This window comes from Klebsiella sp. JB_Kp042, from assembly GCF_040065275.1.
GTDB classification, from domain to species: Bacteria; Pseudomonadota; Gammaproteobacteria; order Enterobacterales; family Enterobacteriaceae; genus Klebsiella; species Klebsiella quasipneumoniae.
Window position 1 is genome coordinate 57,672 of record NZ_JBEAJL010000084.1, and the last position, 54,362, is coordinate 112,033.

Annotated in this window: 60 protein-coding genes and 1 other annotated feature (2 of these 61 cut by a window edge); of the genes, 37 read left to right on the forward strand and 23 right to left on the reverse strand. The window is 59.4% G+C overall.

Going from position 1 to position 54,362, the window contains the following annotated elements; all coding sequences use genetic code 11:
- From yidA to ABLV54_RS14885, 4 genes are all read left to right on the forward strand, one after another.
- Positions 1 to 415 carry the 3' portion of a sugar-phosphatase gene (yidA, locus tag ABLV54_RS14870; RefSeq protein ID WP_023291455.1) on the forward strand. Its footprint begins 398 nt before the window's first position, so 415 of the gene's 813 nt are visible here — the last part of the coding sequence; its start codon lies off the left edge, out of view; its stop codon occupies positions 413 to 415.
- 150 nt (positions 416 to 565) lie between these two features.
- Entirely contained in the window at positions 566 to 1,648 is a 1,083-nt protein-coding gene (locus tag ABLV54_RS14875; protein ID WP_023291454.1) for a hypothetical protein, read from the forward strand.
- A gap of 20 nt (positions 1,649 to 1,668) precedes the next feature.
- Complete coding sequence (locus ABLV54_RS14880) at positions 1,669 to 2,784, forward strand: BamA/TamA family outer membrane protein (protein WP_162489989.1); 1,116 nt, start codon at positions 1,669 to 1,671, stop codon at positions 2,782 to 2,784.
- 77 nt (positions 2,785 to 2,861) lie between these two features.
- Positions 2,862 to 4,088 (forward strand): DUF3748 domain-containing protein, encoded by a 1,227-nt coding sequence (locus ABLV54_RS14885; RefSeq protein WP_050534285.1) that lies wholly within the window; start codon positions 2,862 to 2,864, stop codon positions 4,086 to 4,088.
- Between the two features lies 1 nt (position 4,089).
- On the opposite strand, the gene ABLV54_RS14890 is transcribed toward ABLV54_RS14885, so the two are convergent.
- On the reverse strand, positions 4,090 to 4,422 hold the full coding sequence (locus ABLV54_RS14890) for a YceK/YidQ family lipoprotein (protein WP_050534284.1): 333 nt from the start codon (positions 4,420 to 4,422) through the stop codon (positions 4,090 to 4,092).
- Positions 4,423 to 4,667: 245 nt separating this feature from the next.
- Positions 4,668 to 4,743 (forward strand) — a sequence feature (ROSE (Repression Of Heat Shock gene Expression) occurs in the 5'-region of heat shock genes and acts as an RNA thermometer to modulate expression.).
- On the opposite strand from ABLV54_RS14890, the gene ibpA reads away from it, so the two are divergent.
- From ibpA to ABLV54_RS14905, 3 genes are all read left to right on the forward strand, one after another.
- Positions 4,737 to 5,150 (forward strand): small heat shock chaperone IbpA, encoded by a 414-nt coding sequence (gene ibpA, locus ABLV54_RS14895; RefSeq protein ID WP_004151523.1) that lies wholly within the window; start codon positions 4,737 to 4,739, stop codon positions 5,148 to 5,150. (Overlaps the previous feature by 7 nt.)
- A 116-nt stretch (positions 5,151 to 5,266) precedes the next feature.
- Complete coding sequence (gene ibpB / locus ABLV54_RS14900) at positions 5,267 to 5,695, forward strand: small heat shock chaperone IbpB (RefSeq protein WP_023291450.1); 429 nt, start codon at positions 5,267 to 5,269, stop codon at positions 5,693 to 5,695.
- Positions 5,696 to 5,840: 145 nt separating this feature from the next.
- Positions 5,841 to 7,502 (forward strand): putative transporter, encoded by a 1,662-nt coding sequence (locus ABLV54_RS14905; protein WP_050534283.1) that lies wholly within the window; start codon positions 5,841 to 5,843, stop codon positions 7,500 to 7,502.
- On the opposite strand, the gene ABLV54_RS14910 is transcribed toward ABLV54_RS14905, so the two are convergent.
- Positions 7,470 to 8,216, reverse strand: a complete 747-nt coding sequence (locus tag ABLV54_RS14910; protein WP_032454424.1) for a GntR family transcriptional regulator — start codon at positions 8,214 to 8,216, stop codon at positions 7,470 to 7,472. The two genes, ABLV54_RS14905 and ABLV54_RS14910, sit on opposite strands and share 33 nt — an antisense overlap.
- Positions 8,217 to 8,514: 298 nt before the next feature.
- On the opposite strand from ABLV54_RS14910, the gene ABLV54_RS14915 reads away from it, so the two are divergent.
- From ABLV54_RS14915 to ABLV54_RS14935, 5 genes are all read left to right on the forward strand, one after another.
- Positions 8,515 to 10,137: an alpha-glucoside-specific PTS transporter subunit IIBC gene (locus tag ABLV54_RS14915; protein WP_023291447.1), complete on the forward strand. Its 1,623-nt coding sequence runs from the start codon at positions 8,515 to 8,517 to the stop codon at positions 10,135 to 10,137.
- Positions 10,134 to 11,456 carry a 6-phospho-alpha-glucosidase gene (locus ABLV54_RS14920; protein ID WP_017899668.1) on the forward strand — a complete coding sequence of 441 codons (1,323 nt, stop codon included), beginning with the start codon at positions 10,134 to 10,136 and terminating at the stop codon, positions 11,454 to 11,456. The genes ABLV54_RS14915 and ABLV54_RS14920 overlap by 4 nt, the downstream gene beginning before the upstream one ends.
- 100 nt (positions 11,457 to 11,556) lie before the next feature.
- Positions 11,557 to 11,904, forward strand: a complete 348-nt coding sequence (locus ABLV54_RS14925; protein WP_004202264.1) for a DUF202 domain-containing protein — start codon at positions 11,557 to 11,559, stop codon at positions 11,902 to 11,904.
- Positions 11,894 to 12,256: a DUF202 domain-containing protein gene (locus ABLV54_RS14930; protein ID WP_023291446.1), complete on the forward strand. Its 363-nt coding sequence runs from the start codon at positions 11,894 to 11,896 to the stop codon at positions 12,254 to 12,256. Before ABLV54_RS14925 ends, ABLV54_RS14930 begins: the two co-directional genes overlap by 11 nt.
- Complete coding sequence (locus ABLV54_RS14935) at positions 12,253 to 12,753, forward strand: hypothetical protein (protein WP_023291445.1); 501 nt, start codon at positions 12,253 to 12,255, stop codon at positions 12,751 to 12,753. The genes ABLV54_RS14930 and ABLV54_RS14935 overlap by 4 nt, the downstream gene beginning before the upstream one ends.
- Before the next feature lie 3 nt (positions 12,754 to 12,756).
- Here ABLV54_RS14935 and dsdA read toward each other — a convergent pair whose 3' ends face one another.
- Both dsdA and dsdX read right to left on the reverse strand, forming a co-directional pair.
- The gene (dsdA, locus tag ABLV54_RS14940) at positions 12,757 to 14,085 is read right to left on the reverse strand and encodes a D-serine ammonia-lyase (RefSeq protein ID WP_050534282.1); all 1,329 of its coding nucleotides are present in this window, start codon (positions 14,083 to 14,085) and stop codon (positions 12,757 to 12,759) included.
- Between the two features lie 17 nt (positions 14,086 to 14,102).
- Positions 14,103 to 15,440, reverse strand: coding sequence for a D-serine transporter DsdX (dsdX, locus tag ABLV54_RS14945; protein WP_050534281.1), 1,338 nt, complete (start codon positions 15,438 to 15,440; stop codon positions 14,103 to 14,105).
- Positions 15,441 to 15,532: 92 nt separating this feature from the next.
- Between dsdX and ABLV54_RS14950 the strand changes: the two genes are divergently transcribed.
- Positions 15,533 to 15,667: a hypothetical protein gene (locus ABLV54_RS14950; RefSeq protein ID WP_032425824.1), complete on the forward strand. Its 135-nt coding sequence runs from the start codon at positions 15,533 to 15,535 to the stop codon at positions 15,665 to 15,667.
- The gene (dsdC, locus tag ABLV54_RS14955) at positions 15,667 to 16,590 is read left to right on the forward strand and encodes a DNA-binding transcriptional regulator DsdC (protein ID WP_017899673.1); all 924 of its coding nucleotides are present in this window, start codon (positions 15,667 to 15,669) and stop codon (positions 16,588 to 16,590) included. The genes ABLV54_RS14950 and dsdC overlap by 1 nt, the downstream gene beginning before the upstream one ends.
- Positions 16,591 to 16,660: 70 nt before the next feature.
- Here the strand turns inward: dsdC and emrD are convergent, their stop codons facing one another.
- From emrD to ABLV54_RS14980, 5 genes are all read right to left on the reverse strand, one after another.
- Complete coding sequence (gene emrD / locus ABLV54_RS14960) at positions 16,661 to 17,845, reverse strand: multidrug efflux MFS transporter EmrD (RefSeq protein WP_050534280.1); 1,185 nt, start codon at positions 17,843 to 17,845, stop codon at positions 16,661 to 16,663.
- A 175-nt stretch (positions 17,846 to 18,020) separates the two neighbouring features.
- Complete coding sequence (locus ABLV54_RS14965) at positions 18,021 to 18,854, reverse strand: DMT family transporter (protein ID WP_004202252.1); 834 nt, start codon at positions 18,852 to 18,854, stop codon at positions 18,021 to 18,023.
- Between the two features lie 67 nt (positions 18,855 to 18,921).
- Positions 18,922 to 19,368 (reverse strand): GNAT family N-acetyltransferase, encoded by a 447-nt coding sequence (locus ABLV54_RS14970; RefSeq protein WP_004202251.1) that lies wholly within the window; start codon positions 19,366 to 19,368, stop codon positions 18,922 to 18,924.
- A 90-nt stretch (positions 19,369 to 19,458) separates the two neighbouring features.
- A complete protein-coding gene (gene tisB, locus ABLV54_RS14975; protein ID WP_004145059.1) occupies positions 19,459 to 19,578 on the reverse strand; it encodes a type I toxin-antitoxin system toxin TisB in 120 nt (39 codons plus the stop codon).
- A gap of 450 nt (positions 19,579 to 20,028) precedes the next feature.
- Positions 20,029 to 20,196 carry a hypothetical protein gene (locus ABLV54_RS14980; RefSeq protein ID WP_072096580.1) on the reverse strand — a complete coding sequence of 56 codons (168 nt, stop codon included), beginning with the start codon at positions 20,194 to 20,196 and terminating at the stop codon, positions 20,029 to 20,031.
- Positions 20,197 to 20,208: 12 nt separating this feature from the next.
- On the opposite strand from ABLV54_RS14980, the gene ivbL reads away from it, so the two are divergent.
- The 7 genes from ivbL to uhpT all read left to right on the forward strand — a co-directional run bounded on the left by ivbL (position 20,209) and on the right by uhpT (position 27,479).
- On the forward strand, positions 20,209 to 20,304 hold the full coding sequence (gene ivbL, locus ABLV54_RS14985) for an ilvB operon leader peptide IvbL (RefSeq protein ID WP_002923286.1): 96 nt from the start codon (positions 20,209 to 20,211) through the stop codon (positions 20,302 to 20,304).
- Positions 20,305 to 20,408: 104 nt separating this feature from the next.
- A complete protein-coding gene (ilvB, locus tag ABLV54_RS14990; RefSeq protein WP_032425823.1) occupies positions 20,409 to 22,097 on the forward strand; it encodes an acetolactate synthase large subunit in 1,689 nt (562 codons plus the stop codon).
- A gap of 3 nt (positions 22,098 to 22,100) precedes the next feature.
- Complete coding sequence (gene ilvN / locus ABLV54_RS14995; RefSeq protein ID WP_023319383.1) at positions 22,101 to 22,388, forward strand: acetolactate synthase small subunit; 288 nt, start codon at positions 22,101 to 22,103, stop codon at positions 22,386 to 22,388.
- Positions 22,389 to 22,509: 121 nt separating this feature from the next.
- On the forward strand, positions 22,510 to 23,103 hold the full coding sequence (gene uhpA, locus ABLV54_RS15000; protein ID WP_023319382.1) for a transcriptional regulator UhpA: 594 nt from the start codon (positions 22,510 to 22,512) through the stop codon (positions 23,101 to 23,103).
- A 17-nt stretch (positions 23,104 to 23,120) separates the two neighbouring features.
- Positions 23,121 to 24,602 carry a signal transduction histidine-protein kinase/phosphatase UhpB gene (gene uhpB, locus ABLV54_RS15005; RefSeq protein WP_025999189.1) on the forward strand — a complete coding sequence of 494 codons (1,482 nt, stop codon included), beginning with the start codon at positions 23,121 to 23,123 and terminating at the stop codon, positions 24,600 to 24,602.
- Positions 24,603 to 24,613: 11 nt separating this feature from the next.
- Positions 24,614 to 25,942 (forward strand): MFS transporter, encoded by a 1,329-nt coding sequence (locus tag ABLV54_RS15010; protein ID WP_004202243.1) that lies wholly within the window; start codon positions 24,614 to 24,616, stop codon positions 25,940 to 25,942.
- A gap of 145 nt (positions 25,943 to 26,087) precedes the next feature.
- The gene (gene uhpT, locus ABLV54_RS15015) at positions 26,088 to 27,479 is read left to right on the forward strand and encodes a hexose-6-phosphate:phosphate antiporter (RefSeq protein WP_050533513.1); all 1,392 of its coding nucleotides are present in this window, start codon (positions 26,088 to 26,090) and stop codon (positions 27,477 to 27,479) included.
- 48 nt (positions 27,480 to 27,527) lie between these two features.
- Here uhpT and ABLV54_RS15020 read toward each other — a convergent pair whose 3' ends face one another.
- Positions 27,528 to 28,433 carry a LysR family transcriptional regulator gene (locus tag ABLV54_RS15020; RefSeq protein WP_050533512.1) on the reverse strand — a complete coding sequence of 302 codons (906 nt, stop codon included), beginning with the start codon at positions 28,431 to 28,433 and terminating at the stop codon, positions 27,528 to 27,530.
- Positions 28,434 to 28,538: 105 nt separating this feature from the next.
- On the opposite strand from ABLV54_RS15020, the gene ABLV54_RS15025 reads away from it, so the two are divergent.
- Complete coding sequence (locus tag ABLV54_RS15025; RefSeq protein WP_048298591.1) at positions 28,539 to 28,991, forward strand: DUF1198 family protein; 453 nt, start codon at positions 28,539 to 28,541, stop codon at positions 28,989 to 28,991.
- A 102-nt stretch (positions 28,992 to 29,093) separates the two neighbouring features.
- Positions 29,094 to 29,618 (forward strand): polyketide cyclase, encoded by a 525-nt coding sequence (locus tag ABLV54_RS15030; protein ID WP_050533511.1) that lies wholly within the window; start codon positions 29,094 to 29,096, stop codon positions 29,616 to 29,618.
- A gap of 109 nt (positions 29,619 to 29,727) precedes the next feature.
- On the opposite strand, the gene ABLV54_RS15035 is transcribed toward ABLV54_RS15030, so the two are convergent.
- On the reverse strand, positions 29,728 to 30,051 hold the full coding sequence (locus ABLV54_RS15035; protein ID WP_004173862.1) for a DNA-binding transcriptional regulator: 324 nt from the start codon (positions 30,049 to 30,051) through the stop codon (positions 29,728 to 29,730).
- Positions 30,035 to 30,394 carry a type II toxin-antitoxin system RelE/ParE family toxin gene (locus ABLV54_RS15040; RefSeq protein ID WP_032456762.1) on the reverse strand — a complete coding sequence of 120 codons (360 nt, stop codon included), beginning with the start codon at positions 30,392 to 30,394 and terminating at the stop codon, positions 30,035 to 30,037. The genes ABLV54_RS15035 and ABLV54_RS15040 overlap by 17 nt, the downstream gene beginning before the upstream one ends.
- A 211-nt stretch (positions 30,395 to 30,605) precedes the next feature.
- On the opposite strand from ABLV54_RS15040, the gene nepI reads away from it, so the two are divergent.
- Positions 30,606 to 31,799 (forward strand): purine ribonucleoside efflux pump NepI, encoded by a 1,194-nt coding sequence (gene nepI / locus ABLV54_RS15045; protein ID WP_050533510.1) that lies wholly within the window; start codon positions 30,606 to 30,608, stop codon positions 31,797 to 31,799.
- Here nepI and phnX read toward each other — a convergent pair.
- Together phnX and phnW are read right to left on the reverse strand one after the other, a co-directional pair.
- Positions 31,796 to 32,605 (reverse strand): phosphonoacetaldehyde hydrolase, encoded by an 810-nt coding sequence (gene phnX / locus ABLV54_RS15050; RefSeq protein WP_050533509.1) that lies wholly within the window; start codon positions 32,603 to 32,605, stop codon positions 31,796 to 31,798. The genes nepI and phnX overlap by 4 nt on opposite strands.
- A gap of 9 nt (positions 32,606 to 32,614) precedes the next feature.
- On the reverse strand, positions 32,615 to 33,718 hold the full coding sequence (gene phnW, locus ABLV54_RS15055; protein ID WP_050533508.1) for a 2-aminoethylphosphonate--pyruvate transaminase: 1,104 nt from the start codon (positions 33,716 to 33,718) through the stop codon (positions 32,615 to 32,617).
- A gap of 141 nt (positions 33,719 to 33,859) precedes the next feature.
- Between phnW and phnR the strand changes: the two genes are divergently transcribed.
- The 5 genes from phnR (at position 33,860) to phnV (ending at position 38,549) form a co-directional block, all read left to right on the forward strand.
- On the forward strand, positions 33,860 to 34,579 hold the full coding sequence (gene phnR / locus ABLV54_RS15060) for a phosphonate utilization transcriptional regulator PhnR (RefSeq protein WP_004202235.1): 720 nt from the start codon (positions 33,860 to 33,862) through the stop codon (positions 34,577 to 34,579).
- A 178-nt stretch (positions 34,580 to 34,757) separates the two neighbouring features.
- The gene (gene phnS, locus ABLV54_RS15065) at positions 34,758 to 35,771 is read left to right on the forward strand and encodes a 2-aminoethylphosphonate ABC transporter substrate-binding protein (RefSeq protein ID WP_004202233.1); all 1,014 of its coding nucleotides are present in this window, start codon (positions 34,758 to 34,760) and stop codon (positions 35,769 to 35,771) included.
- A 5-nt stretch (positions 35,772 to 35,776) separates the two neighbouring features.
- Positions 35,777 to 36,889 (forward strand): 2-aminoethylphosphonate ABC transport system ATP-binding subunit PhnT, encoded by a 1,113-nt coding sequence (phnT, locus tag ABLV54_RS15070; RefSeq protein WP_032456759.1) that lies wholly within the window; start codon positions 35,777 to 35,779, stop codon positions 36,887 to 36,889.
- Complete coding sequence (phnU, locus tag ABLV54_RS15075; RefSeq protein ID WP_004202231.1) at positions 36,889 to 37,749, forward strand: 2-aminoethylphosphonate ABC transporter permease subunit; 861 nt, start codon at positions 36,889 to 36,891, stop codon at positions 37,747 to 37,749. Before phnT ends, phnU begins: the two co-directional genes overlap by 1 nt.
- Positions 37,750 to 37,751: 2 nt before the next feature.
- Complete coding sequence (phnV, locus tag ABLV54_RS15080) at positions 37,752 to 38,549, forward strand: 2-aminoethylphosphonate ABC transport system, membrane component PhnV (RefSeq protein ID WP_050533507.1); 798 nt, start codon at positions 37,752 to 37,754, stop codon at positions 38,547 to 38,549.
- Between the two features lie 148 nt (positions 38,550 to 38,697).
- Here the strand turns inward: phnV and ABLV54_RS15085 are convergent, their stop codons facing one another.
- The 4 genes from ABLV54_RS15085 to ABLV54_RS15100 form a co-directional block, all read right to left on the reverse strand.
- Positions 38,698 to 40,077 carry a carbohydrate porin gene (locus tag ABLV54_RS15085; RefSeq protein ID WP_048326094.1) on the reverse strand — a complete coding sequence of 460 codons (1,380 nt, stop codon included), beginning with the start codon at positions 40,075 to 40,077 and terminating at the stop codon, positions 38,698 to 38,700.
- Positions 40,078 to 40,221: 144 nt separating this feature from the next.
- On the reverse strand, positions 40,222 to 40,524 hold the full coding sequence (locus tag ABLV54_RS15090) for a PTS lactose/cellobiose transporter subunit IIA (RefSeq protein WP_004205145.1): 303 nt from the start codon (positions 40,522 to 40,524) through the stop codon (positions 40,222 to 40,224).
- Positions 40,525 to 40,622: 98 nt separating this feature from the next.
- The gene (locus ABLV54_RS15095) at positions 40,623 to 41,945 is read right to left on the reverse strand and encodes a PTS sugar transporter subunit IIC (protein ID WP_050533506.1); all 1,323 of its coding nucleotides are present in this window, start codon (positions 41,943 to 41,945) and stop codon (positions 40,623 to 40,625) included.
- 11 nt (positions 41,946 to 41,956) lie between these two features.
- The gene (locus ABLV54_RS15100) at positions 41,957 to 42,271 is read right to left on the reverse strand and encodes a PTS sugar transporter subunit IIB (RefSeq protein ID WP_023291423.1); all 315 of its coding nucleotides are present in this window, start codon (positions 42,269 to 42,271) and stop codon (positions 41,957 to 41,959) included.
- On the opposite strand from ABLV54_RS15100, the gene ABLV54_RS15105 reads away from it, so the two are divergent.
- The 4 genes from ABLV54_RS15105 to ABLV54_RS15120 all read left to right on the forward strand — a co-directional run bounded on the left by ABLV54_RS15105 (position 42,264) and on the right by ABLV54_RS15120 (position 46,365).
- Positions 42,264 to 42,581 (forward strand): hypothetical protein, encoded by a 318-nt coding sequence (locus ABLV54_RS15105; RefSeq protein ID WP_123811952.1) that lies wholly within the window; start codon positions 42,264 to 42,266, stop codon positions 42,579 to 42,581. The two genes, ABLV54_RS15100 and ABLV54_RS15105, sit on opposite strands and share 8 nt — an antisense overlap.
- A complete protein-coding gene (locus ABLV54_RS15110) occupies positions 42,565 to 43,506 on the forward strand; it encodes a LacI family DNA-binding transcriptional regulator (RefSeq protein ID WP_004205142.1) in 942 nt (313 codons plus the stop codon). The genes ABLV54_RS15105 and ABLV54_RS15110 overlap by 17 nt, the downstream gene beginning before the upstream one ends.
- A 212-nt stretch (positions 43,507 to 43,718) precedes the next feature.
- Positions 43,719 to 45,089: an aromatic acid/H+ symport family MFS transporter gene (locus ABLV54_RS15115; RefSeq protein ID WP_004205140.1), complete on the forward strand. Its 1,371-nt coding sequence runs from the start codon at positions 43,719 to 43,721 to the stop codon at positions 45,087 to 45,089.
- 13 nt (positions 45,090 to 45,102) lie between these two features.
- The gene (locus ABLV54_RS15120) at positions 45,103 to 46,365 is read left to right on the forward strand and encodes a gallate dioxygenase (RefSeq protein WP_004205139.1); all 1,263 of its coding nucleotides are present in this window, start codon (positions 45,103 to 45,105) and stop codon (positions 46,363 to 46,365) included.
- On the opposite strand, the gene ABLV54_RS15125 is transcribed toward ABLV54_RS15120, so the two are convergent.
- Complete coding sequence (locus ABLV54_RS15125) at positions 46,362 to 47,588, reverse strand: LysR family transcriptional regulator (protein ID WP_017900183.1); 1,227 nt, start codon at positions 47,586 to 47,588, stop codon at positions 46,362 to 46,364. The two genes, ABLV54_RS15120 and ABLV54_RS15125, sit on opposite strands and share 4 nt — an antisense overlap.
- Before the next feature lie 127 nt (positions 47,589 to 47,715).
- On the opposite strand from ABLV54_RS15125, the gene galB reads away from it, so the two are divergent.
- The 4 genes from galB to ABLV54_RS15145 are packed head-to-tail and all read left to right on the forward strand — an operon-like array spanning position 47,716 to position 51,122.
- Entirely contained in the window at positions 47,716 to 48,456 is a 741-nt protein-coding gene (gene galB, locus ABLV54_RS15130) for a 4-oxalmesaconate hydratase (RefSeq protein WP_004205133.1), read from the forward strand.
- Entirely contained in the window at positions 48,453 to 49,166 is a 714-nt protein-coding gene (locus ABLV54_RS15135; RefSeq protein WP_017900182.1) for a 4-carboxy-4-hydroxy-2-oxoadipate aldolase/oxaloacetate decarboxylase, read from the forward strand. The genes galB and ABLV54_RS15135 overlap by 4 nt, the downstream gene beginning before the upstream one ends.
- Position 49,167: 1 nt before the next feature.
- Positions 49,168 to 50,253, forward strand: coding sequence for a 4-oxalomesaconate tautomerase (locus tag ABLV54_RS15140; RefSeq protein WP_004205131.1), 1,086 nt, complete (start codon positions 49,168 to 49,170; stop codon positions 50,251 to 50,253).
- A 2-nt stretch (positions 50,254 to 50,255) separates the two neighbouring features.
- Positions 50,256 to 51,122, forward strand: coding sequence for an NAD(P)-dependent oxidoreductase (locus ABLV54_RS15145; protein WP_050533503.1), 867 nt, complete (start codon positions 50,256 to 50,258; stop codon positions 51,120 to 51,122).
- A gap of 3 nt (positions 51,123 to 51,125) precedes the next feature.
- Here the strand turns inward: ABLV54_RS15145 and ABLV54_RS15150 are convergent, their stop codons facing one another.
- The 4 genes from ABLV54_RS15150 to murQ form a co-directional block, all read right to left on the reverse strand.
- The gene (locus tag ABLV54_RS15150; RefSeq protein WP_002923120.1) at positions 51,126 to 51,416 is read right to left on the reverse strand and encodes a YicS family protein; all 291 of its coding nucleotides are present in this window, start codon (positions 51,414 to 51,416) and stop codon (positions 51,126 to 51,128) included.
- A gap of 106 nt (positions 51,417 to 51,522) precedes the next feature.
- Positions 51,523 to 52,425, reverse strand: a complete 903-nt coding sequence (locus tag ABLV54_RS15155; protein ID WP_004205129.1) for a DMT family transporter — start codon at positions 52,423 to 52,425, stop codon at positions 51,523 to 51,525.
- 151 nt (positions 52,426 to 52,576) lie between these two features.
- Positions 52,577 to 54,007 carry a PTS N-acetylmuramic acid transporter subunit IIBC gene (murP, locus tag ABLV54_RS15160; RefSeq protein WP_050533502.1) on the reverse strand — a complete coding sequence of 477 codons (1,431 nt, stop codon included), beginning with the start codon at positions 54,005 to 54,007 and terminating at the stop codon, positions 52,577 to 52,579.
- Between the two features lie 24 nt (positions 54,008 to 54,031).
- Positions 54,032 to 54,362, reverse strand: the final stretch of a protein-coding gene (gene murQ, locus ABLV54_RS15165) for an N-acetylmuramic acid 6-phosphate etherase (protein ID WP_050533501.1). The gene runs 572 nt beyond the window's last position; the window shows 331 of its 903 coding nt (coding positions 573-903); its start codon lies beyond the right edge, outside the window; it ends in the stop codon at positions 54,032 to 54,034.

Consider the following 54,362-nt stretch of genomic DNA (forward strand, 5'->3'; position numbering starts at 1 on the left):
GACCATCCCGCTGGTGTTCTGCGAAGCGGAAAAGATGGACCCTGAGATCCAGCTGCTGAAGGTAATGATGATCGATGAGCCGGCGATCCTCGACAAGGCCATCGCCCGTATCCCGGCGGAAGTGAAAGAAAAGTACACCGTGCTGAAAAGCGCGCCTTACTTCCTCGAAATACTGGATAAACGCGTCAATAAAGGCACCGGCGTGAAGTCGCTGGCCGATGCGCTGGGTATCAAACCGGAAGAGATTATGGCGATAGGCGATCAGGAAAATGATATCGCGATGATTGAATTTGCCGGCGTCGGCGTGGCGATGGATAACGCCATTCCGGCGGTCAAAGAAGCGGCGAACTTCATTACCAAATCGAACCTCGATGATGGCGTCGCCTTCGCTATTGAAAAATACGTTTTAGCGTAAGCTTCCTTCAGGTCCGGCGTTCGTCGGGCCTGTCTTCCCTTTTTTCATGAACAGATGTTAATCCGCATTTAAATCCCTTATTCCGCACAGGGGATTCTATAAGCTACCCGCCCTCTTTTTTTGCAATTCAGAACTAACATCAGATTTTTCATGAATAAACGCCATTATTTGATGTTGGTTACGCTGCCATTCGCCTCTGTTCAGATTTGCGCGGCCGCGGAACCAACGACGCCGCTCGAACCAGCGTATGCCTATCACGGCGCCGAGCCCGCGGATCTGCCGGCGCCAGAAAGTCGCCAGCCTGCGGCGACAGCATCGTCTTCGCTACTCCCTTTGCTAGGCGACGAGGCCAGAAAGCGTGGCTACGTCCTGCCGCTGCCGTTTGGCGTCAGCATTAACTATATGGATATGCGGCAGAATATTAATGTCGACAGCATTAGCTTCACTGGCCTGTCGCTGGACGGCCGCAATATCGATTGCGGTAAGGATCCTGTTTGCAAACGCGCCGTGAAGCACATTTTCGGAAATGGGCCGGTCTCGCTGGACAACGCCTTCCAGATTGGCGTCGGTAATACGCGGGAAAGCAGCAAAACCGAGACGCTCAAGCTGGATGCCTGGCTGCTGCCGTTTATGAATGTTTATGGTCTCGTCGGACACACCGAGGGGCACTCCATTTCGCAGATTGCCGTCGGGCTGAAGGGGCCGAACGGCAAAGTGGTGCCGATGCCGGGGATGCAGGACCTCGACTTTCGCCTCGATTTTAAAGGCACCACCTATGGGATGGGCACCACGCTGGTGGGCGGCATCGGCAACTGGTTTACCGTACTGGACGCTAACTACACCCAGACACGCTTTGATATCCTCGACGGCAGCATCGATGCGTTTACCTTTTCGCCTCGCGTAGGCTATCGTTTCAATACGCCATCGGTCGATGCGCTACATCTCCCGGCCGGAAAGCTGAATCTATGGGTCGGCAGCATGTATCAGGACGTGCAGCAAGAGTTTAAGGGTAGCCTTAACGATCTCTCGATGCCGTCGCCGATGCTGCAAAACATGGTCAACCTGGCCAACCAGGACAATCATGGCCGCTTTGATGTGAAACAGCATCTGCAGTCGCCGTGGAACGTGCTGGTGGGAGCGCAGTATGAGCTGACGCAGAATTTTAATATCACCACGGAGTTTGGTTTTGCCGAGCGTAACAGCTTCTTTATCTCCGGCGAGTATCGCTTTTGAGCCGACCGCTTAACCCTGTTCTGTTGCTTCTGACATGGGCGCTATGCGCACCGGTCCAGGCGCAGGCCATCAGCCGCGAGCAAATCGACGGCTGGCTGCAGCATCTCGGCGCCAGCGATGAATTCGACGCCAGCAAAGGCATTGACTGGGGCGTGATGCCCGGTCCGTTCTATACGCCGGAGCTGGGGCTGGGCATCGGCACTGCCGTCGTCGGTCTCTACCGTCCCGATCCGCAGGATACCACCAGCCAGAATTCCACGCTGACGCTCAGCGGCTACGCCAGCTCCACCGGCGCCTTCGGCCTTAGCGTGAAAAACTACGCTTTTTTTGACCACGACCGATGGCGAATTTTTGTTGAAGGTTCGATGGCCAACACCCCGACGTATTTCTGGGGACAAGGCTTTCATGCCGGCGATAAAGACAACGAAAAAGAGAAATATACCGCCCAGGTGCTGACCCTGCGCCCGACGGTCTACCGGCAGCTTATCGACAATGTTTATCTCGGCGCCGGATGGTCGCTGGCGGCGCAGAATGCCGATGAGATGGACCATAACGATTTGCCGAAAATTGAAAATACCCCGCAGGGGCCGTCGGTATTCAGCTCGGGCGCCAGCGTCGCGCTCAACTGGGACGATCGCGACTTCGTCCCCAATCCGCGCCGGGGTCAGTATGCCAACTTCCGTTACACCCACTATGCGTCCGGCTTAGGCAGCGATACCCGCTTTGACGAATTTCAGCTGCACTATAGCCATTATCATGCCCTCAGCGAGAAGAGCGTCCTCGCCTGGGAGGCCGATGGCGCTTTCACCCAGGGCGATGTGCCGTGGAGCATGATGCCCCTGCTGGGCAGCGATGAGCGGATGCGCGGCTACTATCAGGGGCGTTATCGCGACAAAAACGTCGTTAGCAGCCAACTGGAATACCGCCGGCAGCTCACCTGGCGACACGGGATTGTGGCCTGGGCCGGGGCGGGAACCATGGGGCCATCCATGGATTCCCTGAATGACGGACGCTGGCTGCCTTCGGCGGGCGTCGGCTACCGCTTTGAATTCAAACCTCGCGTTAACGTTCGCCTCGACTACGGTATCGGCAAAGGCAGCAGCGGCTTTTACTTCCAGGTCGGCGAAGCGTTTTAAGCTTGTCGCCGGGCATTAAACCCGCTGCGGATTGCGGTATGCTAAGGCCACTCTAATATCGGCCCGGTCAGCACACCATGAAACAAGTTACCTTTGCCCCTCGTAACCACCAGCTCACCAATACCCGTACCTGGACCCCCGACAGCCAGTGGCTGGTGTTCGACGTCCGCCCGTCCGGTGCGTCGTTCACCGGCGAGACCATTGAGCGAGTGAACGTAAACAGCGGCGCGGTGGAGACCATTTATCGTGCCACGCAAGGCGCGCACGTGGGCGTGGTGACCGTGCATCCAACCCAGGAGCGCTACGTGTTCATTCACGGCCCCGAGCGGCCGGATGCGCAATGGCAGTATGACTTTCATCACCGCCGCGGAGTGGTGGCCTTTCAGGATACCGTCGAGAATCTGGACGCCATGGACATCACAGCCCCTTACACCCCCGGGGCGCTGCGCGGCGGCAGCCACGTCCATGTCTATAGCCCCAACGGCCAGCTGGTCAGTTTTACCTACAACGATCATGTGCTGCACGAGCGCGACCCGGCGCTGGATCTGCGCAACGTCGGCGTGGCCGCGCCGTATGGACCCGTGACGCCGCCGGGCCACCATCCGCGCGAATATGGCGGCAGCCACTGGTGCGTGCTGGTGAGCCGCACGACGTCGACTCCCGCGCCGGGCAGCGATGAGATTAATCGCGCCTATGAAGAGGGCTGGGTCGGGAACCATGCGCTGGCGTTTATTGGCGATACGCTGGCGGAAAACGGTGACAAAGTCCCGGAGCTGTTTATTGTCGAGCTGCCGCAGGATGAAGCCAGCTGGAAGCAGCCCGGCGGGGAACCGCTGGCCGGTACCGCAACCACGATGCCCGCGCCGCCGGCGGGCGTCAGTCAGCGTCGTTTGACCTTCACCCACCATCGCCGTTATCCGGGGCTGGTGAATATTCCACGTCACTGGGTGCGCGCCAATCCACAGGCTACGACCATCGCCTTCCTGATGCGCGACGACGCCGGTGTGGTGCAGCTGTGGCTGATTTCCCCACAGGGGGGCGAGCCGCGGCAGTTGACGCATCACACGTCGGGTATCCAGTCGGCATTTAACTGGCATCCGTCGGGAGAGTGGCTGGGCTTTGTACTGGAGGGGCGGATTGCCTGCTGTCATGCCGGCACAGGCGATATCACCTTTTTAACCGAGGCGCATGCTCATGCGCCCTCGGCGGACGCGATCGTCTTTTCGCCAGACGGTAAACAGATTGCCTGGATGGAGGAGGTGGACGGTTATCGCCAGCTGTGGGTCACGCAGACCGGGCGATAACTTACTGGGCAGGCATCGGCGCTGGCGGGATCACCGAGTTGGTCGCCAGCGTGGCCTTCTCGCTCTTTTCGACCCGAGATTTGATTGAGCTGTCGGTGCGGAACATATCCCACGGCAGCAGCAGGGTATCCATGACGGCGGTGAACGGCATGTCCAGCGCCACCAGCGATTTCACACCCCAGTTGGTATTGTTGTCCCCCAGCGTTTGCGCACTGGATCGCGTGCCCGGATAGGTTCCCTCTTTGCCACCGGTATGTGACATTACGCTGGAGCAACCGCTCAGGCTTATCATCCCGCTGAACAGGACCAGCTTTAACAGTCGTCTGCTTTTCATTGTTCTTCCATCGTCGTTTCGGGCGTTGAGATAACCTTTTAGCGGTTATATCGGGCCATCCCGTGAATGCATAGCGTTATTGCGCCGCACTGTGGCGGGCATCGCACTTTGCTTTTTGTGCTCCTCCCCCCAGTCTAAGCAATCATCGGCAAACTGCAAAAAAAAACGCCCTCAATCCCTTGAAAAGCACGGGGAGAAACCCATTTTATAGGTGTAACCCACTGAGAATACGCCTGAGGGGTATTCCGGATTACCGCGGCCTGTCCACGATGGAAGGTCATTTGATTCTCGCTGATTTTCAGGAGCTATTTATTATGCGTAACTTCGATCTCTCCCCGCTTTATCGTTCAGCCATTGGTTTCGACCGCCTGTTTAACCTGCTGGAAAACAATCAAAGCCAGAGCAATGGCGGCTACCCTCCGTATAACGTCGAGCTGGTAGACGAAAACCACTATCGCATCGCTATCGCGGTGGCTGGCTTTGCTGAAAGCGAGCTGGAGATCACCGCCCAGGACAATCTGCTGATCGTCAAAGGCGCCCACGCTGCCGAGCAGAAAGAGCGGACCTACCTGTATCAGGGGATCGCCGAGCGTAACTTCGAGCGCAAATTCCAGCTGGCGGAAAACATTCATGTCCGCGGCGCCAACCTGGTAAACGGTCTGCTGTATATCGATCTGGAACGGGTGATCCCGGAAGCGAACAAGCCGCGCCGTATCGAAATCAACTAATTGTCCCTCTCAGGCCGCGTGGCGGCCTGATGTAACAACCTGCTCGCCGTCAGGGAGCATATGCGAATTCGCGCAATTCGCAGGTATTCACTCGCTTCACAGAAGGAGAAAACAGTATGCGTAACTACGATTTATCCCCCCTGCTGCGTCAATGGATCGGTTTTGACAAACTGGCCAGCGCCCTGCAAACCGCCGGTGAAAGCCAGAGCTTCCCGCCCTATAACATCGAAAAAAGCGACGATAACCACTACCGCATTACCCTTGCGCTGGCCGGTTTCCGTCAGGAAGATCTGGATATTCAGCTGGAAGGCACCCGCCTGGTGGTAAAAGGCACGCCGCAGCAGCCGGAAAAAGAGACCACCTGGCTGCACCAGGGGCTGGTGAGCCAGGCCTTCAGCCTGAGCTTCACCCTCGCCGACAACATGGAGGTCTCTGGCGCGACCTTCACCAACGGTCTGCTGCATATCGATCTGACCCGCCATGAGCCTGAGCAGATCGCCCCGCAGCGCATCGCCATCAGCGAACGACCGGCGTTAAATAGCTAATAAAGCAACCTATTGATAAAGCCCCGATTTTCGGGGCTTTTTTGTGCCGGTCTGTTTGCTGGTATTGTGCGCCAGGCTGCATACAACCCGTCTGGCAGCGGTCATAATCCCTGTTAATAATAATGTTATTCACAGGGACGATACCATGAGTGAGATTGCATTGACGGTCAGCGTACTGGCGCTGGTGGCGGTGATTGGGCTGTGGATCGGCAATGTCAAAATCCGCGGCGTCGGCTTTGGTATTGGCGGCGTGTTGTTTGGCGGCATTATCGTCGGCCACTTTGTCGATCAGGCGGGAGTCGCCCTCAGCACCCCGATGCTGCATTTTATTCAGGAATTCGGCTTGATCCTGTTTGTCTACACCATCGGTATCCAGGTGGGGCCAGGCTTTTTCGCCTCGCTGCGGGTCTCAGGCCTGCGGCTCAATCTTTTCGCTATCCTGATCGTGATTCTTGGCGGCCTGGTCACGGCGGTGCTGCATAAACTGTTCAATATTCCTCTCCCGGTGGTGCTTGGCATCTTCTCCGGCGCGGTGACCAACACGCCGGCGCTGGGGGCCGGGCAGCAAATCCTGCGCGATCTCGGGGTGCCGTTCGAGGTGGTCGATCAGATGGGGATGAGCTATGCGATGGCGTATCCGTTCGGCATCTGCGGCATTCTGCTGACCATGTGGCTGGTGCGCCTGTTCTTTCGCATCAATGTCGAGAAAGAGGCCCAGCAATTTGAGGAGAGCAGCGGCAACGGCCATGCCCATTTGCACACCATCAATGTGCGGGTGGAGAACCCCAACCTCAACCAGATGGCGATTCAGGATGTACCGATGCTCAACAGCGACAATATCGTCTGTTCGCGACTGAAGCGCGGTGAGCTGCTAATGGTGCCTGCGCCGGGCACCCTTATCCAGGCCGGCGATCTGCTGCACCTGGTGGGGCGGCCGGAGGATCTGCACAATGCGCAACTGGTGATCGGCCAGGAGGTGGCCACCTCGCTGTCGACGCGCGGCACCGACCTGAAGGTAGAGCGTGTGGTGGTGACTAACGAGAAAGTGCTGGGGAAGAAAATACGCGATCTGCACGTCAAACAGCGCTATGACGTCGTGATCTCCCGGCTTAATCGCGCTGGCGTCGAGCTGGTGGCCAGCAGCAGCGCCAGCCTGCAGTTTGGCGATATTCTCAACCTGGTCGGCCGTCCGGAGGCGATTGACGCCGTGGCCGCCGAGCTGGGTAACGCCCAGCAGAAGCTGCAGCAGGTTCAGATGCTGCCGGTATTTATCGGCATCGGCCTCGGGGTACTGCTGGGATCTATCCCGTTGTTTATTCCCGGCTTCCCCGCCGCCCTGAAGCTCGGGCTGGCCGGGGGACCGCTGATTATGGCGCTGATTCTCGGGCGCATCGGGAGCATCGGCAAGCTGTACTGGTTTATGCCGCCGAGCGCCAACCTGGCGCTGCGCGAGCTGGGGATCGTGCTGTTTCTGGCGGTGGTCGGGCTGAAATCGGGGGGCGACTTTGTGGCGACCCTGACCCAGGGCGATGGTCTGAGCTGGATCGCTTACGGCATTTTCATCACCGCCATCCCGCTGCTGACGGTAGGCATTCTCGCGCGCATGCTGGCGAAAATGAACTATCTGACGCTGTGCGGCATGCTGGCCGGCTCGATGACCGACCCGCCGGCGCTGGCCTTCGCCAACAATCTGCACGCCACCAGCGGCGCGGCGGCGCTCTCTTACGCTACCGTCTATCCGCTGGTGATGTTCCTGCGGATTATCACCCCGCAGCTACTCGCCGTGCTGTTCTGGGGGCTGAGCTAGCGGGCTGTGCGCCTGGACGCGGCGCAGATGGTAGTCCACCTGATACTCGCTGGCGTTGCGGAACATGACCGAATAGTTAAGAAATTCGCCGCTGTCGCTGTAGGAAAGGGAGGTAATCCGCAGCAGCGGCGTCTGCTCCGGAACGTTCATTGAGCGCGCCAGCTGCCTGTCCGCCAGCACCGGCGTCAGGGTCTCATAGTTCCCGCTGATGATGATCCCGCACTCCTTCTCAATATAATCAAATTTCGATCCCTCCAGATGGCTCAGCGACAGGTTACGGAACAGCTTCACCGGCATATAGCTATCCTCCAGCATCAGCGGCTTGCCGTCGACGAAGCGCACCCGCCGCGAGAAGTAGATCCGTTCATCAATTTTAATTCGCAACAGGCTGGCGATGGCCGGCGGGGCAGGCATCACTTCGAAGGCCAGCACCTGGCTTACCACCTCTTTACCCTGCTTGCGCAGCACTTCCGCCAGGCCGGTGAGATTGCTGGTTTCATGATGGACGTCTTTACGCGCCACGTAGGTCCCCGAGCCGTGGCGACGGACCACCAACCCCCAGTCCACCAGCAGGTCGATGGCTTTGCGGATGGTCATGCGCGCCACCCCGAACTCCTCGGCCAGTTTTTTCTCTCCCGGCAGCGGGCTGCCGATGGAGAAGTCGGCAGAATTCAGCCGCAGCCGCAGGCGGTCAGCAATGGATTTGTAGATCACCAGTAGTCCTCTTGTACAGGAAAGAGCGAGGTTATTTTCTTCACCTGTTATTAAAAAATAAGTTTTAAGACAGCAGGTTATTATCCATTCATTAGATCGATTTCATCCTTTGGCTTATCGATGTCTAACTTTTGTTAACGAAGTAGACAACTTTGGCCAAATTAAAACCATGAAAGCGATCACGAATCGCAACGGCGCGGCATGTTGTTGGACGGGCAAATTCCTATTCTCGAGTGAGGCCGGTAATCAAGAAAAAGAAGGCCATTCACCCTACGAGTTGTTACATGAGGATTTCCCAATGCTCAGTCAAATACAACGCTTTGGCGGCGCCATGTTTACCCCGGTTTTATTGTTTCCTTTTGCCGGGATCGTGGTCGGTATCGCCATTATGTTGCGCAACCCGATGTTCGTCGGCGAAGCGCTGACCGCACCCGACAGCCTGTTTGCACAGATCGTTCACATCATCGAAGAGGGCGGCTGGACCGTCTTTCGTAATATGCCGCTGATTTTCGCCGTCGGCTTGCCGATTGGCCTGGCGAAGCAGGCCCAGGGCCGGGCCTGCCTGGCGGTACTGGTGAGCTTTCTCACCTGGAACTACTTTATTAACGCCATGGGGATGACCTGGGGCCACTTCTTCGGCGTCGACTTTTCCGTTGAACCCACGGCCGGCAGCGGCCTGACGATGATTGCCGGGATTAAAACCCTCGACACCAGCATTATCGGGGCGATCGTCATCTCCGGCCTGGTGACGGCCCTGCATAATCGCTATTTCGATAAACCCCTGCCGGTGTTCCTCGGCATCTTCCAGGGCTCATCGTTTGTGGTCATTGTCGCCTTCCTCGCGATGATCCCCTGCGCCTGGCTGACGCTGCTCGGCTGGCCAAAAGTCCAGCTGGGTATTGAATCGCTACAGGCCTTCCTGCGCTCTGCCGGCGCGCTCGGGGTGTGGGTCTACATCTTCCTTGAGCGCATTCTGATCCCCACCGGTCTGCATCACTTCGTCTATGGCCCGTTCATCTTTGGCCCGGCGGTAGTGGAGGGCGGACTGCAGGTCTACTGGGCAGAGCATCTGCAGGCGTTCAGCCAGAGTACGGAACCGCTGAAGACGCTGTTCCCGGAGGGCGGCTTTGCCCTGCACGGTAACTCGAAAGTGTTTGGTTCGGTGGGCATTGCGCTGGCGCTTTACTTCACCGCCGCGCCGGAAAATCGCGTCAAGGTCGCCGGCCTGCTGATCCCCGCCACGTTGACCGCGATGCTGGTCGGGATCACCGAGCCGCTGGAGTTCACCTTCCTGTTCATCTCGCCGCTGCTGTTCGCCGTCCACGCGGTGCTGGCGGCGTCCATGGCGACGGTGATGTACATCTGCGGGGTGGTGGGCAATTTCGGCGGCGGCCTGCTCGACCAGTTCTTGCCGCAAAACTGGATCCCGATGTTCCATCACCACGCCTCGATGATGTTCATTCAGATAGGTATTGGTCTCTGTTTCACCGCCCTCTACTTCGTGGTCTTCCGCACCCTGATCCTGCGTCTGAACCTGAAGACGCCGGGCCGGGAAGAGAGCGAAATCAAGCTCTACAGCAAGGCTGATTATCAGGCGGCGCGGGGTAAAACCACGGCGGCAGCCGCGCCAGAGACCCGGCTGGGCCAGGCCGCTGGCTTCCTGCAGGCCCTCGGCGGCGCCAGCAACATTGAAAGTATCAATAACTGCGCCACCCGACTGCGCATCGCGCTGGTCGATATGGCGAAAACGCAAAGTGACGACGTCTTTAAAGCGCTGGGCGCCCACGGGGTAGTACGCCGCGGCAACGGGATTCAGGTCATCGTCGGCCTGCACGTTCCCCAGGTGCGCGACCAGCTGGAAAACCTGATGAAAGATTCTCTTTCGACCGAACATACCACCATGACGGAGGCAGTATCATGAAAAAATTCTCAGTTGTTATCGCAGGCGGCGGCAGCACCTTCACCCCGGGCATTGTCCTGATGCTGCTGGCAAACCAGGATCGTTTTCCGTTGCGGTCGCTGAAATTTTACGACAACGACGGGGCGCGGCAGGAGACCATCGCCGAGGCGTGCAAAGTGATCCTCAAAGAGCAGGCGCCGGAGATTGAATTCAGCTATACCACCGATCCGCAGGCGGCGTTTACCGATGTTGATTTCGTCATGGCGCATATCCGCGTCGGGAAATATCCGATGCGTGAACAGGATGAGAAAATCCCGCTGCGCCACGGCGTGCTGGGCCAGGAGACCTGCGGACCGGGCGGGATCGCCTACGGTATGCGCTCTATCGGCGGCGTGCTGGAGCTGGTGGATTATATGGAAAAATATTCGCCGAACGCCTGGATGCTTAACTACTCCAACCCGGCGGCGATTGTGGCGGAAGCCACCCGTCGTCTGCGGCCGAACGCCAAAATCCTCAACATCTGCGATATGCCGATCGGCATTGAAGGGCGGATGGCGCAGATTGTCGGCCTCAAAGACCGTAAACAGATGCGCGTGCGCTACTACGGCCTCAACCACTTCGGCTGGTGGACCTCGATTGAGGATCTCGACGGCAACGATTTGATGCCGAAACTGCGCGAATATGTGGCGAAATACGGCTATGTGCCGCCATCTAACGACCCGCACACCGAGGCAAGCTGGAACGACACCTTTGCCAAAGCGAAAGATGTGCAGGCGCTGGATCCGCAGACCATGCCGAATACCTACCTGAAATATTACCTGTTCCCGGACTACGTGGTGGCCCACTCCAACCCGGAACGCACCCGCGCCAATGAGGTGATGGATCATCGTGAGAAAAACGTCTTCAGCGCCTGCCGGGCGATTATTGCCGCCGGGAAATCCTCCGCAGGCGATCTGGAGATTGACGAGCACGCGTCGTATATCGTCGATCTGGCGACGGCCATCGCCTTTAACACTCAGGAAAGGATGCTGCTGATTGTGCCGAACAATGGCGCGATCCATAACTTTGACGCCGACGCGATGGTGGAAATTCCTTGCCTGGTGGGCCACAACGGGCCGGAGCCGCTGACGGTCGGCGACATCCCGCACTTCCAGAAAGGGATGATGAGCCAGCAGGTGGCGGTGGAAAAACTGGTGGTCGATGCCTGGGAACAACGCTCTTACCACAAGCTGTGGCAGGCGATTACCCTGTCGAAAACCGTGCCGAGCGCTTCGGTGGCGAAAGCGATCCTCGACGACCTGATTGCCGCCAACAAGGATTACTGGCCGGAGCTGCATTAATCCCCGCCGTTGACCGGCGCCCTGCGGGGCGCCGATGCTTCTCCCCGGTTCCTGATTTACGCTATGCTGAAGCCTGCTGCGCGATGAACAAGGAACCGTCATGAAAATCTCCCGCCTCGGCGAAGCGCCTGATTACCGCTTTTCGCTGGCTAACGAACGCACCTTTCTGGCGTGGATCCGCACGGCACTCGGTTTTCTTGCCGCTGGCGTCGGTCTTGACCAGCTGGCGCCAGACTTTGCCACGCCGCTGATCCGTGAAATTCTCGCCCTGCTGCTGTGCCTGTTTGCCGGCGGCATGGCCATCTATGGCTATCTGCGCTGGCTGAACAACGAGAAGGCGATGCGCCTGAAGCAGGATCTCCCCTATACCCGGACGCTGCTGGTGATTAGCATCCTGCTGCTGGCGGTGGTGGTCGCGGTGATGCTGCTGGTGCTGTATGGCGGATAAACGCCGGGCGCGGCGGGAAAGCGACCCGGGGCTACAGCCAGAGCGCACCTCCCTGGCCTGGTTTCGCACCCTGCTGGGCTATGGCGCGCTGATGGCGCTGGCGATTAAGCACAGCTGGCACCGCGCCGGACTGCCGTTCTGGCTGTCGATCGGCGTGCTGGCGATAGTGGCGGGGATCCTTTGGGGCTATACCCGCCGTCGTCATCTGATGGACGTCGACGACAGCGATTTTTTACAGCCGCGGGCGGTTCGTGACAAATTTTTGATCGCACTCGCAGTACTTTCTCTGGCATTCCTGTTTGCTGTTACTCACCTTCAACAGATCGTTTCATTCATTAGGGATATGTCATGACAGGATGTCCGGCGAATTTGCCTCTCACTCATGCCCCCGGCCAGCAACATGACACTCCCTTTCAGGCGGTAGTGGTCGAGGCGGAGCATTGCCGCCAGCCGCAGGCGTTCTATGCGCAGCTGCGTCAACAGGGGCTTACGGCTATCCATTTTATTCCGCAGCTGGCGGCTGGCGACGCCGCGCTGTGGGGAGAGTTTCTCTGCGCGGTCTTTCACCGCTGGGTGCGGGAAGATATTGGCCGTATCAATATTTTGCTGTTCAGCGAGACGCTGAGCGCCTGGTGCGGCGAGTTGATAACGCAGGCGGGCGCGCCGGCGGCCAACAGCGCCTGCTACGGCTGTCCGTGGCTACGCCTGTGCCGCTGCGGCGAACAGGAAGACCCGCTGTGCGCGGGTTATCGGCAGTTCTACGATCTCAGCGGGCCCTATATGCGAGTGATGCGGGACCTGCGCCGACAGCAGCGGCCGCCAGAGGCGTTGATGCCGCTGCTGCGCTGAAGATTAGCGCCCCTTCGCCAGATACTGCGTCATCTCCTCTTCCGGCACCATTCCGCCGCCGGTGGCCCACACCAGGTGGGTCGCCTGCTGCAGCTGTTGCTCACTCAGCCCCTGCAGCTGATGGTACGCTTTGCTGGCGCAGACGCGCTGCGGCCCGGCCATTCCGGCCAGCGCGGAGGGTTCAAGGCGGATATTTTCCGCTGTCGCCAGCCAGCCCAGCATGTCATACATCGTCTGGTCATCAAGGGTATAGAACCCGTCGAGCAGGCGCTCCATTGCCCGGCCAACGAAGCCGGACGCCCGGCCGACCGCCAGACCGTCGGCGGCGGTCAGATTATCAATGCCTAAATCCTGCACCGCTATCTGGTCATGAAGCCCGGTATATACGCCGAGCAGCATGCAGGGGGAGTGGGTCGGTTCGGCGAACAGGCAGTGAACGTGGTCGCCAAAGGCCAGCTTGAGGCCAAACGCCACGCCGCCAGGGCCGCCGCCGACGCCGCACGGCAGGTAGACGAACAGCGGATGGTCGGCATCGACCATCCGTCCGGCTTTGGCGAACTGCGCCTTCAGGCGCTCGCCGGCCACGGCATAGCCGAGGAACAGCGTGCGCGAATTTTCATCGTCGATGAAAAAGCAGTTCGGGTCGGATTCCGCCGCCTTGCGCCCCTGTTCGACCGCCACGCCGTAGTCCTCTTCATACTCCACCACTGTCACGCCGTGGCTGCGCAGTTTGGCTTTTTTCCACGCCCGGGCGTCTGCGGACATATGCACGGTAACCTTAAAGCCGATGCGGGCGCTCATGATGCCGATCGACATCCCGAGGTTGCCGGTGGAGCCGACGGCGATGCTGTACTGGCTGAAGAACTGTTTAAACTCCGGCGTCAGCAATTTGCGATAATCGTCTGCGGTAGTCAGCAGACCGGCTTCCAGCGCCAGCTTTTCCGCATGGGTCAGCACTTCATAAATGCCGCCGCGCGCTTTGATCGAGCCGGAGATCGGCAGATGGCTGTCTTTTTTCAGCAGCAGTTCGCCGCCAATCGGCTGGCCGAATTTTTGCTCAAGGCGGTGCTTCATTGCCGGAATGGCGACCACTTCCGATTCGATAATCCCGCCGCTGGCGGCCGTTTCCGGGAAGGCTTCCGCCAGATAGGGCGCGAAGCGCTGAAGGCGGGCATGGGCGTCCTGCACGTCGTCGGCGGTCAGGCCGACGTAAGGCAATCCCTCCGCCAGGGTGGTGGTGGCGGGGTTAAACCAGGTGGTTTCTTTCAGGGCGATCAGATCCTGCACAAGCGGGAAGGTCGCGGTTAAGGTGGTCAGGTCAGCGTGTTTCATCATACGTCTCTTTGCGCTCAGATAATGAAAGAAAGCAGGAAGGTGGCGGCCAGTGCAAGTAGCGACGCGATAAAAGTCGCCGTCGTGTAGTACTTGAACGTTTCACTGAGGCTGGCGCCGCAGTACTGTTTTACCAGCCAGAACAGGGAATCGGTGACGATCGTGCAGCCAATGGCGCCGGAACCGATGACAATAGCGATGATCTCCGGGCTGACGCCGGGATAGAGCGGCAGCATCGGCGCGACGATGGCGGTGGCACCCATCATCGCCACGGTGGCGGAGCCGACGGCGGCGTGCAGGATAAGCGCCACCAGCCAGGCCAGCAAAATCGGATGCATGTCGAGGTTCGACAGAATCACCGCCAGGCTATCGGCCAGGCCGCTGGATTTTAAAATCGCGTTGAATGCGCCGCCTGCGCCGATAATCAGCAGGATGTTGGCGATAGACCCAAAGCCGTTTTCCGTATGGGTCAGCAGGACGCCCATCCCCATCTGCCGACGAATGCCGAGCATGTAATAGGCGACAAAGACGGCGATAAACATCGCGGTGATGGGGTTGCCGATAAATTCCAGCACCGTATACAGCGTGCCGCCTTTCTCCATGTTCAGTTCGGCGACGGTTTTCACCAGCATCAGGCCAATCGGCAGCAGTACGGTAAACAGCGTGGCGCCGAGTGACGGCAGCGTCGACGCCTCGCGGACCTCAAGGTTGGCAAATTCGGCCGGAACCGGTTTGTACGGCAGGCGGTTGCCTAACGCTCTGAGAAACAGCGGACCGCCAACCAGCGAGGCGATCAGACCGACCAGCAGGCCATAAACAATCACTGTGCCGATATCGGCGCCCAGTTTGTTCGCGACAAACAGGGCCGCCGGATGCGGGGGGACCACGCAGTGCACCGCCATCAGCGCGGTACACAGCGGAATAGCCAGCTTCAGTAGCGAGGTATTGGTTTTTTTGGCGATGGAGAAGGCCAGGGGGATCAGCAGGACCACGCCGACTTCGACAAACAACGTGATGCCGCAGATCAGGCCGACCAGCACCATAATCACGTCCGCCGACAGCCAGCGGCAGCGCTGCAGCGTCAGGCCGATGCGCTCCGCCGCGCCGGAGACCTCCATCATCTTCCCGAGAATGGTGCCGAGACCGATCACCGCCGCAAGGAAGCCCAGCGTACCGCCGATGCCGCTCTCAATAGCGTTGACCATCTCCAGCGGGCCCATCCCCATCATCGCGCCGACGAAAAAGCTCGCCAGCAGCAGCGCCAGAAATGGATGAAACTTCAGTTTGACGATCGTTAAGACGATTAACACGATGCTGATCAGCAGCGTGCTCACAACCCAGACTTGCGAACCCATATTCCACCTCGCCTGTGAATAATCTGGCCTTATTGAAGCGAGAATCGTCATGGGCTGACAAACGATAAAAATGGGCTTTAGGGTGAGGAGAATTGAATCAAATGGGTGATTTAGCTCAAAAACAGACCATTAAATATGCTATGGGTCAAATTAACTCACCCTTTTGCGGCAAAACCGGCGTGATTTTTTTATCATCAACAGCCACTGTATTTGCCAGGAGCGCGTGATGGATGTGCTAAAAACCTTAGGTACCCGGTTGCTGAACGGCTGGCAGCTCTCCAGGCTGTCGACCTTTGAGGTGGCGGCGCGGCACGAGTCGTTTGCCCTGGCCGCCGACGAGCTGGCGCTCACGCCTGGCGCCGTCAGCCACCGGATTAATCAACTTGAAGAGGAGCTGGGGATCCTGCTCTTTGTCCGCTCGCATCGCAAAGTTGAGCTGACGCGTGAAGGTAAGCGGGTCTACTGGGCGCTGAAGTCGTCGCTGGATGGTCTCAATCAGGAGATCCTCGATATCAAAAACCAGGAGCTCTCCGGCAGTCTGACGGTCTACTCGCGGCCCTCTATCGCCCAGTGCTGGCTGGTGCCGGCCCTGGGTGACTTTACCCGCCGTTACCCGGCCATCTCCCTCACCGTGCTGACCGGCAATGAAAACGTTAACCTGCAGCGGACGGGCATCGATCTGGCGATCTATTTTGATGATGCGCCGTCGTCGCAGCTGAGTCACCATTTTCTGATGGATGAGGCGATCGTGCCGGTATGTACGCCGAATTACGCGCAACAGCGGCAGTTAATGTCGAATCCGGGCAATCTGTGCCACTGTACGTTGCTCCACGACCGCCAGGCATGGAGTAACGATTCCGGCACCGACGAGTGGTATAGCTGGGCGCAGCAGTTTGCGGTGGAACTGCCGCCATCGTCGGGGATTGGCTTCGATCGTTCCGATTTAGCGACGATTGCGGCGATGAATCATGTCGGGGTGGCGATGGGGCGTAAGCGGCTGGTGCAGAAGCGGCTGGAGAGTGGGGAGTTGATCGCCCCGTTTGGCGATATGACGCTGAAATGCCACCAGCACTACTATGTAACCACCCTGCCGGGTCGCCAGTGGCCGAAAATCGACGCCTTTATCGAGTGGCTGCACAGTCTGACATAAGACAAAAGCAGCCACCGGGAGGTAGCCCGGATAAGGCGTCAGCCGCTATCCGGGGAGCGCCAAGCGGCGCTTAGACCGGCTGCTGATGGTGGGTAAAGCGCGAGGCCAGCGGCAGCCAGCACAGCAGAATCAACAGACCCATCAGCATCATCAGCAGACCGAGACTGCCCTGACCGTTTTGCGGCATCATCGCCGACAGCCAGGCCAGTACGCCGGAGCCGATATTCTGCAAGCCGCCAACCAGCGCCCCGGCGGTACCGGCGAGGAACGGGAATGGCTCCATCGCGCCGCTGGTGGCCAGCGGGAACAGCATGCCGGCGCCGAAGAAGAACAGCGCCGCCGGCACCAGCAGGGTCCAGACGGTCATGACGCCCAGCAGCCCCGGGATCCACATCATCAGACCCGCCAGCAGGCAGCAGATAACCGATTGCCACATCAGGGTCGGGAAACGCTTGTTCGGGCGGCCGGCAAACCAGGCGCCGAAGAAGGCCGCCGGGATCGGCAGAATAAACAGAATACTCACCGCCATGCTGCTCAGGCCGAGCACCGCGCCCATCAGTACGCCGGAACAGGCTTCGAATACCGCAATCCCCGCCAGGCCGCCGATCAGCATCAGCAGATAGCAGTTAAACGCGCCAGTGCCGAACAGCGTTTTGTAGCTGGCCAGAAGTTTGGTGCGCGGCGCGCCCTCCGGGCGCGTTTCCGGCATCCATTTCGCCATGCTGAAGGTCACCCCGGCGCACAGCACCAGCAGGAAAGCGTAACAGGCGCGCCAGCTCCACAGGGTGTCGAGGATGCCGCCGAGCAACGGGGCAATCAGCGGGCTGACCAGAATACCCATATTTAACAGGCTATTGGCATGACGCAGCTGGGCGCCTTCGTACAGATCGCGGGGCAGGGTGCGCGCCATTACGCCGCCGACGCCGGTGCCCATCCCCTGCATGGCGCTGGCGGCGATCAGCACCGGCAGGCTATGGGTGGTCATGGCGACCAGCGTCGCCAGCAAAAAAATCGACATCCCGACAAGGATCACCGGGCGGCGACCAATGCGGTCGGAGAGCGGGCCGTAAAACAGCTGTGAAATACCGTAGGTCAGCAGGTAGGCCGCCATCACGCTTTGAACCGCCCCTTCGCGAACGTTCAGCGCGACCGCCATGTCGGCGATGGCCGGAATATATATGGTCTGCGCCATCTGGCCAACGGCCACCAGCAGTACCAGCATCAACAACAAATTGAAGTTTTTATGCCGTTTCATGTCGATGAATACTTTGTGAGTAAAGAGAAATGAAGAATATGTGACTGGCACATCCCGTAATCGATGGAGGAATCTACCATATAAAAATGACAGAACAACTGCAAAGTGCCGATTGTTGAGGGAATTCCAGGCAGGTTATGTAAACAGGAACGGCAACTAATGTTGCCATTGCAGGCTAAGCGAGGCGCAGGAGGATCGCCCCGGCGGCAATCCCGCAGGCGGCGAAGATGCGCAGCGGCATCAGTTGCTCTTTCAGGACGATAAAAGCGATCAGCGCGCCGAACAAAATGGAGGTTTCACGCAGCGCGGCGACCACCGCCAGCGGCGCCTGGGTCATCGCCCACAGCGCCAGGCCGTAGGAGCCCATGGTGCCGATACCGCCGAGGATACCTTTTCGCCAGTGCAGGCGCAGATAGCGGCTGGCTTCAGCGCGGCGGGTCATCATTGCCCAGCTTAGCAGGCAGAAGCCGTTCATAAAAAAGGTCCACAGGGTGTAGCCCAGCGCCGAGCCCGCCAGTCGGACGCCGGTGCCGTCCACCAGCGTATAGCCGGCGATGAAGCAGGCGTTGATCAGCGCCAGCACGATGCCTTTGCGCGAGCTGGCGCGGCCGTTAAAGGCCATCGCCAGAATAGCCAGGCAGATGACGCCGATGCCCAGCCAGGCCAGCGGCGACAAGCGATCGCCGAGAAACAGCACGCTTATCGCCGCCACCAGCAATGGGGCAGTTCCCCGCATCAGCGGATAGGTCTGGCTCATATCCGACACCTGATAGGTCTTCGCCACCAGCACCGTATACACCACCTGTAACGCGCACGACGCCAGCAGATAGGGGGCGCTGGCAAGCGTTGGCTGCGGGGAAAAGGGCAGCATCACCAGCGCGATCAGCGCGGCCGAGCCGCTGACGCCGATCGCCGCGTACATTTTATCGCCGCTGGCTTTGACAATAGCGTTCCAGCTGGCGTGCAGCAGGGCGGCGAACAGCAAAATGCAGAATACGGTGATGGTCATCGCAGACAGGTTCAACAGTGAAGGTCACCGGACTGTAACACGCGCCCGCGCTGCCAGCCAGCGGGGGCTACAGCGAACAAAACAGGCGATGCGTCACCCGCGGTTCATCGTACACCGGGCGAAAGCCAAGTCTTTCATAAAAGGGCCAGGCCTGCGCCGGGGCGTGGGTGTTCAGAAAATCAAACCAGGCGCTGGAGTGGGTGATAACCGAGACCAGCAGCTGCTGGCCGATCCCCCGGCGGCGGTAGCGCTCGCTGATGTAGAGATGGCGAATACGCCCGGCCCGCGGCTGCGGGCTGAAGGGATCGCTATTGATGCCGCATACCCCAACCAGCTGGTGGTTCACAAAGGCGCCCAGCAGCGTTTCGCCCGGCGCGGTAAAGCGGTTTTTGCCGCTCTGCCAGTTTTCCGCCAGGCGGCGCAGCATATTGAAATGCTGTTCAAGGCTTTCGGTGCGCAGCGCCGCGAACCCCGGGGCATCCGGCGTCGTGGCGGCAATTAACAGGGGTGGCATAGCTTCCTCCATCAAGTCATCCCGGGACGCCCGGCGGGCGCCTGCAGGGGGGCGGTTTCCCGCCCCCCTCAGGTGCGACTTGAACCTGAATCAGCGGAACTGTTTCAGGACTGCATCAAGTAGTTGCAACACAGCAACCATGAGTTTCAGGATTAAAATAATAATATCCATTCCGCCCATACGCGCGTCTCCTGTGGTTAAGGAGCACAATAAGCTGACGTACCTTTCCGCTGCCTGTTGCCAGCTTATCCCTGCCTGTCGCCGGCGGCGTCGCCCTGGCCAATGATTGCTCCTTCCGTGGACGGCTTACCGGCCCGCCGCCAGCAACGACAGGGGTGCGCAGCGCTGAACCACGCGTTGCCGCGCGGACCAGTGACTGCACGTTGTTGACGTAACACAGTGTGCTCTCTCGGGGTTAAGGCACTGACGGCACCACCCGTTTCAGCCAGGACTTCGTTGCGCCGGTCAAACTTGCGGCCCCCGAATGGCACACCATGAACACACCCAGTATAGATAAATACTGTATGGATGAACAGTATTTTTTGGACAAATCCGCCGCTCTCGCCCATACTCTATGACAGAGAAAAAGCGACCTTAAATTGCGCGAACTGCAGCGATCGCGTATACTTTTGGCGTTGACGTAATACAGTGTGCTTGCGGCTACCACCTGTAACCATACTGATAAAAACCTCGCTCCGGCGGGGTTTTTTGTTTTCTGCCCTTTTGCGCCGAACTGTGATCTTTCGCGCAAATTTTCGTGGATGAAAATAAATCCATTGTGAAAACGTAAAACCTGTGTTTGTATAAATTCAGCTTATTTTTCGACACAACAGGTCCCTAATGAACGCAACCCTGATCGCTTCGACCCTACTAAAAACCGCGCCAGCCGCGGTGGTCGTCGTGTCTGTGGTGGTCGTCGTCGGCAATGCGCCGTAGGGTCCGGAACAACACGAATTCCAAACCCCGCCGGCGCAAACCGAGCGGGGTTTTTTGTTGGCGAGCCCCCCGGTAAAGTCGGCCCAGAAGAAAAGGACTGGAGCATGGCAAGTTCGGGCACCACATCAAACACAATGCGCTTTACCGGCGCGCAGCTGGTTGTTCATTTACTGGAACGCCAGGGTATCACTATGGTTAGCGGCATTCCGGGCGGTTCCATCCTGCCTATTTACGATGCCTTAAGCCAGAGCACGCAGATCCGCCACATCCTGGCGCGCCACGAGCAGGGCGCGGGCTTTATCGCCCAGGGGATGGCGCGTACCGAAGGCAAACCAGCGGTCTGTATGGCCTGCAGCGGCCCGGGGGCGACGAACCTGGTGACGGCGATCGCCGATGCCCGCCTGGATTCGATTCCACTGGTCTGCATCACCGGCCAGGTGCCGGCATCGATGATTGGCACCGACGCCTTCCAGGAAGTGGACACCTACGGCATCTCTATCCCCATCACCAAACATAACTATCTGGTGCGCGACATCGCCGAGCTGCCGCAGGTGATCAGCGACGCCTTCCGTATTGCTCAGTCCGGGCGTCCCGGGCCGGTGTGGATAGACATTCCTAAGGACGTACAGTCGGCGACCATTGAGCTGGAAACGTTGCCGGAACCGGGCGAGCGCGCCGCTCCGCCGGCATTCGCCCACGAAAGCGTGCGCGAAGCGGCGGCGATGATCAATGCGGCGAAGCGTCCGGTGCTCTATCTGGGCGGCGGGGTGATTAACGCGCCGCAGGAGATCCGTGAGCTGGCGGAAAAAGCCAATCTGCCGACCACCATGACCCTGATGGCGCTGGGCATGCTGCCGAAGGCGCACCCGCTGTCGCTGGGGATGCTGGGGATGCACGGCGCGCGCAGCACCAACTTCATTCTGCAGGAAGCGGATTTACTGATTGTTTTAGGCGCGCGTTTTGATGACCGGGCGATTGGCAAGACCGAGCAGTTCTGCCCGAACGCGAAGATTATCCACGTCGATATCGACCGCGCCGAGCTGGGCAAAATCAAGCAACCGCACGTGGCGATTCAGGGCGATGTGGCGGAAGTCTTAGCCCAGCTGAACCCGCAGATTGAGGCGCAGCCGCGCGAGGAATGGCGCCAGCTGGTGGCCGACTTGCAGCGCGAATTCCCTTGCGCCATCCCGCAGGAAAGCGACCCGCTTTCCCATTACGGCCTGATTAACGCCGTGGCCGCCTGCGTGGATGATGAAGCGATCATCACTACCGACGTTGGCCAGCACCAGATGTGGACGGCGCAGGCCTACCCGCTCAACCGTCCGCGCCAGTGGCTGACCTCCGGCGGCCTCGGTACCATGGGCTTCGGCCTGCCGGCGGCGATTGGCGCGGCGCTGGCGAATCCGCAGCGCAAGGTTATCTGCTTCTCCGGCGACGGCAGCCTGATGATGAATATTCAGGAGATGGCTACCGCCGCTGAAAATCAGCTGGATGTAAAAATTATTCTGCTGAACAACGAAGCGCTGGGGCTGGTGCATCAGCAGCAGAGCCTGTTTTATCAGCAGGGCGTTTTTGCCGCCACTTATCCAGGGATGATTAACTTTATGCAGATTGCCGCCGGTTTTGGCCTGCAAACCTGTGATTTAAATAACGAAGCCGATCCGCAGGCGGCGCTGCAGGCGATCATCGCTCGTCCGGGACCGGCGCTGATCCACGTGCGCATCGACGCGCAGCAGAAAGTGTATCCGATGGTACCGCCGGGTGCGGCCAATACTGAAATGGTGGGGGAATAAGCCATGCAAAAACACTGTGAAAACGTCATTCTGGAACTCACCGTCCGCAACCACCCCGGCGTCATGACCCACGTCTGCGGGCTTTTTGCCCGCCGTGCCTTTAACGTCGAAGGTATTCTTTGTCTACCGATTCAGGGCAGCGAACACAGCCGCATCTGGCTGCTGGTGAACGACGATCAGCGTCTCGGGCAGATGATTAGCCAGATTGAAAAGCTGGAAGATGTCACCAAAGTGGCGCGTAACCAGTCCGATCCCACCATGTTTAACAAAATTGCGGTGTTCTTCGAGTAAATCGCGCAAGGCTTGAACGGTAAGGTGCTTATGGTTAAGGTAAGCGCCTTTGCCGGATGGCGCTGCGCTTATCCGGCCTACGGACACAGCGCTTTGTCGCCTCAGGCACCAGGACCCTATCATGACCACCATCGCCCTTATTGACGATCATTTGATTGTCCGCTCCGGCTTTGCTCAGCTGCTGGGGCTGGAAACTGATTTTCAGGTTGTCGCCGAATTCGGCAGCGGCCGCGAGGCGCTGGCGGGGTTGCCGGGGCGCGGCGTTCAGGTCTGTATCTGCGATATCTCAATGCCGGATATTTCCGGGCTGGCGCTGCTCAGCCAGCTGCCGAAGGGGATGGCGACCATCATGCTGTCGGTGCACGACAGCCCGGCGCTGGTCGAGCAGGCGCTTAACGCCGGCGCGCGGGGCTTTCTGTCGAAACGCTGCAGCCCGGACGAACTTATCGCCGCGGTGCGCACGGTGGCGGCGGGCGGCTGCTATCTCACACCGGATATCGCCATGAAGCTGGCCGCCGGGCGCCAGGATCCGCTCACTAAACGCGAACGTCAGGTGGCGGAAAAGCTGGCGCAGGGCATGGCGGTGAAAGAGATCGCCGCTGAGCTCGGACTGTCGCCGAAAACCGTCCACGTTCACCGCGCTAACCTGCTGGAAAAGCTGGGCGTCAACAATGACGTCGAGCTGGCGCGCCGTATGTTCGACAGCTGGCAATGAAGACCATACTCCCGCGCCTGCTGTCGGTGATCGGCTGCGCCTTTATCTTCGCCGCCGCCTGGTTTTGTCTGTGGAGCATCAGCCTGCATCTGGTGGAGCGCGCCGATCTGGCGGTGCTGCTGTTCCCCTTCGGCCTGCGTTTGGGGCTGATGCTGCAGTGCCCGCGCGGCTACTGGCCGGTGCTGCTGGGAACCGAGTGGCTGCTGATCTTCTGGCTGGCGCAGGAAGTGGCGCTGGCGCACCCGATAATATTGATGACCGGAAGCCTGCTGACCCTCCTGCCGGTGGCGCTGATCTCGCGATATCGCCAGCAGCGCGACTGGCTGACGCTTCTGCGTCAGGGCGGGGCGTTAATGGCCGCCGCGCTGCTGCAATCGCTGCCCTGGCTGGCGGAGGGGGACGAGGGTCTTAACGCCCTGCTGTTGACGCTCACCGGCGGCCTGACTCTGGCGCCGACCTGTCTGGTGTTCTGGCACTACCTCACCAGCACCGTCTGGCGGCCCCTGGGGCCGTCGCTGGTGGCGCAGCCGGTAAACTGGCGCGGGCGGCATCTGATCTGGTATCTGTTGTTATTCACCATTAGCCTGTGGCTGCAGCTTGGGCTGCCCGCTGAGCTCTCCCGCTTTACCCCGTTTTGCCTTGCGCTGCCGATTATCGCCCTCGCCTGGCACTACGGCTGGCAGGGCGCGCTGATCGCCACATTGATGAACGCTATCGCCCTGATTGCCAGCCAGACCTGGCACGATCACCCCGTCGATCTCCTGCTTTCGCTGCTGGCGCAGAGCCTCACCGGACTGCTGCTGGGGGCGGGGATCCAGCGATTGCGCGAGCTTAACCAGTCGCTACAGAACGAGCTGGCGCGTAATCGTCGTCTGGCGGATCGCCTGCTGGAGACCGAAGAGAGCGTGCGCCGCGACGTCGCGCGCGAGCTCCATGATGATATCGGCCAGACCATCACCGCAATACGCACCCAGGCGGGGATCGTCCAGCGGCTGGCGCCGGACAACGCCAGCGTTCGCCAGAGCGGCCAGCTGATTGAACACCTCTCGCTGGGGGTTTACGACTCGGTGCGTCGCCTGCTGGGCCGCCTGCGTCCGCGCCAGCTTGACGACCTGCCGCTGGAGCAGGCGGTACGTTCTCTGATGCGCGAGATGGAGCTGGAGGACCGCGGCATTGTCAGCCATCTCGACTGGCGGATTAACGAGGCGGGGCTGAGCGAAAACCAGCGCGTGACCCTGTTCCGCGTCTGCCAGGAGGGACTGAACAATATCGTCAAGCACGCCAGCGCCAGCGCCGTGACCCTGCAGGGCTGGCAGCAGGAGGAGCGTCTGATGCTGGTGCTGGAGGATGACGGCTGCGGCCTGCCGCCGGGATCCAGCGCGCAGGGATTCGGTCTGACCGGCATGCGCGAGCGCGTGACCGCCCTGGGGGGCACGCTGACGATCTCCTGCACCCACGGTACCCGGGTGTGCGTCAATCTACCGCTGCGTTACGCCTGAGAGGATCGCTGATGTTCGCCTTTTTAAAAGCCCCGCCTGACGCTGCGCCGATTAGCGATAAACGCGAGCTTGATGCGCGTTATCGCTACTGGCGCCGCCATATCCTGTTGACCATCTGGCTGGGCTACGCGCTGTTCTATTTCACCCGCAAAAGCTTTAACGCCGCGGTGCCTGACATTCTCGCCAGCAACGTGCTAACCCGCAGCGATATCGGTCTGCTGGCCACGCTGTTTTACATCACCTACGGACTGTCGAAATTTTTCTCCGGTATCGTCAGCGACCGCTCCGATGCCCGTTATTTTATGGGGTTGGGGCTTATCGCCACCGGGGTGGTGAATATTCTGTTCGGTTTTTCTTCCTCACTGTGGGCCTTCGCCCTGCTGTGGGCACTGAACGCCTTCTTTCAGGGTTGGGGCTCGCCGGTCTGCGCCCGGCTGCTGACGGCCTGGTATTCACGCACCGAACGCGGCGGCTGGTGGGCGCTGTGGAATACGGCGCATAACGTGGGCGGCGCGCTGATCCCGATGGTGGTGGGAGCGGCGGCGCTACATTACGGCTGGCGCACGGGGATGACCATCGCCGGCGGCCTGGCGATCCTCGCCGGATTATATCTGTGCTGGCGGCTGCGCGATCGTCCGCAGGCGGTGGGGCTACCCGCCGTGGGCGACTGGCGTCACGATGCGCTGGAGATTGCCCAGCAGCAGGAGGGCGCCGGGCTGACGCGCAAAGAGATCCTCACCCGATACGTGCTGGCAAACCCCTATATCTGGCTGCTGTCGCTGTGCTATGTGCTGGTGTACGTGGTGCGGGCGGCGATTAACGACTGGGGCAATCTGTATATGTCGGAGACGCTTGGCGTCGATCTGGTGACCGCTAACTCGGCGGTGACCATGTTCGAGCTGGGCGGATTTATCGGCGCGCTGGTGGCGGGGTGGGGCTCGGATAAGCTGTTTAACGGCAATCGCGGACCGATGAACCTGATCTTCGCCGCCGGCATTTTGCTGTCGGTTGGCGGCCTGTGGCTGATGCCGTTCGCCAGCTACGTGATGCAGGCGGCCTGCTTCTTCACCACCGGTTTCTTTGTCTTCGGCCCGCAGATGCTGATCGGCATGGCGGCGGCGGAGTGTTCGCATAAAGAGGCCGCCGGGGCGGCTACCGGGTTTGTCGGCCTGTTCGCATATCTTGGCGCGTCGCTTTCCGGCTGGCCGCTGGCGCAGGTAATGGATATCTGGCACTGGACCGGATTCTTCGTGGCGATCGCGATTGCCGCCGGCATTTCCGCGCTGCTGCTGCTGCCGTTCTTAAACGCGCAGGCGCCGCGCGCCGCCAGTGAAGCGTGATGCATCTCACTCTTTCGCCGCGAATGGGGCAAAACTAAGAAATTTTCCCGGTTTCACCTGGACGCCGTCTCAGGCCAGACGGCGCGCTGATTTTTACAATGCCTGGCTATGACGCAGGCATAAAAAATCAGCTCAGGAGATACCCATGCTGGCCTTTCTGAATCAGGTTCGTAAGCCGACCCTGGATCTGCCGCTCGACGTGCGGCGCAAAATGTGGTTCAAACCTTTCATGCAGTCCTATCTGGTGGTCTTCATTGGCTACCTGACCATGTACCTGATCCGCAAGAACTTTAATATTGCGCAGAACGACATGATCTCCACCTACGGGTTGAGCATGACCCAGCTGGGGATGATTGGCCTGGGCTTCTCCATTACCTACGGCGTAGGGAAAACCCTGGTTTCCTACTATGCCGATGGCAAAAACACCAAGCAGTTCCTGCCGTTTATGCTGATCCTCTCCGCCATCTGCATGCTGGGCTTTAGCGCCAGTATGGGTGCGGGTTTCACCAGCCTGTTCCTGATGATCGCCTTCTATGCGCTAAGCGGCTTCTTCCAGAGCACCGGCGGCTCGTGCAGCTATTCCACCATCACCAAATGGACGCCACGACGCAAACGCGGCACCTTCCTCGGCTTCTGGAATATCTCTCACAACCTCGGCGGCGCCGGCGCGGCGGGCGTGGCGCTGTTTGGCGCCAACTATCTGTTCGACGGCCACGTGATCGGCATGTTTATCTTCCCGTCGATTATTGCGCTGATCGTCGGCTTTATTGGCCTGCGCTACGGTAGCGACTCGCCGGAATCCTACGGCCTCGGCACGGCGGAGGAGCTGTTTGGCGAAGCGATCAGCGAAGAGGATAAAGAGACCGAAGAAAACGCGATGACCAAGTGGCAGATCTTTGTTGAGTACGTGCTGAAAAACAAAGTGATCTGGCTGCTGTGCTTCTCCAACATCTTCCTCTACGTGGTGCGTATCGGTATCGATCAATGGTCCACCGTGTACGCCTTCCAGGAGCTGAAGCTGTCGAAAGAGGTGGCGATTCAGGGGTTTACCCTGTTTGAGGTCGGTGCCCTGGTCGGCACGCTGCTGTGGGGCTGGCTGTCGGACCTGGCCAACGGCCGCCGCGCGCTGGTGGCCTGCATCGCGCTGGCGCTGATTATCGCCACTCTCGGCGTTTATCAACATGCCAGCAATCAGTACGTCTATCTGGCTTCGCTGTTTGCGCTGGGCTTCCTGGTGTTTGGCCCGCAGCTGCTGATTGGCGTTGCCGCCGTTGGCTTCGTACCGAAAAAAGCGATCGGCGCCGCCGATGGGATCAAGGGCACTTTCGCCTATCTGATCGGCGATAGCTTCGCCAAGCTGGGCCTCGGGATGATCGCCGACGGCACCCCGGTCTTTGGCCTCACCGGCTGGGCCGGCACCTTTGCGGCGCTGGACGCCGCCGCCATCGGCTGTACCTGCCTGATGGCCATCGTGGCTATCTTCGAAGAGCGTAAAATTCGCCGCGAGAAAAAGAACCGTATTTTGCAGACTGCCTGATTCACCAGGTATTTGGTAACCTTGCCCGGCCATTGCGCCGGGCTTTTTTTATCGTTTCTGCTGGCTGGTTTGTAGCAGCAGCTCCCGCAGCCACTGTTGAGCCGGATCGCGATGATTGCGTTCGTGCCAGGCCATACTTTTGGTAAACCCGGGGATCGCCAGCGGCGGAGTAGCGATTTTCATGCCGCTGGCCATTTTCGCCAGCCTGCGTGGTACTACGGCAATCATGTCACTCACCGCCAGCACTTCCGGCAACACCAGAAAACTGCTGACCGACAATCCTACTCGCCGGGTCCGACCAAGCGCCGCCAGTGCGTCGTCGGTCACGCCGCGAAAGCTATCGCCCTGCCATGAAACCAGAACATGTTCCAGCGCACAGAAGCGGTCTAGCGTTAGCGGCTGGTTGGCCTGGGGATGGTCTTCGCGCAGCAGACAGACATACTCTTCCTGATACAGCGCCCGGCTGTGCAGTTCCGGCGGCGTATCGTGGGGCGTTAACAACGCAATATCCACTTCGCCGCGTTCGGTCTGTGCCAGCAGCGTGGCCGGAGATTCGGGAATAATGCGCACGCGGATACCCGGCGCCATTGGCTTCAGCGCGGCGATAAATGGCACGATCACCGCTTTCAACGCATAATCCGTCGCGGCGATGGTCCAGGTGAAGTCAGCCTCCAGCGGATCGAAAACCGCGGGTTGCAGCAGGGCTTCGGCATCGGTCAGCAGTTGCTTTACCGGAGCCGCCAACGCCTGGGCGCGCAGCGTCGGCACCATGCCGTGCGGGGCGCGGATAAACAGCGGGTCATTAAAGGCGTCGCGCAGGCGAGTGAGCATGCCGCTGACCGCTGGCTGGGTGAGTGCTAGCCGCGCTGCCGCCCGGGTGACGCTGCGCTCATCGAGCAACGCATCCAGGGCTTTCAGCAGGTTGAGATCGAGGTTTCTGATATCAGATTTCATGATAGCCATCCGCAAACGCGATAAGTCACATTATGGTACGTCCGGCAGTCGACAGCAGGCAAATTCCCATTATGATAGTGAGGCCGCGATTGGATGAGAGGATGCATGATCTGGATAGGACTGGCCACCCTGGTAGTGGTGTTTGTTGTGGGATTTCGGGTGCTTACCTCTGATTCACGCCGCGCGATTCGTCGTCTGAGCGAACGCCTGGGCATGACGCCTGTTCCGGTGGAATCGATGATCGATCAGCTGGGCAAAACCGCCGGTCATGAGTATTTGCGCTACCTCGAGCGACCAAATGAAGCGCATCTGCAGAATGCCGCCCAGGTGCTGCTCATCTGGCAGACCGCTATCGTTGACGCCAGCGAAAAAAACCTGCATGACTGGTATCGCCTGATGCAAAAAGCGCGTTTAGCGGCGCCGATTACCGATGCGCAGATCCGTCTGGCGCAAGGGTTTCTGCGCGAACTGGACCCGGATGTCAGTGATCTGTATCACCTGCAGCAACGCTATAATGCGCTGTTCCTGCCGGAAGAGGGCGTGCACTGGCTGCACTGATATCACCCTTGCTTATGATGGTCATCAAAGATGGTGATTCGCTTTATATCACTGCCCGGCGCATGATTAACCTCGTTATATCAATCGTTCACGAGGTGAAACATGAAACAGTCTCTACAGCAAAGCGCCATTGTCTGGCCGGAAGAGTATCTGCCGGGTACGACCGACAACTTTGCCTCCAATGAAATTATCGTCAGCGGCCTGACGGCGGCCGAGATTTGGGCACAGCTCGATGACACCACGCTGTGGCCGGGCTATTACAGCAACGTTGCCGATATCCATTTCCATGACGGCAGCGGCCCGAACCTCAGCGCCAACGCCCGCTTCAGCTTCAGCACCTTCGGCTTTCCGATTGAGGCGCAGATTACCGAATATGTTCCTCCCGTTGCCGGCCAGGCGGCGCGCGTAGCCTGGCACGGCTGGGCGGAAGGGGATGCAACAACGCGGCTTGATGTGATCCACGCGTGGTTGTTTGAAGATTTGCCCGGCGGGCGCGTGCGTATCCTCACCCAGGAGTCGCAAAAGGGCGTTCCGGCGCAGGAGCTGGCGCGTACCTTGCCCAATCCGATGATTAACGGCCACCAGGAGTGGATCTGCGGGCTGGTGAAATCGGCTCGCGGCGAGTAAATCCGAGTGCCGGATGGCGGCTGCGCCTTATCCGGCCTGTGCTTCAAACCTTTGTCTTCCTTGTGTTCCTTGTAGGCCGGATAAGCGTAAGCGCCATCCGGCAGAATAACTACAGTAGGATTTTCAGGCCGTGTTTTTGTACGACGCTAAGCAATTTTAATGACATTCCGCTTGGTCGCTTAGCGCCAGTCTCCCATTTTTGCACGGTAGACACGCTGGTATTCAGATAACGAGCGAACACGGGTTGGCTAACATTGAGTTGTTCACGTAGCGCTTTAATTTCAATGGGTTGAAGTGCGGCTACGCTACCGAGACATGATTCATCAAAATGGCGCATTGTTTCCTGTGGGATTGCGCCAACGCTGAATAGCCCCGACGCAGCGCTATGGATCGCTTCGAAAGCCGGGCTTTTGTATTTATTTTTTGCTGTCATCGCAAATCTCCACCAGTTCTTTACTTTTAACTAAGACCGTCGTTTTCTCTTCAGAGAGATTGGCATAGTGTTTTGCTAACTCACGAAAACCCATTAACTCGCGATGGTTGATATTGGCCATATCCTGTTTGGCATATAGAAAGGTATAAAACCAATACCCTGCGCTTTTGGTAAGGATGATTGCGCGATCGCGATTCTTGTTGAGTCGCTTTTTATAAACCCCTCCTCCTAAATCAACCACCTTGCCCTGAAGCACAGATTGAATTGCCTGATAGAGCTCGTCGTCGGAAATGCCATGAGAGCTAGCCTCTCTGGCGAACCATTTGGTTTTGAAGATACGCATTGCTGACATCCTGTCGTTAAAAGTATAGCACATAGTGCTATATTAAATTCTCCTGAGATTTGTTAAAGCGATAGCAAGCATCGTTTTTTTAAACATGCGAGCAGCTACGCATCCTCTTATGAAAAGCGAGAATAGTTGCGAAAACGTTAAATGCGTCACAAACAAAATGTTACACTGCGCAGCTTTCCGCCACTTTCTTCGCAGGTCACTCATGAGTTATTCAAATGAAGCCAAACCCCATGCACGCGAACTCGCGCGACCAAACTGGTCGGCGGTCTTCGCGGTTGCTTTCTGCGTCGCCTGCCTGATTACCGTCGAATTTCTACCGGTCAGTCTGCTGACGCCGATGGCGCTGGATTTAGGTATCTCCGAAGGGATGGCCGGGCAGTCGGTGACGACGACGGCATTCGTCGCGATGTTTTCCAGCCTGTTTATCACTTCCGTCATTGGCAAAACCGATCGCCGCTACGTGGTGATCCTCTTTTCGCTGCTGCTGACCCTTTCCTGCCTGTTGGTGTCCTTTGCCGATAGCTTCACCCTGCTGCTGCTGGGACGCGCCTGTCTGGGGCTGGCGCTCGGCGGTTTCTGGGCGATGTCAGCCTCGCTGACCATGCGGCTGGTGCCGATGCGCGTGGTGCCGAAAGCGTTGTCGATTATCTTCGGCGCGGTATCCATCGCGCTGGTGATCGCCGCCCCGTTGGGCAGTTTCCTTGGCGGGCTTATCGGCTGGCGCAACGTGTTTAACGGCGCGGCGGTGATGGGTGTACTGTGTACGCTCTGGGTGCTGAAAGCGCTGCCGTCGCTGCCTGGTGAATCGGCGGCTCAGCAGCAAAATATGTTTGGCCTGCTGAAGCGGCCGGGGGTGATGGCCGGCATGTGCGCCATTTTCATGGCCTTTGCCGGACAGTTCGCCTTTTTTACCTATATTCGCCCGCTCTACATGACCCTCGCCGGGTTTGATGTCGATGGCCTGACGCTGGTGCTGCTGAGCTTTGGTATCGCCAGCTTCATCGGCACGTCGCTCTCCTCGGTGCTGCTCAAACGCTCGGTGAAAGCGGCGCTGGCGATTGCGCCGCTGGTGTTGACCGCCTGCGCGGCGGCGCTGGTGCTGTGGGGAGAAAGCAAAATCGTCGCCTCGACGGTGGCAATTATCTGGGGCTTCGCGTTCGCCTTGATCCCGGTGGGGTGGTCAACGTGGATCACCCGTTCACTCTCCGATCAGGCGGAAAAAGCCGGGTCGATTCAGGTGGCGGTGATCCAGCTGGCCAACACCTGCGGCGCCGCGGTCGGCGGCATTGCGCTTGACCACTTAGGGCTGCTGTCGCCGCTGGTGTTGTCAGGGGTATTAATGCTGTTTACCGGCCTGTTGGTGGCGGCCAAAGTGAAGGTGAATTCACCCGCTTAAGGCCGTTCGCCTTTTGCCAGCCGGGCGTTGATGTCGGCGATCACTTCCGGCAGGTCCGCCAGGGTATCAACCACATAATGCGCCCCGGCGGCATACAGCTTGCCTGCCGCCCGCTCGCGACGGGTGGCGATTTCCTCTTTCGACATCGCCTGGTACGCCTCCCAGGTAGCGCCGAATTCGTTACCGGACACCGCCAGGCCGACGCTCCACATCCCGGCATGTAACCCTTCGCTGATGCCCGGCGCGGCGTCGTCGACCTTCACGCAGTGGGCCACATCGTCTATGCCCAGGGCAATTACGTTCTGCAGCGCCATCCAGGGGCCCGGACGCCCACCGGCGGCAAGGTCATCGGTGGCGACCCAATGGTCCGGGGCATAGCCCTGGGTGGCGGCGGCTGGAACCAGCTTTTCCATCACCGGGCGCGGATAGCCAGAGCAGGAGCCGATCTTCAGTCCGTCGGCGCGCAGCGCGGCGAGGGTGTCGACCACGCCGGCGATCGGAGCGGAAAAATCGACAACCTTAGCGATTTGCAGCGGCATAAACGCGGCGTAGATCGCATCAATATCAGCAGCCGTCATTGGCCGACCAAATTTCGCCTGCCAGCGGCTATCGACCGACGGCAGTTTGCCCAGCGCCTCAATGTGCTGCCATTTGCCAAGCCCCATCGGCACGCGGGCCTCTTCAAGGGTGAGCTCAATATCGAAGGCCTGGCGGAAGGCCTCGACGAAAATTTGCGTCGGCGCGAAGGAGCCGAAGTCCACGGTGGTGCCGGCCCAGTCGAGGATGAGTGCGGTGATACGGTTCATGGCGGTTCCTTATTGTTTCCAGTACATGGCGTTGTTGATGGCCGCCAGCAGGGCGGTGATGTCGGCGTCGTAGACTTCGCCGATGTTGCCGATGCGGAAGCAATCGCTTTGCGACACTTTGCCCGGATAGATAACGAAGCCCTGATCTTTCAGCTTCTGGTAGAAGGTGTGAAAGCGATACTGCGGCGCGTCCGGTGAATAAAAGGCGGTAATGATCGGCGAGTGCAGGCTGTCATCAAGCAGCGTCCGGAAGCCGAGCGCGCGCATTCCGGCGACCAGTCGGCGCTGATTGTGGCTGTAGCGCTGATGGCGGGCGCTGACGCCGCCCTCCTGGGCCAGTTCTTTCAGCGCCTGAGCGAAGGCCAGCACGGTATGGGTCGGTGAGGTGAAGCGCCACTTGCCGTGGTTATCCTCCATACAGCGCCACTGGGCGTAAAGATCCAGCGACAGCGAGCGCGAGCGGCCTTTGCAGGTGACCAGCTCCGATTCGCGGGCGATGACGAAAGCGAAGCCCGGCACGCCCTGAATGCATTTGTTGGCGGAGCTTATCAGATAGTCAATATTCAGCGCGGCGATATCCAGCGGAATGCCGCCGAAGCTGCTCATCGCATCGACGATATAGCGTTTGCCATACTCCTTCGCCAGCGCGGCTACCTCTTCGATCGGGTTGAGCATGCCGGTGGTGGTTTCGCTATGCACCATCGCGATATGGGTGATCATCGGGTCATCCTGCAGGATCCGCGCGATCGCCGCCGCGTCCGGACGGGCGACTTCGCCGCAATCGTAAGGATGAAAGGCGATGCCCATCAGCTGCGCCATCTCAATCATACGCGCGCCATAGGCGCCATTGCTGACGATCAGCACTTTGCCCTGTTCGCCGATGACGCTGCCGAGCACCGCTTCGACCGCGTAACTGCCGCTGCCCTGCAACAGCACCGCCGTATAACCGTCGGCCGGGGTGGCCAGCTGCACCAGCTGCTGGCGAATGGTCTGTACCACGCCGAGATTGTAATCATCATCCCAGGTGCAGCTATCGAACAACATCGCCTCTTTCACCGTGTGGGAGGTGGTTAGCGGGCCGGGGGTCAGCAGCAGGTAGTTCCGTGAAGTCATTTGTCTCACCATTTGGTCTATACCAGATTGATATTTATCATGGAGACAAAGCCGGGGCAGGGTCAAAGGAAATGTGGCGCTGCAACAAAAAATTCATCTGGCTATGTATAATGAGCGCACCAAACGTGGCAGCGAGTAAACATGAAATCACCCTCTGGCGAGATGCCGCAATACCTGATGATTAAGGCGCAGCTGCAGGCGCGTATTCAAAACGGCGCATTGAAAAGCGGCGATAAGCTGCCTTCCGAGCGCGAGCTGTGCGCGCTGTTCAACACGACCCGTATCACCGTGCGCGAGAGCCTGGCGCAGCTGGAGGCCAGCGGCGTGATCTACCGCGCCGACCGCCGCGGCTGGTTTGTGACGCCGGAGCGTCTGTGGCTGGATCCGACGCAGAACACCAACTTCCACAAGCTGTGTCTCGAACAGGGACGTGAGCCGAAAACGGTGCTGCTTGATGGCCGCTTAACCGCCGTGCCGCTGGATGTGATGGCGCCGCTGGCGCTGCAGCCCTTCGATCAGGTCTACCTGCTGACCCGCCTGCGCTATGCCGACGGGCGTCCGGTGTGCTATTGCGAAAACCACTGCCTGCCGGCCCGGGTGCCGGAGCTGCTGCGCCACGATCTCAATGGCAGTCTGACCGAGATTTATCAGAGTCACTACGACCTGATCTATACCAGTATGCATCTGTCGTTTTATCCCACCTCCATGCCGCCGCAGGCCGCAGAGGCGTTGGGGGTGATGGAGGGGCGCCCGGCGCTGCTGCTGCGCAGGCTGAATTACGATCAGCACGGGCGTATTCTTGATTACGATATCGAATACTGGCGGCATGACAGCCTGCGGATCGAAGTCGATACCCATTGATTTTATTGTATTAACCCTTCCCGTATCCCCGGTGGCGTCAGCGTTAACCGGGGGCGACGTATCCCCTTCGCTTTAACTCTTTCGACACACTTCTTTCATCGTTTTGTCATAAACCCTCGGTAGCGTGAACGCAAATCTGGTCTACACCAGAACAACTAACTGCGATGAGGCTAACACGATGAAACTCTCCCGACTTGCTCTGCTGTCCCTGTTCGCGCTGACCAGCTCCCCGGTTTGGGCGGACGGCGTCGTCACGGTTTACTCCGCCGACGGCCTGCATGACGGCGATAATAGCTGGTATCAGAGCCAGTTCGACGCCTTCACCAAAGCGACGGGTATCAAAGTGCAGTATGTGGAAGGCGGCTCTGGCGCGATCGTCGAGCGTCTGGCGAAGGAGCGCACCAATCCGCAGGCCGATGTGCTGGTCACGGTGCCGCCGTTTATCCAGCGCGCCGCGAAAGAGCAGCTGCTGGCCACCTTTACCCCACAGGGCAGCGCGCAGATCCCCGGCGCCAATGACCGCTATTCGCCGCTGGTGAACAACTATCTGACCTTCATCTATAACGGCCAGTTGCTGAAAACCGCGCCGGCCAGCTGGCAGGATCTGCTGGATAGCCGCTTTAAGAATAAGCTGCAGTACTCCACGCCGGGCCAGGCGGGGGACGGCACCGCGGTGATGCTGCAGGCCTTCCACAGCCTTGGCGGCAAAGATGCCGGCTTCGAGTATCTGGGCAAGCTGCAGGCCAATAACGTCGGCCCATCGGCCTCCACCGGCAAGCTGACGGCGTTGGTCAACAAAGGCGAGCTGTACGTCGCCAACGGCGATCTGCAGATGAACCTGTCGCAGATGGCGCGTAACCCGAACGTCAAAATCTTCTGGCCGGCGGACGACAAAGGCGAGCGCAGCGCGCTGGCGCTGCCCTACACCATCGGGCTGGTGCAGAACGGACCGAACAGCGAAAACGGCAAGAAGCTGATTAATTTCCTGCTGGATAAACCGGCGCAATCCAGCGTCAGCGCGCGCTCCTGGGGCTTACCGGTGCGCAACGACGTGGCGCCGGATGACGCTAACTTTAAGGCAGCGCAGGCGGCGCTCGACGGCGTGAAGCGCTGGGAACCCAACTGGGACGACGTCGCGGTTTCTCTCTCGGCGGATATCGCCCGCTGGCATAAAGTGACCGATAGCGAGTAAGCCTGATGTTAATGAAAACCACCGTCATCTCTTCCCCGTCGCTGGCGGGGACCTCCGGGATCACCCTGGACTCGCTGCGCGTTTCCTACCACGGCAACGTGGTCTTAAAACCGCTGTCATTGACCATTGAGCCCGGTGAAGTGCTGGCGCTGATTGGCCCTTCCGGTTCCGGGAAAACCACCGTGCTGCGGGCGATTGCCGGTTTTGTGCAACCGGCTGGCGGGCGGATCCTGATCGGCGACACGGACGTCACCCACCTGCCGCCTTACCAGCGCGGGCTGGCGATGGTGGTGCAGAACTACGCGCTGTTTCCTCATATGAAGGTGGAAGACAACGTCGCCTTCGGCCTGCGGGCGCAAAAGCAGCCCAGGGGGCTTATCGCCGGGCGGGTGACCGAAGCCTTAAAAATCGTCGGTATGGCGGACTACGCCACCCGCTATCCGCATCAGCTTTCCGGCGGCCAGCAGCAGCGCGTGGCGATAGCCCGCGCGATTGCCGTGCGTCCTCGGGTGTTACTGCTTGATGAACCACTGTCGGCGCTGGACGCGCAAATTCGCCATAACATGGTGGAAGAGATTGCCCGTCTGCACCGCGAACTGCCGGAGCTGACCATCCTCTACGTTACCCACGATCAGACCGAAGCGCTGACCCTGGCGGACAAAATCGGCATTATGAAAGACGGGTCGCTGATCGCCCACGGTGAAACGCACGAGCTGTACCACTATCCGCCGAACCGCTTTAGCGCCGAATTCCTCGGCCGCGCCAATATCCTGCAGGCGACGGCGCTGAAAGACAGCCCCGAGCCGGGGCTGGTTAGCGTAAGCTGCGGCGGCGGCCTGATTAACGCCTTCAGCCGGGGCGGCCTGCATGGCAACAATAAGCTGTTATGCATTCGCCCGCAGCACATGAGCCTGGCGCCGCGATCGGCAACCAGTAATCGCCTCAACGCCACCCTGATGTCGGTGCACTGGCAGGGCGATCTGACGCATCTGCTGTGCGACGTCGCGGGCGAAGCGGTGCGGATCGTCATGACTCAGGTCAACCCACTGCCGCGCGCGGGGGACAAGCTGGCGCTCTACTTCGAACCTGGCGATGCGGTTCTGATCGAGGTGCAATGATGGCGCAAACCCTCACGCTTGCGCGTCCGGCGCGAAACCTGCGCCCTTACCTGTGGCTGGCGTTGCCGCTGCTGGTGCTGGCGACGCTGTTTTTCTATCCGCTGCTGCTGATCGCCGAACAGGCGTTACGCGACGCCAGCGGCAACCTGAGCCTCGAGACCTTCTGGCAGGTGATCGACTCTAAGCGCTTTATTGGCGCGCTGCTCAATACCTTACAGATTGCGGTGTTCGCCACCCTTGGCTGCCTGGTGCTCGGCAGCGTCCTGGCGCTGATTCTGGTGTTTATTCCGTTCCCCGGCAGCCAACTGGTGGGCCGGGTCATTGATACTTTTATTGCGCTGCCGACCTTTCTTATCACTCTCGCGTTCACCTTTATTTACGGCTCGGCGGGGCTGCTCAACGGCACCCTGATGGCGCTGTTTGCTTTTGAACTGCCGCCGGTAGACTTCCTCTATTCGATTAACGGCGTGATTCTGGCGGAGATTACCGTGTTTACGCCGCTGGTGATGCGCCCGCTGATGGCGGGACTGCGGCAGATAGATAAGAGCCAGCTGGAAGCGGCGAGTATTCTCGGCGCTCATCCGTTACGGGTGATTACCCAGGTTATCTTCCCGGCGGCGCTGCCGGCGCTGATGGCGGGGGGCAGCCTGTGCCTGTTATTGACCACTAACGAGTTCGGTATCGTGCTGTTTATTGGCGCCAAAGGGGTCAATACCCTGCCGATGATGGTCTACAGCAAGGCGATTCTGGAGTCGGATTACAGCGTGGCCTGCATGATTGCGCTGATCAATATTTTGCTGTCGCTGGGGCTGTTTATGCTCTATCGGCTGGCGGCGGTGCGCACTGGCGTAAGGAGTTAACGATGTTGATTTGGTCGCGTAAAGGCCGCGCGGCGGCGGGCGCGCTGGCGGTGACGCTTTTTGCCGGCGTTTTCCTGCTGCCGCTGGCGGTGATTTTACTCTCCAGCCTGAGTAAACAATGGAACGGCCTGCTGCCCACCGGCTTTACCTTTGCCCACTTTGTTAACGCGTTTCGCGGGGCGGCGTGGGATTCGCTGTTTTCCAGCCTGGTGGTGGGCTTCTGCGCCAGCCTGCTGGCGCTGCTGTGCGGGATGTGGGCGGCGCTGGCGCTGCGCCAGACTGGCGCGAAGCTGCAGAAACATCTTGGGCTGATGTTTTATCTGCCCAGCGCCATCCCCTCGGTTTCAGTGGGACTGGGCATTCTGGTGGCCTTCAGCCAGGGGCCGCTGCAGATGAACGGCACCTTCTTTATCGTCCTGGCGGCGCATTTCGTGCTGATCTCGGCCTTTACCTTCAGCAACGTCACAACCGGCCTGGCGCGGATTTCCGCTGATATTGAAAACGTCGCCTCCAGCCTGGGCGCTTCACCGTGGTACCGCCTGCGCCATGTGACGCTGCCGCTGATGACGCCATGGATGATCTCGGCGCTGGCGCTGAGTTTATCGCTGTCGATGGGGGAGTTGGGGGCGACGGTGATGATCTATCCGCCGGGCTGGACGACGCTGCCGGTGACCATTTTCAGCCTGACCGATCGCGGCAGTATCGCCGATGGCTCGGCGCTGACCATCGTGCTGGTGGGCGTCACGCTGCTGTTGATGATGAAGCTGGAGCGTATCGCCCGCCGATTAAGCCAGAGATAAAGAATTGATGACGCCACCAGGGCACGGGGCTGACTGCCCGGCGGCGCTGCGCTTGCGCGGGCCTGGGGGGGATCCCGCAGGCCTCCTCAGTCGTAGCCCGGCTAAGCGTAGCGCCAGCCGGGAACGCTCCTTCGGCAATGCTATCGCATCAGAACCACGCCTCAAACATCCCGCCGACGTTCAGCGAATCCAGCTGCTGGTCCTGGGTGCCGTTCACCTTCGCGGTATGCTCATTGTCCACCTGGCCGCCGGTCACGTAGAAGCGCAGCATCGGGCGGAACTCCGGCCCCATGCCGATGGCGATGTTCTGCGACAGCGTCAGCTTCCAGCCATGGTTATCCCCGCCCTGGTCGTAGTCCACGCGCTGGTAGCCCGCTTCCAGCCAGGTGGAGTGCACGTCGTTCCAGAAATACATCGGCCGCACGATGGCGCCGTAGTTCTTGCGGTTGTCGGTGTTGTCCCTGCCGTTGTCGTAGTCGTGGAAGGCCAGCAGATATTCCACCTGCGCCTGCTGAGTGAACTTATGGCTGCCCTCGAAGCTGGCGTAGACCGTGGTCAGGTCGTCGGTTTTGTTGTAGACGCTGTTATCCGAGTTGTCGGAGTAGCGCAGGATCACCTTGTTCACCCCGCTGTCGTTGGTGTGGCTCAGCACCAGGCCGCCCTGCCAGGCTTCGAGGCGCGCGTCGCTGTCCACCGCCTTCGAGTCAAAGCCGTAGTTGGCGTACACCTCGACGTCGATCGGCCCGGCCTTGATGTTGTGGGTTTTGGTGGTCAGCGCGTAGTGGCCGTTGTCGCCGGTATCGGAGCTGCCGGTACAGGTGATGCGCGACGGGTTGGTCTCGTCGGCCATCACTTCGGGGCTACAGGATTTCACCTGCGACACCGCCGCCACGTCGAACTGTACGCCGCCGATATCAAAGTTCTTCACCCCGGCGCCCTGGCCGTCGTGGTTCATCCAGAAGTAGTCGTTGATCCCCTGTTGCGGACGCTGGTGGAAGTCGCGGCCGGCCCAGATATAGGCGTTGGGGTTGGATTCCAGCACGTTGGTGACGCCGACGTAGGCCTTCTTCAGGTTAACCTCGTCGCTCCAGTGGTCGAACATCACGTTAAGATCCCAGATAGCCCCCTGCGCGCTTTTGAAGGCCTTGCTGATCTGGAATTCGCCGCCGTTGCTTTCGTTGCCCAGGCGGCCGATCGCCGAGGCGCCGTTATAGGAGCCGTCGACGCCGACATATTTCTGGTCGCCGGTCTGGAAGTGGGCGCCATAGCGGGCGTAGCCGCTGAACTTGAGGCCGAACGGAATGGCCATATCCGGCGAGGCGGCGGTGGTCTGCGGGTTGGTGATCACGTCGACCTTTTTGTCGGCCGCGGCGTCGATTTTCGCCTGGCGTTCGGCCAGCGCTTTATCAACGGCTTTGGCGACGATGGCGTCGATCTGTTCCTGAGTAAATTCTTGCGCCATTACGGAAATTGGGCACAGCGCGGCGACAACCGCCATGGCTAAAGGCAGTTTTTTCACAGTATTCATGGTTATCTCGCTTTAATAATTAATATATTTCAGATAATAACCATCCCATTCTGGCTAAAATATATAGCCAAAATAAGCTGATTTGTTTTTTAGGGTACAGCGACGCCGGAGAATAATATTCTCGCAGGCGTTATTCCATATTAATTAACGCTGGTACAGATGGATTAATTCTTCTGAGAACTCGCGGGCCAGCAGCGAATTCATCAGATGATCCTGGGCATGTACCATAATCAGCGTCATAGGCTGACGCGCTTCACCGGCATCCTGCTCGATGAGCTGGGTCTGCATCTGATGCGCCCGACGGGCGTAACCGTCGGCTTCATTTAACAGTAAACGCGCTTCGTCGATATTTCCGGTTCGGGCCGCATGTAGCGCTTCAAAACATAATGAGCGTGACTGTCCCGCATTAACGATAATTTCCATTACCGCATCTTCTAATTCAATCATGTGTATTCCTGAGGTCTTTATTATTTAATAATGCAGTGAAAGTCCTTTTTCTGCATTATTACGCTGCCATCATATTATCTCTCCGGGGCGGAGAGGAATTAGCTAACGGTTTCTGCCACCGGAACGCTATTTTTGGTTTTCTCAACTTCGGTTTTCATTAAGGAACGTTCATAGGCGCGCAGGAACGGCAGGTAAATCACCGCCGACATCACCATGCAGATAAGGCACATCACTACCGGGCTCAGCGTCCAGTTGGCCGCCCACGAGGCGCCAATTGGTGCCGGCGTGGTCCACGGAGTGAGGGACACCACCTGGCTCAGCCAGCCAAGACGCGTCGCTCCGTAAGCCAGCACCGCGTTGACCATCGGTACGCAGACGAAGGGGATAAACATCATCGGGTTCATGATGATCGGCGCCCCGAACAGGATCGGCTCGTTGATATTAAAGAAGCTCGGCACGATACCCATCTTGCCGATGGTGCGCAGATGCGTGGCCCGACTACGCAGCAGCAGGAAGGCCAGCGGTAGGGTCGAACCGACGCCGCCAATCAGCAGATAGTGATCCCAGAAGCCCTGCAGATAGACGTGCGGCAACACCGTGCCGGCCGCCAGCGCCGCCTGGTTTGCCGAGAGGTTAGCCATCCAGAACGGGTTCATAATACCGGTGACAATCAGCGAGCCGTGGATCCCAGCGAACCAGAAAATCTGGCACATCAGGACGGAGAGCAAAATCGCCGGCAGCGAGTCGGATGCGGAAACCAGCGGCTCCAGCAGATGCATGATCGCCTGCGGCAGGATCATCCCGGTCTGCGCTTCGATAAACAGGTTCAGCGGATGCAAAGTACCAATCACCACCAGCACCGGGATAAGGATTTCAAACGAACGAGCGACGCCGGTCGGTACCTCTTTCGGCAGTCGAATGGTGATGTTGTTTTGCTTCAGCCACGCGTAGACGCGGGTGGAGTAGATGGCGGTGATGAGGGCGGTAAAAATGCCCTGTCCGGACAGATACTGAGTGGAAATTTTTCCATCGGCATAGGGCGCGGCGACCAGCAGGAAGGCCATAAACGCCAGCAGACCGGACATCACCGGATCCAGCTGAAACTGACGACCGAGGCTGGCGCCAATGCCGACCGAGATAAAGAAGGTCATTACGCCCATGCTGAGGTTAAACGGCAGCATCAGCTGTTCGCGGTAGTGCTGGGAGAAATCGAGCCAGCCGCGGGCAAAGCCGTTGGTGGTCTCGGGTGAAAACGGCGGAAAGATAAATACCAGCATGAAAGAGCCGATGATCATAAACGGCAATGCGGCAGTGAAGCCATCGCGGATAGCGATAACATATTTCTGCTGCCCAAGGCGTCCTGCCAGCGGAGTAATAGATTGCTCGATCACGGCAATCATGGACTGATACAGATAACTCATTTCAACACCTCTCAGTGCGCCGCTGGGATCAGCGACAGAGCATAATTCAGGACGTTGTCTCCCCGCTGCATACCGTAGTCCATCGTATCGATGGGCTGAACGGGAATGTTCAGGGAAGCCGCTTTGTCAGACAGGGTTTTCAACATGTATTTCACCTGGGGGCCTAGCAACACCACCTGATACTGCGGAAACTGGATGTCAAATTCGGAAACGCCATAGGCATCAATCTGCACCGGCAGATCACGTTCATTCGCCGCCTCCACCATCTTTCTGACCAGCAGACTGGTGGACATTCCGGCTGAGCAACACAGCATAATCTTGTACATCGACGACCATCCTCAAAATGTAAAAAGTTATTGCGTGGATGATTTGATATCAGACGGAAACCGGTTTCCATTTATAAAAAGCAGAACTGTGATAGTGGTCAAGATCTCCTGCTTATGGGGCGGATTTATTGGATTTGGCTCACATTATTCTGTCGATTTGGCGATGTTTTGCGCTGAAATGGAAAATCGGTTTCCAAACAAATGGCGAAATGGATATACTGCGCTGGTCATAATTGAAGCGATTCAGGTTTACAGGATTTTGGCGGGACGCGGCGCCCGCGCAGGGGAAAATGATGTCGACAATCAATGATGTTTCACGACTTGCCGGGGTTTCCAAAGCCACGGTGTCGCGAGTGTTGAGCGGCTCACGTGGCGTGAAGGAAGCCAGTCGTCAGGCGGTGCTGCAGGCGGCGGAAGCGCTCAATTACCGGCCAAACATGATAGCCCAGTCGTTGCTTAGCCAGTCCACCGGCTGCATCGGCGTCATCTGCGCCCAGGACAATATCAATCAAACCACCAGCTATCTCTACGCCCTGGAAAAACAGCTCAGCCAGCACCAGAAGCACCTGCTGCTACGCTTCGCCAACACCAGCAGCGGCGTGATGAACTCGCTGGAGGAGTTAACCTGCGGGCTGTGCGATAACGTGCTGATCATCGGCGCGCGTTTTCCTCTGAATATTAACCGCCCGGACGTGGTGTTGGTGGACTGCCTCGACAGCGAGGGCGAAAACAGCATTCAGTTCGATCACGCCTTCGCCGCCGAAACCGCCTGCCACTATCTGATAAGCCAGGGCAGAAGGCAGATTGCGCTGATCCATCCGCAGAGCAGCGGCTTTGCCGATCAGGTGCTGCTGGGCTACAAGCATGCGCTGGAAAAAAACTTTTTGCCGTTTAATCGCAATCTGGTGTTTCTGGATAACACCTCGCCGTCGGTGGCGGTGCAGGAGCTGGTCAATAACGCCACGACACTGAACTTTAACGCGCTGCTGGTGAGCGATGAGCTGCAGGCGCAGCGCGTGGTCCCGCAGCTGCAGGCGTTTAACCGCGCCGTTCCGCAAAATGTGATGGTGTTTAGCCTCGCCGGATCGTTACAGCTGCCCGGAATCCCGACTATCCCGGCGATTGAATATTCCATGGACGCGATGGCGTCGCGGATCGTCAACTGGCTGACCGAGAAAACGGACAACCCGGGCGGCAGCCCGCTGCGCGGTGATTTAATTATTCCAAAGCACTGATCGTCGCTCTTGCCCTGACCCGCCGCCGTTGGCTGCGGGTTTTTTAATGGCTGTTTTTTGTCGTATCCCTCACATTATAAATAAAACTCATATCTGTCGCCGGGTTTTCGAACCGGACAGCCTGCGTGACCTGCCTTAAGTTGAGTACGAAAGTTCCACTCAAAAAAACACTAACCAGAACATTCGTACCGCCTGCTTGAGGAAGTCACCCTATGAATCACATGAACGTTGTCGATGTGAAAGCGTGGATAGATGCCCGCCCGGTCTCGCGCTTTCAATGGAACGTGCTGCTGCTCTGTTTCATCATCATTATGCTGGATGGGTATGACGCTGCGGTGATGGGCTTTGTCGCCCCGGCGCTCATCGAGGACTGGGGCATCAGCCGGGCTGAAATGGGGCCGATTCTCGGGGCGGCTATGTTCGGCGTCGCCATTGGCGCGCTGGTGGCGGGCCCGCTTTCTGACCGCTACGGCCGAAAACGCATTTTACTCTGGTCGGTGGCGCTATTTGCGTTGTTCAGCCTGGCCGGCGCCGTGGCGCAAAGCCCGTCGCAGCTGGCGCTGCTGCGCTTTCTCACCGGCCTCGGACTTGGCGCCGTGATGCCCAATTGCGTCACGCTGGTGGCGGAATATATGCCGGAGCGGCGTAAAGGGGTGATGATCACCCTGATGTACAGCGGATTCAACGTGGGTTCCGGCCTCGGCGGCTTTATCGCTGCCGGGTTGTTATCGCATTACAGCTGGCACTCGGCGCTGATTTTTGGCGGCGTGCTGCCGCTCGTGGTGCTTCCCTTTATGATCGTGATGTTGCCGGAGTCGGCGATGAGCATGGTGGCGCGCCGACTACCGGGCGAGCAGATCGCCAGGGCGCTTAACCGGCTTGGAGGCCAGTTTACGGCTGACACCGTCTTCCAGCTGAATGCGCCGCCCATCACGCGGAGCAGTAAAGTGGCGCAGCTGTTTCGGCATGGCTATGCCCGCGGCACGATAGCGCTGTGGCTGACCTATTTTATGGGGCTGTTCGTGATATATCTGCTGAACGGCTGGCTGCCAACCATTCTCCGCTCCGGTGGGCTGTCGCTGCAGCAGGCGGCGATGATGACCGGCTTGTTCCAGCTCGGCGGCCCGCTGGGCGGGATCCTTGTCGGTATGCTGATGGATCGTGCTTCGGCGAAAGCGGTGATTGCGGCAACCTATTTCCTCGGCTGCCTGTGCCTGTTGTCCCAGGGGTTGATGGATTTCGGATCGGCTGCGCTGTCGGTGCTGATTTTTATCAGCGGGATGTGCATTAACGGCGCGCAGAACGGTCTGCAGGCCTATTCGCCAGCCTATTATCAAACCGAGATCCGTGCTACCGGCGTCAGCTGGATGCATGGTATCGGCCGTACCGGGGCTATTCTCAGCTCCACGCTGGGCGGGATGCTGATGCTGGCCGTGCCGGGACACTCGTCGATCTTTTTGGTGCTTGCGCTGCCGGCCTGCCTGGCGGGGACCTGTATTTTGTTGCACCGTATGAATCACGCTAAGCCTCGACTCACAGAGGCAGAACTGGACGCTTTGTCATCCCCCCTGGAACACCGATAAGTGGAGTTATCTGATGGCTAACATTCTCGGCGGTATCGCCGTCTCTCATACCCCGACTATCGGCTTCGCGGTCGATCATCATAAACAGCAGGACCCGGCATGGTCGCCGATCTTCCAGAGCTTCGAACCGCTGCAGCGCTGGCTGGAGGAGAAAAAACCGGATGCGCTGGTGTACATCTTTAATGACCATGTGACCGCCTTTTTCTTCGATCACTATTCGACATTTACGCTGGGAATCGATAGTCAATATGACGTTGCCGATGAAGGCGGCGGACCACGCTGTCTGCCGCCGGTCCAGGGCAATGCGGCGCTCTCAAGGCACATTGGCGCCAGCCTGATGGCCGATGAGTTTGATATGTCGTTCTTTATGGATAAAAAGCTCGACCACGGCCTTTTCTCGCCGCTTTCGGCGCTGTTGCCCTGGGATGAAGCGCAGGGGTGGCCGACGGCGGTGATCCCGTTACAGATCGGCGTGCTGCAATTTCCGGTACCGAGCGCGCGCCGTTGTTACCGACTCGGCCAGGCGCTGCGCCGGGCAATTGAAAGCTTCCCGGAAGATATCAATGTGGCGATTGTCGCGACCGGCGGGCTCTCGCATCAGGTTCATGGCGAGCGCTGCGGATTTAATAATCCCGACTGGGATGCCCAGTTTGTTGACATGCTGGTTAATGACCCGGAAAAGCTTACCGAAATGACCCTTGGCGAATATGCCGAGCTGGGGGGAATGGAAGGGTCTGAGGTGATCATGTGGCTGGTGATGCGCGGCGCGCTATCAGCCAATGTCACCGAAACCTGGCGCGACTATTACCTGCCGTCGATGACCGGTATCGCTACGCTGATCCTTGAGAACAATGCGCGCCTGCCCCCCGTCGATACCCTGACGCGCCATCGCCAGCATATGGCGCAGCAGCTGGCCGGGGTGGAGAAACTGCCGGGAACCTATCCTTTTACCCACGAGCGCAGCCTGAATGGCTTGCGGCTTAACCGTTTCCTGCATCGGCTGATTGAGCCTGCCTGGCGCGAACGTTTTCTGCAGTCGCCTCAGTCGCTTTATGCCGAAGCCGGACTGAGTGAGGAGGAACAGCAGTTGCTCAACGCACGCGACTGGCGGGGATTGATTCAGTATGGCGCCAGTTTCTTCCTGCTGGAGAAAATGGGCGCGGTGGTCGGCGTATCCAACCTGCATATTTACGCCGCGATGCGCGGGCAGACGCTGGAGGCGTTTCAGCAAACGCGCAACCAACAGGTAACCTATTCGGTGGCGGGTAAACGTTAAACAGTCCCGTCCTGAACCTGCTGATAAATAAAACGCAACAGCGCCTGCGTCGCCGGGGAGGGCAGGCTGCCGGCGCGAAACGTCAGCCCGATACGCCGGGTGGTATCGGGCAGGGGGACCGGCAACACGCTGAGCAACCCATTGTCAGTTTCAAAACGCATCTGGCTGGCGGAAACCGCCGCCAGCATGTCGGAGTCCTGCAGCAATCCTCGCACCATCGCCGCATCCCCGGTCTCCACCGTCGGCTGGGGCAGCGGCAGCCCCAGGGTGACAAACGCCTTATCCAGCAAATGGCGCGCCGGCGCGTTGGCGCGCGGCAGCACCCATTGTGCCGTCGCCAGCTGGCTGCGCGGATCCGGATGGCGCAGCAGCGGGTGGTTATTACGCAGTAAAATCAGCATATCCTCTTCGAATAACGCCTCGCTACAGAGGTCCGGGAGATCTTCATCCTGACGCAGGGCGCCGATAATAAAATCGATATTACCTGCGCGCATATCGGCGACCAGCGACTCATACGGGCTTTCATTGGTCATGAGGGTAATGCCCGGGTGCTGGGCCAGAAAGGCGGCGATGGCGGAGGGCAGTAGCCGGGTGCGACTCAGCGGCAGGGCGCCAATGCGCACGGTGCCCTCCAGCACCCCGCGACGGGCGGCGAGATCGCTCCAGATGTTTTCCAGCTCGTTGAGCGCTCTGCTCACCGGGGGATAGAGCAGTTCTGCGGCAGGCGTGGGACGCACCCCTTCTGGCGTTCGGCGAAACAGCGCCGAATCCGCCCCTTTCTCCAGGACCTTCAGCGCGGCGCTGACCGCCGGCTGGGTGATCCCCAACTGTTGCGCGACGGTTTGGGTATGGTTGACGTGATAGAGCTGAATAAAAATGGCTAACCGGCGGGTATTGAACAGCCAACCGGCGTCCGCCAGCGGGCCGCTGGTGCGGGTATGGTGCTTCTGCAACAGCGCCGGGATGGCCTGCAGGTCGTCAATCGCCCGCCGGGCGCGCGGCAGGATGCACTTGCCATACTCGGTGGGCACCATGCCGCTGTAATGGCGTTCGAACAGCGTGACGTTCAACGCGGCTTCAAGGTCGCGGATAGCCCGGGTTATCGCTGACTGCGTGCGGAATAAGTCATCGGCAGCACGCGAGACGCTTCCGCGCAGCGCGACCTGACAAAAAAAGCGCAGCTGCATGATATTTATGATTTTATCGTGCTTTCTCTTCAGCATTATTCGTCAGGCCTGAAATAGTGAGTGAGTCGACAACATAAATAAAAATCATAGCCTTCGCAAGTTAACGAATTACCTTCCAACGGCGGGACATGACAAGCTGAAAAAAACAACAGAGGAAGCCATCATGTCTCATCCGGTTAGCGAAAAAAGTGCCCTTGTCGTCAGCGCCCACTCGGCCGATTTCGTCTGGCGCGCGGGCGGTGCGATAGCCCTGCATGCCCTGCAGGGCTATCAGGTCCATGTGGTCTGTTTGTCCTTTGGCGAGCGCGGCGAGTCCGCCAAACTGTGGCGTAAAGGCAACATGACCGAGGAGGCGGTGAAGCAAGTCCGTCGCGAAGAGGCGCAGGCCGCCGCCGAGATCCTGGGCGCCAGCGTCGAATTCTTTGATATCGGCGACTATCCGTTGCGCGCCGATAAAGAGACGCTGTTTCGTCTGGCGGATGTGTATCGCCGTATCCAGCCCCACTTTGTTCTGACGCACTCGCTGCAGGATCCCTATAACTACGATCACCCGCTGGCCTCCCACCTGGCTCAGGAGGCTCGGATTATCGCTCAGGCAGAAGGCTATCGCCCCGGCGAGAAAATTGTCGCTGCTCCCCCGGTTTACTGTTTCGAACCGCACCAGCCGGAGCAGTGCAACTGGAAGCCTGATGTGCTGCTGGACATCACCACTGTCTGGGAGAAAAAGTATCAGGCCATTCAGTGTATGCAGGGCCAGGAGCATTTGTGGGAGTACTACACCCGCGTGGCGCTGCAGCGCGGAGTGCAGGCCAAACGCAACATCGGCATCACGGCCGCGCGCGATATCGTTCACGGCGAAGCCTTCCAGAGCATCTTCCCCCGCGTAACGGAGAACCTGGCATGAAGCTGTTAAATAAAAAAGGCCTTGTGATCCGCCATCTGCCGCGCCATGACGAGGCGGTTTTGCGCCGCTGTGAGGCGGCCGGGGTGGCGACGCTCCATGAAGCCTGGGCACGCCAGGGGCTGATGGGACCGGCAATCCGTCCGATTCAGCAGGGCGTCAGCCGGGCGGGCAACGCGGTCACGGTACTGGTGACGCCAGGCGACAACTGGATGTTTCATGTCGCGGTCGAGCAGTGCCGCGCCGGCGATATTCTGGTGGTGGCCCCGACGTCGCCGTGCGGCGATGGCTTCTTCGGCGATCTGCTGGCGACGTCTCTCCAATCGCGCGGTGTGGTCGGTCTGGTGGGCGATATCGGCATTCGCGATTCGCAAACGTTGCGGGAGATGGGATTCGCCGTCTGGTCCCGTCAGGTTTATGCCCAGGGAACGGTGAAAGAGAGCCTCGGCTCGGTTAACGTCCCGGTGATTTGCGCAGGCCAGCTTGTGCAGCCGGGCGATGTCGTGGTGGCCGACGACGATGGCGTCGTGGTGCTGCCTCACGCCCAGGTGCGTGATGTGCTCGATAAAGCGGAAGCACGCATGAGCAATGAGCTTGCGAAGCGTGAGCGGATGCGCCATGGCGAGCTGGGGCTGGATATTTACGCGATGCGCCAGCGTCTGGCGGAAAAGGGGCTGCGGTATTACGACAGCGCAGATGAGGTGGAGGAGTAAGATGGCGCAACGCGGAATTCCCTGTCTATGGATGCGCGGCGGCACCTCGAAGGCGGCCTGTTTTCTGGCTGACGATCTGCCTGCCGATCCGGTGCAACGTGATGCGGTGCTGCTGGCGGTGATGGGCTCGCCTGATCCCCGGCAAATTGACGGGATCGGCGGCGCCGATCCGCTGACCAGTAAAGTGGCGATTATCCGCCGCTCCGCACGGCCTGACGCCGATGTGGACTATCTGTTTGCCCAGGTGAACGTGACGGGGGCCTCTGTGGACTACGGCCAAAACTGCGGCAATATTCTTGCCGCCGTTGGCCCTTTCGCCATCGAGCGTGGGCTGATTCGCCACGATGCGCCGCTCACTCGGGTGCGTATTTATATGGAGAACACGGGGCAACTGGCGGTGGCAGAGATCCCCTGCGATGCCGACGGGGTCGACTACGTCGGCGAGAGTCGTATCGATGGCGTACCGGGCAGCGCCAGCCCGATCCTGCTCCATTTTCTTGATGTGGCAGGCTCCAGCTGCGGGGCACTGCTGCCGACCGGCCGGGTCCGTGATCGTTTTGACGGCGTCGAGGTGACCTGCATCGATAACGGAATGCCGGTGATCCTGCTGCGCGCGTGCGACCTCGGTTGCACCGGCTATGAGACACGCGAACAGCTGGATAATGACGACGCGCTTAAACGTCGCCTGGAGTCGATTCGCCTGCAGGCCGGGCCGCTGATGCAGCTTGGCGACGTCAGCCAGCGCACGGTGCCCAAGATGACCCTGATCGCCGAGCCGCGACACGGCGGCGCCATCAGCAGCCGCACCTTTATCCCGCACCGCTGCCACGCGTCGATCGGCGTATTTGGCGCGGTGAGCGTGGCCAGCGCCTGTCTGCTTCCTGGATCCGTCGCGCAGGGCATGGCGCAGGTCGCGCCAGGCGCTACGCCGCTGCTCAGCGTTGAGCATCCGACAGGCGAATTTAGCGTGACGCTTCAGCTTGACGCAGACGGCGCCCTGACAGGCTGCGGCCTGTTACGCACGGCGCGACTGCTGTTTGCTGGCGAAGTTTTTATTCCGGCCCGCGTCTGGCCGCGTGAGGAGTAATGATGACGACAATCGCGTTTATTGGTTTTGGCGAGGCGGGTGGCATTCTGGCGGCAGATCTGGCCCGTGAGCATGCGGTGACCATATGGGATTGCAAGCTCAATGGCCCGGAGCGAGAGGCAATGGTCAGGAAAGCCGGTGATTCGCGCGTTCAGGCGGGGAGTTCGCTGGCGCAGGCGCTGGAGAGCGCCGCGCTGATTTTTTCTACTGTGACCGCCGGTGAGGCGCTAAAGGTCGCGCAGCAGGCCGCCGCGCTGCTGCAGCCGGGGCAATATTTCCTCGATCTCAACTCCGTGGCGCCGGAAACGAAACGGCAGGCAGCTGAACATTTTCTGCCCGGCGCCTACATTGATGTCGCGGTGATGGCGCCGGTGCCGCCGGCCCGATTGCAGACACCGTTATTGATCGGCGGGCCGCAGGCGGAGGCGATCGCGCCGCGTCTGCAGGGGCTGGGGCTGAATGCCCGCTATGGCGCCAGTACGGTGGGCCAGGTGTCGGCGATAAAAATGTGCCGTAGCGTGATGATCAAAGGTCTTGAAGCGCTCACCACAGAATGCCTGTTCGCGGCCCGTGAATATGGCGTCGAGGAGGAGGTGCTTAGCTCCTTGCATCATAGTTTCCCGTCTCTGGGCTGGACAGGCGCGTTTCCCGACTATCTGATCAGCCGGGTGGCGGAACATGGCGTTCGGCGCAGCGAAGAGATGGAAGAGGTGGTAAAAACCCTGCGTGATGTGGGGAGCGGCGGGATAATGAGCGAGGCGATCGCGAAAAGCCAGCGCCAGCTTCCGGAGCAGATGGCCGCCCGTAGCCTGAGCTACAGGCAGCTGACGCCGTTTGACTGGAAAACGCTGGTCGCCAGGCTGAAATAACCGCTATTTGGCCGGACAGACGATTTTGTCGATTGCGGCCTGGTAGCTTTTTTGGTTATTGCGCTCTTTCGCCAGCGTCGCTTCGCGGACCGCGTTCTTGTTGCCGTCGGTCGCCAGTACTTTATTGGCAAAATCGTTGTCGCTGAGGTGGCTTGCTGGCGCGCATTTTTCCTTCACCGCTTTGAGCACCTGCTGCTTTTGCTGCTCGAACTGCAGGCTTTGCAGCGGTGATTCGGCCCACGCCGACGTGGCGCTCAGGGCGGTGACCAGGCATACCATCCAACATGCTTTCATCAGGCTTCTCCTTCCGTAATCGCTTCCGTCAACTATATGCGCAGGCGGGAAAACACGCAAATAGCGGTTAATTTAACTTATTGAAAAGGCGATTGTTATCATCGCCTCAGGCGGCTCTCACCCGCCGCCGCGAGTCGATAGCGATCAGCACCACCGACGCCAGGATCAGCAGAGTGCCCAGCCAGTCCGGCAGCGTGAAGGTGATCCCCAGCAGCAGGAGCGACAGCAGGGCGCTGCTCAGCGGTTCGGCGCAGCTGAGGATCCCGGCTTTGGCGCCGCCAATCTTCTGCGCGCCGTTAAGATAAAGGCTGAATGTCAGCGAAGTACCGATCACCACCAGGTAGAAAAAAGCTAACAGCAGGCTGCCGTTCACCACAAAATCGGTGCCCTGGCCGCCGTAAAACGGCAGCAGCATCGCACCGCCGAACAGCATGCTCCAGCCGACGATCGGCAGCGTCCCGTAGCGGGCAATTAGCGTCGAGGGATAGGTGGTATAAAACGCGGCGGCAAACGCCGAGGCGATCCCCCAGAACAGCGCCGCCGGCGAAATCGACAGCGTCGTCGGGTTGCCGTGGGTTACCAGCAGAAAGGTGCCCGCCAGCGAGGTGCAGATAGCCCCCAGCACCAACGGAGTGGGGCGCGCTTTGCGGGCGAGGGCGAACCAGGCGACGATGATCGTCGGGGACAGGAACTGCAGCACCGTGGCCGTGGCGGCATTCGATTTTTCAATGGTCATCAAAAAGGTGAACTGCACGGTTAACGCGCCAAACAGCGAGAAAAACAGCAGGCTGACGGCGTCGCGGCGGTTTTGCAGCACGCGGAAAATGCGGTCGCCGTGAACAAAGCCGAGCATCAGCAGGATCAGCCCGGCGAACAGCAGACGCGTCATGGTCAGAAACGGCGACGACATCTGGCTTTCCTGCATAATAAACTGCGCGCATACCCCGGAACTGCCCCACAGCACGGCGGCAATCAGTACGTTCAGCATCCCTTTTTTGCTGGAGCCCATCTTTTCCTCTGGTGAAATGTGACAAAGGGGAATCATAGCATGCGCCCGCCCGGGCGGCGGGGCAGGAAATGGTAGTTGGCCGCGGCGGGGTAACGATTTTGCAGGCCCGGGAAGGCGAAGTCGCCGCCGGGCATGACCCGACAATCGCGTTCTAGCTTAAATCGACATTTTTACTGCCGAACAGCCAGGTGAGCACAAAGCCGCACAGGTAGGAGACCGCCAGTCCGCCGGCGTAAACCGCCATCCCGGCGTAAATCCCGCTGCCGGAGGTCATCAGCGGCAGCGCCACCAGCCCGGACGGACCGAACACGGTGTTCAGGCCGACCGGCAGCCCCAGCCAGGCGCTCAGCCCGACGAAGAAGCCGCCGCAGGCGCCGCCGAGGCAGGCGGTAACAAACGGCTTCATCCGCGGCAAGGTGACGCCGTAGATCAGCGGCTCGCCAATCCCGAGGAAGCCCGGAATAATCGCCCCCTTAATCTGGGTTCGCAGCAGCGAATCGCGCTTCGCCCGCCAGAACAGCGCCAGCGCCGCCCCCACCTGCCCGGCCCCGGCCATCGCCAGGATCGGGAACAGCGAGTTAAAGCCCTGGGCATCCACCAGCGCAAAATAGACCGGGACAAACCCCTGATGGACGCCGAACATCACCGCCAGCAGGAACAGACCGGCCAGCACCGCCGAGCCAAACGGATTGCCATTAAGATGCAGGAACAACCACGACATGCCGGTAAACAACCAGCCGCCAATCGGCATGATCACCGTAAAGGTCACCGCGCCCATGATCAGCAGCGTCACCGCCGAGGTGAGGATCATATCGAGGTTGGCCGGCATTACCCGCCGCACCTGGCGTTCAACCCACGCGCCAAGGATGGCGGCGATCAGTACGCCGATGATATTGCCGCGCGGATCGATGCTATGGCCGAAGAAGGTGGAGATCCCGGCGTAGACGCCGCTGGTCGCCTCCGGGTTGTAGCCCAGCACGAACAGCGAGGCGATAATCGCGCCGTTTACCCCGGAGCCGCCGAACGCCTTCTGAGCGTTATAGCCAATCAGGATGCTCAGGAAGGTGAACATCCCTTTGCTGAAGACCTTCATATAGCCAATCAGCGCCACCAGGCTGGCGTTCGGATGGGCGTTCTCCAGCACGAAAACCTGTTCCGCCAGGGTGGCGAAGCCCAGCAGCAGCCCGACGGCGATAAAGCCGGGGATTAGCGGCGTAAAGATGGTGGCGAATTTGGCGAGAAACTTCTGCACCGCGCTGGTCTGCTTGCCCTTCAGCGCCTGTTTTCTCTCCGCCGCGACATCGGCCAGCGACGGCGCGGCAGGGGCCTCCTCCAGCAGGCCGTTCATCATCTCGGCGGCGGTTTGCGCCTTGCCGGGGCCGAGCACTACCTGGAACTGCTCGTCGCTGACGATCACCCCCATCACGCCGTCAATCTGGCGGATGGCGGTGGTGTCGGCCAGCCCTTCATCGCGCAGGGTCAAGCGCAGGCGCGTCATGCAGTTGCCCGCCTGCGCGACGTTTGCGGCGCCGCCCACGTGGCTGAGGATCCGCGCTATCATCTCTTTCGTTATTTTTGCCATTGCCCGTTACCTGTCTGTCGGCGCTCAGGCGTTGCTGAGCGCCTTGCGGATGTAGCCGTTGTTTTTCGCCAGCAGCGACTGCGCCTCTTCGGCGCTTAAGCCCGCCAGCACCATCACGATCGCCGTTTTACAGTGGCGGCCGCAGGCCTCCAGCGCATTTTGGGCGGCGGGGCGATCGCAGTCGGTCGCCTCCATCACGATGGAAACCTGGCGCTCAATCAGCTTGGCGTTGGTCGCTTCGACGTCGACCATCAGGTTGCTGTAGACCTTGCCGACGCGGATCATCGCCCCGGTGGAGATCATGTTCAGCACCAGCTTCTGCGCAGTGCCGGCTTTCAGGCGGGTTGAGCCGGTG

Bases quoted from the DNA above. Each gene is read 5' to 3' on its own strand.
- phnU (WP_004202231.1), top strand. From the start codon at position 36,889: ATGGCGCAAACCCTCACGCTTGCGCGTCCGGCGCGAAACCTGCGCCCT.
- ABLV54_RS14925 (WP_004202264.1), top strand. From the start codon at position 11,557: ATGAAAATCTCCCGCCTCGGCGAAGCGCCTGATTACCGCTTTTCGCTG.
- phnV (WP_050533507.1), top strand. From the start codon at position 37,752: ATGTTGATTTGGTCGCGTAAAGGCCGCGCGGCGGCGGGCGCGCTGGCG.
- ABLV54_RS15125 (WP_017900183.1), bottom strand. From the start codon at position 47,588: ATGCTGAAGAGAAAGCACGATAAAATCATAAATATCATGCAGCTGCGC.
- ABLV54_RS14905 (WP_050534283.1), top strand. From the start codon at position 5,841: ATGAGTGAGATTGCATTGACGGTCAGCGTACTGGCGCTGGTGGCGGTG.
- uhpT (WP_050533513.1), top strand. From the start codon at position 26,088: ATGCTGGCCTTTCTGAATCAGGTTCGTAAGCCGACCCTGGATCTGCCG.
- ABLV54_RS15020 (WP_050533512.1), bottom strand. From the start codon at position 28,433: ATGAAATCTGATATCAGAAACCTCGATCTCAACCTGCTGAAAGCCCTG.
- ilvB (WP_032425823.1), top strand. From the start codon at position 20,409: ATGGCAAGTTCGGGCACCACATCAAACACAATGCGCTTTACCGGCGCG.
- ABLV54_RS15025 (WP_048298591.1), top strand. From the start codon at position 28,539: ATGATCTGGATAGGACTGGCCACCCTGGTAGTGGTGTTTGTTGTGGGA.
- ABLV54_RS15010 (WP_004202243.1), top strand. From the start codon at position 24,614: ATGTTCGCCTTTTTAAAAGCCCCGCCTGACGCTGCGCCGATTAGCGAT.
- ABLV54_RS14875 (WP_023291454.1), top strand. From the start codon at position 566: ATGAATAAACGCCATTATTTGATGTTGGTTACGCTGCCATTCGCCTCT.
- ABLV54_RS15155 (WP_004205129.1), bottom strand. From the start codon at position 52,425: ATGGGCTCCAGCAAAAAAGGGATGCTGAACGTACTGATTGCCGCCGTG.
- ilvN (WP_023319383.1), top strand. From the start codon at position 22,101: ATGCAAAAACACTGTGAAAACGTCATTCTGGAACTCACCGTCCGCAAC.
- ibpA (WP_004151523.1), top strand. From the start codon at position 4,737: ATGCGTAACTTCGATCTCTCCCCGCTTTATCGTTCAGCCATTGGTTTC.
- ABLV54_RS15120 (WP_004205139.1), top strand. From the start codon at position 45,103: ATGGCTAACATTCTCGGCGGTATCGCCGTCTCTCATACCCCGACTATC.
- ABLV54_RS15135 (WP_017900182.1), top strand. From the start codon at position 48,453: ATGAAGCTGTTAAATAAAAAAGGCCTTGTGATCCGCCATCTGCCGCGC.
- ABLV54_RS14965 (WP_004202252.1), bottom strand. From the start codon at position 18,854: ATGACCATCACCGTATTCTGCATTTTGCTGTTCGCCGCCCTGCTGCAC.
- ABLV54_RS15030 (WP_050533511.1), top strand. From the start codon at position 29,094: ATGAAACAGTCTCTACAGCAAAGCGCCATTGTCTGGCCGGAAGAGTAT.
- dsdA (WP_050534282.1), bottom strand. From the start codon at position 14,085: ATGAAACACGCTGACCTGACCACCTTAACCGCGACCTTCCCGCTTGTG.
- ABLV54_RS15145 (WP_050533503.1), top strand. From the start codon at position 50,256: ATGACGACAATCGCGTTTATTGGTTTTGGCGAGGCGGGTGGCATTCTG.
- ABLV54_RS15140 (WP_004205131.1), top strand. From the start codon at position 49,168: ATGGCGCAACGCGGAATTCCCTGTCTATGGATGCGCGGCGGCACCTCG.
- ABLV54_RS15150 (WP_002923120.1), bottom strand. From the start codon at position 51,416: ATGAAAGCATGTTGGATGGTATGCCTGGTCACCGCCCTGAGCGCCACG.
- ABLV54_RS14970 (WP_004202251.1), bottom strand. From the start codon at position 19,368: ATGCCACCCCTGTTAATTGCCGCCACGACGCCGGATGCCCCGGGGTTC.
- galB (WP_004205133.1), top strand. From the start codon at position 47,716: ATGTCTCATCCGGTTAGCGAAAAAAGTGCCCTTGTCGTCAGCGCCCAC.
- ABLV54_RS15095 (WP_050533506.1), bottom strand. From the start codon at position 41,945: ATGAGTTATCTGTATCAGTCCATGATTGCCGTGATCGAGCAATCTATT.
- nepI (WP_050533510.1), top strand. From the start codon at position 30,606: ATGAGTTATTCAAATGAAGCCAAACCCCATGCACGCGAACTCGCGCGA.
- uhpA (WP_023319382.1), top strand. From the start codon at position 22,510: ATGACCACCATCGCCCTTATTGACGATCATTTGATTGTCCGCTCCGGC.
- dsdX (WP_050534281.1), bottom strand. From the start codon at position 15,440: ATGGGTTCGCAAGTCTGGGTTGTGAGCACGCTGCTGATCAGCATCGTG.
- murP (WP_050533502.1), bottom strand. From the start codon at position 54,007: ATGGCAAAAATAACGAAAGAGATGATAGCGCGGATCCTCAGCCACGTG.
- emrD (WP_050534280.1), bottom strand. From the start codon at position 17,845: ATGAAACGGCATAAAAACTTCAATTTGTTGTTGATGCTGGTACTGCTG.
- ABLV54_RS15110 (WP_004205142.1), top strand. From the start codon at position 42,565: ATGTCGACAATCAATGATGTTTCACGACTTGCCGGGGTTTCCAAAGCC.
- ABLV54_RS15040 (WP_032456762.1), bottom strand. From the start codon at position 30,394: ATGCGTATCTTCAAAACCAAATGGTTCGCCAGAGAGGCTAGCTCTCAT.
- phnT (WP_032456759.1), top strand. From the start codon at position 35,777: ATGTTAATGAAAACCACCGTCATCTCTTCCCCGTCGCTGGCGGGGACC.
- ivbL (WP_002923286.1), top strand. From the start codon at position 20,209: ATGAACGCAACCCTGATCGCTTCGACCCTACTAAAAACCGCGCCAGCC.
- ABLV54_RS15090 (WP_004205145.1), bottom strand. From the start codon at position 40,524: ATGATTGAATTAGAAGATGCGGTAATGGAAATTATCGTTAATGCGGGA.
- ABLV54_RS15035 (WP_004173862.1), bottom strand. From the start codon at position 30,051: ATGACAGCAAAAAATAAATACAAAAGCCCGGCTTTCGAAGCGATCCAT.
- dsdC (WP_017899673.1), top strand. From the start codon at position 15,667: ATGGATGTGCTAAAAACCTTAGGTACCCGGTTGCTGAACGGCTGGCAG.
- phnX (WP_050533509.1), bottom strand. From the start codon at position 32,605: ATGAACCGTATCACCGCACTCATCCTCGACTGGGCCGGCACCACCGTG.
- ABLV54_RS14930 (WP_023291446.1), top strand. From the start codon at position 11,894: ATGGCGGATAAACGCCGGGCGCGGCGGGAAAGCGACCCGGGGCTACAG.
- ABLV54_RS14890 (WP_050534284.1), bottom strand. From the start codon at position 4,422: ATGAAAAGCAGACGACTGTTAAAGCTGGTCCTGTTCAGCGGGATGATA.
- ABLV54_RS14885 (WP_050534285.1), top strand. From the start codon at position 2,862: ATGAAACAAGTTACCTTTGCCCCTCGTAACCACCAGCTCACCAATACC.
- ABLV54_RS14915 (WP_023291447.1), top strand. From the start codon at position 8,515: ATGCTCAGTCAAATACAACGCTTTGGCGGCGCCATGTTTACCCCGGTT.
- ibpB (WP_023291450.1), top strand. From the start codon at position 5,267: ATGCGTAACTACGATTTATCCCCCCTGCTGCGTCAATGGATCGGTTTT.
- ABLV54_RS15100 (WP_023291423.1), bottom strand. From the start codon at position 42,271: ATGTACAAGATTATGCTGTGTTGCTCAGCCGGAATGTCCACCAGTCTG.
- ABLV54_RS14935 (WP_023291445.1), top strand. From the start codon at position 12,253: ATGACAGGATGTCCGGCGAATTTGCCTCTCACTCATGCCCCCGGCCAG.
- ABLV54_RS15085 (WP_048326094.1), bottom strand. From the start codon at position 40,077: ATGAATACTGTGAAAAAACTGCCTTTAGCCATGGCGGTTGTCGCCGCG.
- phnW (WP_050533508.1), bottom strand. From the start codon at position 33,718: ATGACTTCACGGAACTACCTGCTGCTGACCCCCGGCCCGCTAACCACC.
- ABLV54_RS14920 (WP_017899668.1), top strand. From the start codon at position 10,134: ATGAAAAAATTCTCAGTTGTTATCGCAGGCGGCGGCAGCACCTTCACC.
- phnS (WP_004202233.1), top strand. From the start codon at position 34,758: ATGAAACTCTCCCGACTTGCTCTGCTGTCCCTGTTCGCGCTGACCAGC.
- phnR (WP_004202235.1), top strand. From the start codon at position 33,860: ATGAAATCACCCTCTGGCGAGATGCCGCAATACCTGATGATTAAGGCG.
- ABLV54_RS15115 (WP_004205140.1), top strand. From the start codon at position 43,719: ATGAATCACATGAACGTTGTCGATGTGAAAGCGTGGATAGATGCCCGC.